54 protein-coding genes, 1 pseudogene and 1 other annotated feature (2 of these 56 only partly in view) are annotated in these 57,671 nt (G+C 40.5%); of the genes and pseudogenes, 40 read left to right on the top strand and 15 right to left on the bottom strand.

The window, feature by feature from the left end:
• Together motP and motS are read left to right on the top strand one after the other, a co-directional pair.
• Positions 1–116 carry the 3' end of a flagellar motor protein MotP gene (gene motP, locus ACZ42C_RS07075; RefSeq protein WP_461180717.1) on the top strand. 709 nt of this gene lie to the left of the window's left edge, so 116 of the gene's 825 nt are visible here — the last part of the coding sequence; its start codon lies off the left edge, out of view; it ends in the stop codon at positions 114–116.
• Entirely contained in the window at positions 106–867 is a 762-nt protein-coding gene (motS, locus tag ACZ42C_RS07070) for a flagellar motor protein MotS (protein ID WP_461180716.1), read from the top strand. The genes motP and motS overlap by 11 nt, the downstream gene beginning before the upstream one ends.
• 151 nt (positions 868–1,018) lie before the next feature.
• Here motS and ACZ42C_RS07065 read toward each other — a convergent pair whose 3' ends face one another.
• The 4 genes from ACZ42C_RS07065 to ACZ42C_RS07050 form a co-directional block, all read right to left on the bottom strand.
• Positions 1,019–2,176 (bottom strand): acetoin utilization protein AcuC, encoded by a 1,158-nt coding sequence (locus ACZ42C_RS07065; protein WP_461180715.1) that lies wholly within the window; start codon positions 2,174–2,176, stop codon positions 1,019–1,021.
• Positions 2,173–2,826, bottom strand: coding sequence for an acetoin utilization AcuB family protein (locus ACZ42C_RS07060; RefSeq protein WP_461180714.1), 654 nt, complete (start codon positions 2,824–2,826; stop codon positions 2,173–2,175). The genes ACZ42C_RS07065 and ACZ42C_RS07060 overlap by 4 nt, the downstream gene beginning before the upstream one ends.
• Position 2,827: 1 nt before the next feature.
• Positions 2,828–3,481, bottom strand: coding sequence for a GNAT family N-acetyltransferase (locus ACZ42C_RS07055; protein WP_461180713.1), 654 nt, complete (start codon positions 3,479–3,481; stop codon positions 2,828–2,830).
• A gap of 250 nt (positions 3,482–3,731) precedes the next feature.
• Positions 3,732–6,776: a transglycosylase domain-containing protein gene (locus ACZ42C_RS07050; RefSeq protein WP_461180712.1), complete on the bottom strand. Its 3,045-nt coding sequence runs from the start codon at positions 6,774–6,776 to the stop codon at positions 3,732–3,734.
• A gap of 136 nt (positions 6,777–6,912) precedes the next feature.
• Positions 6,913–7,128: a binding site (T-box leader), on the top strand.
• 53 nt (positions 7,129–7,181) lie between these two features.
• Between ACZ42C_RS07050 and tyrS the strand changes: the two genes are divergently transcribed.
• On the top strand, positions 7,182–8,453 hold the full coding sequence (tyrS, locus tag ACZ42C_RS07045) for a tyrosine--tRNA ligase (protein ID WP_461180711.1): 1,272 nt from the start codon (positions 7,182–7,184) through the stop codon (positions 8,451–8,453).
• Between the two features lie 961 nt (positions 8,454–9,414).
• Positions 9,415–10,335, top strand: coding sequence for a nuclease-related domain-containing protein (locus ACZ42C_RS07040; RefSeq protein WP_461180710.1), 921 nt, complete (start codon positions 9,415–9,417; stop codon positions 10,333–10,335).
• Positions 10,336–10,743: 408 nt separating this feature from the next.
• On the opposite strand, the gene rpsD is transcribed toward ACZ42C_RS07040, so the two are convergent.
• The gene (gene rpsD, locus ACZ42C_RS07035; protein WP_461180709.1) at positions 10,744–11,346 is read right to left on the bottom strand and encodes a 30S ribosomal protein S4; all 603 of its coding nucleotides are present in this window, start codon (positions 11,344–11,346) and stop codon (positions 10,744–10,746) included.
• 363 nt (positions 11,347–11,709) lie between these two features.
• Here rpsD and ACZ42C_RS07030 point away from each other — a divergent pair, with 363 nt between their 5' ends.
• The 3 genes and pseudogenes from ACZ42C_RS07030 to ACZ42C_RS07020 all read left to right on the top strand — a co-directional run.
• The gene (locus tag ACZ42C_RS07030; RefSeq protein WP_461180708.1) at positions 11,710–11,925 is read left to right on the top strand and encodes a hypothetical protein; all 216 of its coding nucleotides are present in this window, start codon (positions 11,710–11,712) and stop codon (positions 11,923–11,925) included.
• A 30-nt stretch (positions 11,926–11,955) separates the two neighbouring features.
• A complete protein-coding gene (locus ACZ42C_RS07025; protein WP_461180707.1) occupies positions 11,956–12,339 on the top strand; it encodes a hypothetical protein in 384 nt (127 codons plus the stop codon).
• Positions 12,340–12,538: 199 nt separating this feature from the next.
• A pseudogene (locus ACZ42C_RS07020) lies at positions 12,539–13,044 on the top strand (diguanylate cyclase domain-containing protein); the annotation flags it as partial.
• Positions 13,045–13,065: 21 nt separating this feature from the next.
• On the opposite strand, the gene ACZ42C_RS07015 reads toward ACZ42C_RS07020, so the two are convergent.
• Complete coding sequence (locus ACZ42C_RS07015) at positions 13,066–13,548, bottom strand: GAF domain-containing protein (RefSeq protein WP_461180706.1); 483 nt, start codon at positions 13,546–13,548, stop codon at positions 13,066–13,068.
• A gap of 120 nt (positions 13,549–13,668) precedes the next feature.
• Between ACZ42C_RS07015 and refZ the strand changes: the two genes are divergently transcribed.
• From refZ to ACZ42C_RS06990, 5 genes are all read left to right on the top strand, one after another.
• Positions 13,669–14,295 carry a forespore capture DNA-binding protein RefZ gene (refZ, locus tag ACZ42C_RS07010; protein ID WP_461180705.1) on the top strand — a complete coding sequence of 209 codons (627 nt, stop codon included), beginning with the start codon at positions 13,669–13,671 and terminating at the stop codon, positions 14,293–14,295.
• A 170-nt stretch (positions 14,296–14,465) separates the two neighbouring features.
• Positions 14,466–16,160: a septation ring formation regulator EzrA gene (gene ezrA / locus ACZ42C_RS07005; RefSeq protein WP_461180704.1), complete on the top strand. Its 1,695-nt coding sequence runs from the start codon at positions 14,466–14,468 to the stop codon at positions 16,158–16,160.
• Positions 16,161–16,322: 162 nt separating this feature from the next.
• Entirely contained in the window at positions 16,323–17,462 is a 1,140-nt protein-coding gene (locus ACZ42C_RS07000; RefSeq protein ID WP_461180703.1) for a cysteine desulfurase family protein, read from the top strand.
• 7 nt (positions 17,463–17,469) lie between these two features.
• Positions 17,470–18,675: a tRNA uracil 4-sulfurtransferase ThiI gene (gene thiI, locus ACZ42C_RS06995; RefSeq protein WP_461180702.1), complete on the top strand. Its 1,206-nt coding sequence runs from the start codon at positions 17,470–17,472 to the stop codon at positions 18,673–18,675.
• A 127-nt stretch (positions 18,676–18,802) separates the two neighbouring features.
• Entirely contained in the window at positions 18,803–19,006 is a 204-nt protein-coding gene (locus ACZ42C_RS06990; protein WP_461180701.1) for a small, acid-soluble spore protein, alpha/beta type, read from the top strand.
• Positions 19,007–19,193: 187 nt separating this feature from the next.
• On the opposite strand, the gene ACZ42C_RS06985 is transcribed toward ACZ42C_RS06990, so the two are convergent.
• Complete coding sequence (locus tag ACZ42C_RS06985; RefSeq protein WP_461180700.1) at positions 19,194–19,997, bottom strand: NAD kinase; 804 nt, start codon at positions 19,995–19,997, stop codon at positions 19,194–19,196.
• Between the two features lie 169 nt (positions 19,998–20,166).
• On the opposite strand from ACZ42C_RS06985, the gene ACZ42C_RS06980 reads away from it, so the two are divergent.
• The 6 genes from ACZ42C_RS06980 (at position 20,167) to ACZ42C_RS06955 (ending at position 24,886) form a co-directional block, all read left to right on the top strand.
• The gene (locus tag ACZ42C_RS06980) at positions 20,167–20,751 is read left to right on the top strand and encodes a DUF2953 domain-containing protein (protein WP_461180699.1); all 585 of its coding nucleotides are present in this window, start codon (positions 20,167–20,169) and stop codon (positions 20,749–20,751) included.
• A gap of 40 nt (positions 20,752–20,791) precedes the next feature.
• On the top strand, positions 20,792–21,238 hold the full coding sequence (gene ytfJ / locus ACZ42C_RS06975; RefSeq protein ID WP_461180698.1) for a GerW family sporulation protein: 447 nt from the start codon (positions 20,792–20,794) through the stop codon (positions 21,236–21,238).
• Between the two features lie 122 nt (positions 21,239–21,360).
• Positions 21,361–21,861 carry a thiol peroxidase gene (tpx, locus tag ACZ42C_RS06970; protein ID WP_461180697.1) on the top strand — a complete coding sequence of 167 codons (501 nt, stop codon included), beginning with the start codon at positions 21,361–21,363 and terminating at the stop codon, positions 21,859–21,861.
• Between the two features lie 284 nt (positions 21,862–22,145).
• Complete coding sequence (locus ACZ42C_RS06965) at positions 22,146–23,141, top strand: class I SAM-dependent methyltransferase (RefSeq protein ID WP_461180696.1); 996 nt, start codon at positions 22,146–22,148, stop codon at positions 23,139–23,141.
• Positions 23,138–24,328 (top strand): acetate kinase, encoded by a 1,191-nt coding sequence (locus ACZ42C_RS06960; protein WP_461180695.1) that lies wholly within the window; start codon positions 23,138–23,140, stop codon positions 24,326–24,328. Before ACZ42C_RS06965 ends, ACZ42C_RS06960 begins: the two co-directional genes overlap by 4 nt.
• Before the next feature lie 54 nt (positions 24,329–24,382).
• Positions 24,383–24,886, top strand: coding sequence for a MogA/MoaB family molybdenum cofactor biosynthesis protein (locus ACZ42C_RS06955; RefSeq protein ID WP_461180694.1), 504 nt, complete (start codon positions 24,383–24,385; stop codon positions 24,884–24,886).
• Positions 24,887–24,969: 83 nt separating this feature from the next.
• Here ACZ42C_RS06955 and ACZ42C_RS06950 read toward each other — a convergent pair whose 3' ends face one another.
• The gene (locus ACZ42C_RS06950) at positions 24,970–25,401 is read right to left on the bottom strand and encodes a universal stress protein (protein WP_461180693.1); all 432 of its coding nucleotides are present in this window, start codon (positions 25,399–25,401) and stop codon (positions 24,970–24,972) included.
• A gap of 129 nt (positions 25,402–25,530) precedes the next feature.
• Between ACZ42C_RS06950 and ACZ42C_RS06945 the strand changes: the two genes are divergently transcribed.
• Positions 25,531–25,692 (top strand): hypothetical protein, encoded by a 162-nt coding sequence (locus ACZ42C_RS06945; RefSeq protein WP_461180692.1) that lies wholly within the window; start codon positions 25,531–25,533, stop codon positions 25,690–25,692.
• Between the two features lie 136 nt (positions 25,693–25,828).
• Here the strand turns inward: ACZ42C_RS06945 and ACZ42C_RS06940 are convergent, their stop codons facing one another.
• Complete coding sequence (locus ACZ42C_RS06940; RefSeq protein WP_461180691.1) at positions 25,829–26,929, bottom strand: M24 family metallopeptidase; 1,101 nt, start codon at positions 26,927–26,929, stop codon at positions 25,829–25,831.
• A 130-nt stretch (positions 26,930–27,059) separates the two neighbouring features.
• Here ACZ42C_RS06940 and ACZ42C_RS06935 point away from each other — a divergent pair, with 130 nt between their 5' ends.
• From ACZ42C_RS06935 to ACZ42C_RS06915, 5 genes are all read left to right on the top strand, one after another.
• A complete protein-coding gene (locus ACZ42C_RS06935; RefSeq protein WP_461180690.1) occupies positions 27,060–27,731 on the top strand; it encodes a PspA/IM30 family protein in 672 nt (223 codons plus the stop codon).
• An 80-nt stretch (positions 27,732–27,811) separates the two neighbouring features.
• Positions 27,812–28,492, top strand: coding sequence for a metal-dependent hydrolase (locus tag ACZ42C_RS06930; protein WP_461180689.1), 681 nt, complete (start codon positions 27,812–27,814; stop codon positions 28,490–28,492).
• Positions 28,493–28,696: 204 nt separating this feature from the next.
• On the top strand, positions 28,697–29,449 hold the full coding sequence (locus ACZ42C_RS06925) for a prepilin peptidase (protein WP_461180688.1): 753 nt from the start codon (positions 28,697–28,699) through the stop codon (positions 29,447–29,449).
• 360 nt (positions 29,450–29,809) lie between these two features.
• Positions 29,810–30,037, top strand: coding sequence for a hypothetical protein (locus ACZ42C_RS06920; RefSeq protein ID WP_461180687.1), 228 nt, complete (start codon positions 29,810–29,812; stop codon positions 30,035–30,037).
• Positions 30,038–30,108: 71 nt separating this feature from the next.
• Positions 30,109–31,416 (top strand): DRTGG domain-containing protein, encoded by a 1,308-nt coding sequence (locus tag ACZ42C_RS06915; RefSeq protein WP_461180686.1) that lies wholly within the window; start codon positions 30,109–30,111, stop codon positions 31,414–31,416.
• A 244-nt stretch (positions 31,417–31,660) separates the two neighbouring features.
• On the opposite strand, the gene ACZ42C_RS06910 is transcribed toward ACZ42C_RS06915, so the two are convergent.
• Entirely contained in the window at positions 31,661–31,951 is a 291-nt protein-coding gene (locus ACZ42C_RS06910) for a YtpI family protein (protein ID WP_461180685.1), read from the bottom strand.
• 97 nt (positions 31,952–32,048) lie between these two features.
• On the opposite strand from ACZ42C_RS06910, the gene ACZ42C_RS06905 reads away from it, so the two are divergent.
• Complete coding sequence (locus tag ACZ42C_RS06905; RefSeq protein ID WP_461180684.1) at positions 32,049–32,987, top strand: DHH family phosphoesterase; 939 nt, start codon at positions 32,049–32,051, stop codon at positions 32,985–32,987.
• Between the two features lie 70 nt (positions 32,988–33,057).
• Here ACZ42C_RS06905 and ACZ42C_RS06900 read toward each other — a convergent pair whose 3' ends face one another.
• From ACZ42C_RS06900 to ytrH, 3 genes are all read right to left on the bottom strand, one after another.
• A complete protein-coding gene (locus tag ACZ42C_RS06900) occupies positions 33,058–33,258 on the bottom strand; it encodes a hypothetical protein (protein WP_461180683.1) in 201 nt (66 codons plus the stop codon).
• Between the two features lie 152 nt (positions 33,259–33,410).
• Positions 33,411–33,914, bottom strand: a complete 504-nt coding sequence (gene ytrI / locus ACZ42C_RS06895) for a sporulation membrane protein YtrI (RefSeq protein ID WP_461180682.1) — start codon at positions 33,912–33,914, stop codon at positions 33,411–33,413.
• Positions 33,914–34,246, bottom strand: a complete 333-nt coding sequence (gene ytrH, locus ACZ42C_RS06890) for a sporulation membrane protein YtrH (RefSeq protein ID WP_461180793.1) — start codon at positions 34,244–34,246, stop codon at positions 33,914–33,916. Before ytrH ends, ytrI begins: the two co-directional genes overlap by 1 nt.
• Before the next feature lie 153 nt (positions 34,247–34,399).
• Between ytrH and dnaE the strand changes: the two genes are divergently transcribed.
• From dnaE to ACZ42C_RS06875, 3 genes are all read left to right on the top strand, one after another.
• Positions 34,400–37,744 (top strand): DNA polymerase III subunit alpha, encoded by a 3,345-nt coding sequence (gene dnaE, locus ACZ42C_RS06885; protein WP_461180681.1) that lies wholly within the window; start codon positions 34,400–34,402, stop codon positions 37,742–37,744.
• A 229-nt stretch (positions 37,745–37,973) separates the two neighbouring features.
• Positions 37,974–39,212: an NADP-dependent malic enzyme gene (gene ystJ, locus ACZ42C_RS06880; protein ID WP_461180680.1), complete on the top strand. Its 1,239-nt coding sequence runs from the start codon at positions 37,974–37,976 to the stop codon at positions 39,210–39,212.
• A gap of 21 nt (positions 39,213–39,233) precedes the next feature.
• Positions 39,234–39,854, top strand: coding sequence for a FadR/GntR family transcriptional regulator (locus ACZ42C_RS06875; RefSeq protein ID WP_461180679.1), 621 nt, complete (start codon positions 39,234–39,236; stop codon positions 39,852–39,854).
• 275 nt (positions 39,855–40,129) lie between these two features.
• Here ACZ42C_RS06875 and ACZ42C_RS06870 read toward each other — a convergent pair whose 3' ends face one another.
• Entirely contained in the window at positions 40,130–41,359 is a 1,230-nt protein-coding gene (locus tag ACZ42C_RS06870; RefSeq protein WP_461183817.1) for an IS110 family RNA-guided transposase, read from the bottom strand.
• 381 nt (positions 41,360–41,740) lie between these two features.
• Between ACZ42C_RS06870 and accD the strand changes: the two genes are divergently transcribed.
• From accD to ACZ42C_RS06845, 5 genes are all read left to right on the top strand, one after another.
• On the top strand, positions 41,741–42,601 hold the full coding sequence (gene accD, locus ACZ42C_RS06865) for an acetyl-CoA carboxylase, carboxyltransferase subunit beta (protein WP_461183531.1): 861 nt from the start codon (positions 41,741–41,743) through the stop codon (positions 42,599–42,601).
• Complete coding sequence (gene accA / locus ACZ42C_RS06860; protein ID WP_461183532.1) at positions 42,598–43,554, top strand: acetyl-CoA carboxylase carboxyl transferase subunit alpha; 957 nt, start codon at positions 42,598–42,600, stop codon at positions 43,552–43,554. Before accD ends, accA begins: the two co-directional genes overlap by 4 nt.
• 179 nt (positions 43,555–43,733) lie before the next feature.
• Positions 43,734–44,693 carry a 6-phosphofructokinase gene (gene pfkA, locus ACZ42C_RS06855; RefSeq protein ID WP_461183533.1) on the top strand — a complete coding sequence of 320 codons (960 nt, stop codon included), beginning with the start codon at positions 43,734–43,736 and terminating at the stop codon, positions 44,691–44,693.
• 29 nt (positions 44,694–44,722) lie between these two features.
• The gene (gene pyk / locus ACZ42C_RS06850) at positions 44,723–46,483 is read left to right on the top strand and encodes a pyruvate kinase (protein WP_461183534.1); all 1,761 of its coding nucleotides are present in this window, start codon (positions 44,723–44,725) and stop codon (positions 46,481–46,483) included.
• Positions 46,484–46,584: 101 nt separating this feature from the next.
• Positions 46,585–46,974 (top strand): FxsA family protein, encoded by a 390-nt coding sequence (locus tag ACZ42C_RS06845; protein ID WP_461183535.1) that lies wholly within the window; start codon positions 46,585–46,587, stop codon positions 46,972–46,974.
• Here the strand turns inward: ACZ42C_RS06845 and ytvI are convergent, their stop codons facing one another.
• Entirely contained in the window at positions 46,975–48,081 is a 1,107-nt protein-coding gene (ytvI, locus tag ACZ42C_RS06840) for a sporulation integral membrane protein YtvI (RefSeq protein ID WP_461183536.1), read from the bottom strand.
• 363 nt (positions 48,082–48,444) lie between these two features.
• Here ytvI and citZ point away from each other — a divergent pair, with 363 nt between their 5' ends.
• The 7 genes from citZ to polA all read left to right on the top strand — a co-directional run.
• Positions 48,445–49,560, top strand: coding sequence for a citrate synthase (gene citZ, locus ACZ42C_RS06835; RefSeq protein ID WP_461183537.1), 1,116 nt, complete (start codon positions 48,445–48,447; stop codon positions 49,558–49,560).
• Positions 49,561–49,634: 74 nt separating this feature from the next.
• Positions 49,635–50,906 (top strand): NADP-dependent isocitrate dehydrogenase, encoded by a 1,272-nt coding sequence (gene icd, locus ACZ42C_RS06830; protein WP_461183538.1) that lies wholly within the window; start codon positions 49,635–49,637, stop codon positions 50,904–50,906.
• 22 nt (positions 50,907–50,928) lie between these two features.
• The gene (gene mdh / locus ACZ42C_RS06825; RefSeq protein WP_461183539.1) at positions 50,929–51,870 is read left to right on the top strand and encodes a malate dehydrogenase; all 942 of its coding nucleotides are present in this window, start codon (positions 50,929–50,931) and stop codon (positions 51,868–51,870) included.
• A 493-nt stretch (positions 51,871–52,363) separates the two neighbouring features.
• Positions 52,364–52,840 (top strand): MaoC family dehydratase, encoded by a 477-nt coding sequence (locus ACZ42C_RS06820; protein ID WP_461183540.1) that lies wholly within the window; start codon positions 52,364–52,366, stop codon positions 52,838–52,840.
• A gap of 199 nt (positions 52,841–53,039) precedes the next feature.
• Entirely contained in the window at positions 53,040–53,732 is a 693-nt protein-coding gene (locus ACZ42C_RS06815; protein WP_461183541.1) for a response regulator transcription factor, read from the top strand.
• A complete protein-coding gene (gene pnpS / locus ACZ42C_RS06810) occupies positions 53,729–55,099 on the top strand; it encodes a two-component system histidine kinase PnpS (RefSeq protein WP_461183542.1) in 1,371 nt (456 codons plus the stop codon). Before ACZ42C_RS06815 ends, pnpS begins: the two co-directional genes overlap by 4 nt.
• A gap of 371 nt (positions 55,100–55,470) precedes the next feature.
• Positions 55,471–57,671: the 5' portion of a DNA polymerase I gene (gene polA, locus ACZ42C_RS06805; protein ID WP_461183543.1), read on the top strand. 439 nt of this gene lie beyond the right edge of the window; only the first 2,201 of its 2,640 coding nucleotides appear in the window; its start codon is at positions 55,471–55,473; the stop codon falls past the right edge of the window.

The raw sequence follows: 57,671 nt of genomic DNA, 5'->3' as shown, positions 1-57,671 counted from the left end.
AGAATCCAAGAATTCTGGAAGAAAAATTAAGTGCTTTTCTTTCCGACGAAGCGAAGGAACAACAGGAAGATTCCGAAGAAGCCGGTTTCGTGGAGGAGAGAATAAATGAAGCGTAGGGAAATTAAAAAAAGAAAAAAGAGCGGTGCACCTAAATGGATGGTTACGTATTCAGACATGGTGACTCTTATTTTGGTTTTCTTCATTCTTTTATTTTCCATGTCACAAATTGATTTGGTGAAATTTGAAGCTATTTCCGAATCATTTCAAAATAGGATGATACTTGATTTCTATCCTTCTGCTGTGCCTGCAGAATATCCGACAGAACATACAAGTATTGAAGAGCGCGGAAGGGATACTAATGAATTTGAAACACCGACACAATTAAGGGATAATACAGACCGTGATGAAAGAGAAGAAATTGATTCATTGACCTCTTTAATGGAAGAAGTGGAAAGTTACCTGGAGAAAAATGAGCTGCATCAGGTTATTTCCGCTAATCGTACGGAGCGGGGTGTCGTACTTGTATTACAGGAAAGCATCCTTTTTGAGTCGGCTGAAGCGGAAATATTGGATACGGGAAAACCTTTCTTAAGTAAAATCGGTTCACTTTTGCATGATTTACCAAATAGTGTGAAAGTCGAGGGTCATACGGACAGCAGACCGATTTCCAATTACAGGTATCCATCCAACTGGGAATTATCCGGGGCACGGGCAAGCAGTGTCATCCGCTATCTTATTGAGGAAAACGAATTTGATGAATCACGGTTCAGCGCAGCTGGTTATGCTGACACAAGACCGGCCGTACCAAACGATTCACCACAAAATTGGAGCCAAAATAGACGAGTGGAAATAGTAATTATGGAATGAAACAGGGAACGGTTGTCCTGTTTCTTTTTTTATGTGGACGAAAAACGAGAAACTTAATGCAGAGGCTTTAGAATGTTAAATGATGAATAATGCATCTCCATCTGAAATGATTGTTTGTTAAAAAAACAGGATGAGAAAAGTTCTCATCCTGTTATTTCACCGGTTTTGTATATTGTAACAGATTTTTAAGCAGCTTTTCGTTCTTTTCCGTTATTTCTACTTTTCTTGGTATACTTGGTCTGATTTCTTCCGGATCATGCCAGAACTTTGGAAGTTCAACAGGAGAATTGGGCTGCCATTTTTCAAGCCAACTGGAAGGAATCGAACCGGCTGCCACTTCCCCATGGGCCATGACATTCCAGATTTGCGACCAGGCTCTTGGAACCACCCGCCAAATATCATAACCGCCACCGCCAAGCGCTATCCATTTGCCGTCACAATATTGATGTGCCAATTCATGGGATAGGACTGGAATTCGTTCATAAATTTTCATGGATGCAGATAAATGGGTTAAAGGATCATAGAAATGAGAATCTGCACCATTTTGTGTGACAATCACATCAGGTTGAAAAAAATCCGTAATCTCTCTGAAAGCGGATTCATATACTTGAAGAAAAGATTCATCCTCGGTAAATGCATCAATTGGCAGATTAAAGGAAAAACCGTGACCTTCCTTTATTCCACGTTCATTCACATTGCCTGTACCCGGAAAAAGGTACCTTCCTGTTTCATGAATGGAAAATGTGCATACATTTGGATCATCGTAAAATGCCCATTGCACACCGTCTCCGTGATGCGCATCTGTATCTACATACAGGACACGCAAATTGTATTTTTCCCGAATATATTTAATTGCAACGGCACCATCATTGTATATGCAAAACCCTGCAGCTTTTCGTTTAAAGCCATGATGAAGTCCGCCGCCCAGGTTCAAGGCATGATCACTTGCGCCTTTTAAGACAGCATCAACTGCAGTTAAAGTGCCGCCTACCAGGTAACTTGATGCTTCATGCATATTTTCAAAAATAGGGGTGTCCTCTGTGCCAAGACCAAATTCATACCCATCTGCTTCTGTTAGTCTTCCATTGCTGGCTTTTTTGACTGCCTCAATATAGGAACGATCATGAAATAGAGCAAGTTCCTCTTCCGTTGCCATGCGGGGTGCTATTATTTGCTCTTTTGTAAGCCGATTCGTCTCCTCCAATAGCTCTTTTGAAAGAATCACCCGTTTCTGGTTAAAGGGATGTTCTTCATGAAAATGATACTTCAGGAATGCATCGGAGAACACAAAGGAAGCATTACACTTCATAGTTTTGGCTCCGGTATATTATTCGGCCACATTAATTCATATCCCGCATCTCTTAAGTCCTGAATAATTGGCAACGGATTCATCGTTTGGACGCGAAATACAAGTATCTTATAATCGGGGTCCGCTTTGTAAGGGTATACTAACACAGATACAATATTTGTCTTACGTTTACCGAAAATAGATGTGACTTCAGGCAAAATACCAGGCCGGTGGGGTACTTTTATCTCAATATGGGAACTTTGGACATGGGTGCCTGTCAGTTGAATAAGTGTATACAGCATATCTTTTTCAGTCACGATGCCGATCAATTTATTGTCTCTCACCACAGGCAATGCAGCAAATTCTTCATCATAAAAAATCCGGGCAATCTCTTCCACAAAATCGAGCGGATGAATCGTAACTACCGGTGAACTCATGATAGAGCGCAGTTCATAATCCATTTCATGGGAATTATCTTCTTCATCCTCAAAAATAGACGGACTCGCATCACGGACATCACGGTCTGAAACAATGCCGACTACGAAAAAGTCTTCATTCACAATAGGTATATGCCTGATTCGGTGCTTTTGCAGCAACAATAATGCTTCTTTTATCGTTGCATTGGGCGGCAAAGTCACTACGTCCGTTTTCATAATTTCTTCAACAAGCATGTTACAACCCCTCCCGCATACTTTTATACCTATGTCTCTGTAAAAATCGTAATTTATCAAACTCTTTGATCGAAGACTCCGGTACATTTTCTCCAATACGTACCATCAGACAGTTGGCCGGGTGGGAAATGATCTCCGGGTCATCAGTTGGGGCAGGTAGCAGTCCACCGGCTGCCATCATTTTTTCCATCATTTTACGGTAATCCCAAATACTCAATGATGTTCTGTCCAGATCCCAATGCCAGTAATATTCCGTCGAAATCACAATATAATTCTCCATAAAATCATCCATCATGGAAACTTTCAATAAACCGGAAGCCACCCCTGCACCGCGATAATCCGGGATCACCTCGATGGCTCCCAGCATGATTAAGTCTTCCATGTTGAATTCCGACCATCGTTCCATCGGATCGGGATACAAATAGGTCACATAACCAACAATGGTATCCTCCGTTCTTGCAATGATAATTCTGCCTTCAGGAAAATCGGCAATGTTTAAAAGTGCCTCAAATTGTTTTTCAGCAGGGCGAAAGGCTGTTAACAATTCATGAAAATGATATTTTTTTAATTCCTCGGAAGGAAGGGGGCCTTCAATGGTAATTGTTTCACCGGAAGCATCACGTGTTTGCACATGATAGCTTTTCTTATGCTCCATCCATTTCACCGCCTACATAATTTTAAAATCGCTTACATTGTATTATACAGGATATTGCTGTGTAATTTTAGTCATAAATCAAAAAAAGTGTAAATCGATGTCATGATGCATTCATTTAAAGCCATAGAAGCGGGAGTTATTCTCTTGAACGTATTAAGAATTAAAATGAAAGCAGGACCAATGAGTTTTATTAATGGAAGGATTTTACTGCCAATAAAAAAGGGAAGCAAAACGCTTCCCTTTTAAACTATTAATCTACTTCCTCATCTTCGTCTTCTTCATCCTCGTTCTCGTCTTCCTCGTCCTCATCCGCATCATCCTCATCATCTTCCTCCTCATCGTCGGTGCCATTGCTGCCATTTCCGTTTCCACTATTGCCGTTTCCGTTCCCATTTTCCCCGTTGTTACTTTCCTCATCATTTCTGTTTTCGTCATCATTGTTATTGCCATTGTTGTTATTATCGTTATTTTCATCGCCATTATCATTTCCGTTGCTGTCATCGGCACTATCGTTTCCGTTTCCGTCTCCAATAGAGACTTCATTGGATGCAGATGATTCACGGCCAAAATAGTCAACAGCTTTCACATGATAGACGCCATCTGATGAATCGATGGAATAGTCGGTATCAGTGGTGCTGCCCACTCGGGAAAAGCTTCCGCCGGATTCACTTGCTCGGTACACCCGGTATCCCACAATATTTTGCCCTGTCGTTCTATCCCAGGATAGATTTGAGCCCGATGATGAAACGGACGGTGCAGATGGAGCACTGCCGGTATCTTCAATGGAGCTGCTTGCCCCTGTATTGGAAGGAGAAACACTTATTTTCTCCCATTTTTCTGTTTCGGTACGTGGATAAAGCTGTGTCAAATCGCTCAATTCATCCCAGCCCATCCGTTCCAGAAAATCAGGGTTAAAGGCAAGGCCATCTCCTTCCACAAATTCACTTGGTGTATCCGGTCCGGCAACAACGGCATTTCCGTCCACCATTACAGTATTACCGGAAATCAAACTGTCATCTTCCTCTGTAGGTACGTATTTCTCATTAAAAATATCGGTTTTAACAAGACCGGCTTCTTCACACAAATCAGATGGAAGCATACCGGAGATGGCACAATAGCTTCTTTCGACAATGCCGTCCGGGCGTGTGAACCTGTCAGACGGTGCCAGCAAATCCGGGTTATTATCTGTCGCAGCGTTGATCAAATCTGCCCAAAGCTGCATGTTCATTCGGCTGTAGCTTAAGTGTGAACCTGTTTCGTAAATGGAATGAGGCGTATCATAACCCATCCAAGTCCCAAATGTCACATTGGGGTTAGTCGCAACAAACCAGGCATCATGATAATCATTGGATGTTCCTGTTTTTCCTGCCCAGTCCACACTTCCGTAACGCAATTGTGAGTTCAGGTATTGCCCCGTACCTTCGCTGATTACACTTCGCATCATATCAATCATTAAATAGTTTGTTTGTGGGCTGAATACTTCAACTTCTTCTGTTTCATGTTCATAAACAATATCTCCGTCTTCCGTAGTAATTTTTTCTATCATAAATCCATCGGCAAATTGTCCGTTGTTCCCAAAGGTGGAGAAGGCATTAATATTTTCTTCGATGTATACTCCCCTGTCCATAGCACCGATGGATAAAGAACGGATCTCATGGTCCGATTCAGACAGAGTGGAAATACCCATCTTTTCCAAATACTCTTCTGAAGGTCTTTCATCCATAATATCCAGATATACCTCTGCTGCCGGTATGTTATAGGAATTAGCATGCGCGGTTCTGGCGGAAACAATTCCATAATGGCCCCCGCCATAATTGCCTAAATTCCAATTCGGATAATTTCTGTCATAATCAGCTATCGGCGTACCCGGCTGTACTCTCCCTTTTTCCATTGCCGGAGCGTAGTCGAGCAGGGGTTTTATTGTACTTCCTGGTGATCTGGTTGCCTGTGTGGCATAATTTAATTCCTGCTCTTGACTGTGCTCACGACCACCGACGAAACTGATGATTCTACCTGTATTATTTTCAATCAGCATAGCAGCGGTCTGAAGAGGATTGGTTTTTTCCACCATTTCGCCTGTATCGGGGTCTTCCTCTGTAAAGGTCCTGGTAGGTCCATAATATTGATATTCTTTCGCCACTCTCTGCATTAAGTCATAAATCTCTTTATCAATGGTGGAGTGGATGTCATAACCGCCAACGCGCAAGTCTCTTCTGGCCATTTCATCATATTCCTGATTCAAATCTGCATCTTCTTCCAGATCCTCTTCTGTATATCCATCCTGTTCAGCCAGATGCGTCTTTAAAATGTCTTTTGCCCTGTTCTGCAGCTCATAAGTCAAATACGGATAGGAGTCAAGGGGTGATTCTGCTCCTTCTGTAAAGTCAGCTGTTATATCATATTCCATCGCTTCGTCATACTCATCCTCGGTAATATAGCCGGAATCGAGCATTCGGCTTAACACCGATTTCATCCGGTTAATTCCGGGCTGCATCCCGTTTTCGTCCTTTAATTCCCCTTGGTTGGTAAAGGGGGTATAAGCAGAAGGGCTTTGGGGAAGGCCCGCAAGAAAAGCAGCCTGTGGAAGATTAATTTCTTCTGCGTCTATGCCAAATATACCCTGTGCAGCTGTTTGAATTCCTGCTATATTGTCTCCGGATGCATTTCTGCCAAATGGTACAATATTTAAGTATGCTTCCAGAATTTCCTCCTTTTCAAAAAAACGTTCCAACCTCATAGCAAGAAGAATCTCCTGCGCTTTCCGTTCAAAGGAAACTTCATCTGTAAGTATCTGATTTTTAATTAATTGTTGTGTCAACGTACTTCCGCCCGTTCTTGTATCGGCGTTTGTTGCTTCCTGGACAATCGCACGCAAAATGGCACTTGGCACGATACCGTCATGTTCATTGAAATTATCATCCTCAGTTGCGATGACCGCATTAATTAAAACAGGCGACACATCTTCCAGGGATGTATCTTCCCTGAACAAGTCTGCCTGGACATTGCCGATATAAATGTCATCCGCAAAGTACAGTTTCGATGTTTCCTCGTAATTGTAAATATCATCTGCCATCACTTCATACGGGCGAACAGGCTCATCTTTAACAAGAGAGGCAAAGTAGCCCGCACCAAGACCTCCGGCAAAAAACATGCCAATAAAGCCAACGATAAGGAAAAACAGAATTACATTCCAGAAAACATCGTACGTAATTCTGGATGAACGCTGAATTTTTCCTGTCCTCCATAACTCCTTCACTTTTTGGCCGGATTTATGGTAAAATTGCTTTAAATCCATGTCAAAACCTCCTATAATTGCTTTTCTATTATAGCATAGATAGGTTTATCTTGTATAAAAATTTTGGTTGATTCTTGCTTTATTTGTACAACTGTGTTATGAATAGATAATAATTTATTTGCTGATAAAAATGAAGCTATGTGCCGGGAAGGATACGAGTAGTTATGCAAATCCCTGTTTCAGAGAGCTGGCGGCAGGTGAAAGCCAGACATATTTGCAGGCGAATTACATATCCGGAGCATTCTCATTGATGAAGTATATCATCATTGGAGACGGTGGAAACATCGTTAACAATCCGAAGTGGCAATCTAAGTTGCAACAAGGGTGGTACCGCGTCTAACTCGTCCCTTTCTTTAGGGAGGAGTTTTTTATTTTCAATATAAAATATGATGGAGTGTGAAGAGTTTGGATATTTTAGAGGATTTGGAAACACGGGGATTGGTACATCAAATAACAGACAGAGAAGGGCTGAAAAAGCATCTGGATGAGAATCAGGTCACATTATACTGCGGGTTTGATCCAACGGCTGACAGTCTGCATATTGGTCATTTACTGCCAATTACGATGCTGAAACGGTTTCAGAAAGCAGGGCATAAGCCCATTGCACTGGTTGGCGGGGGAACCGGAATGATTGGAGACCCGAGTGGTCGTACGACAGAACGTACTCTGAATGAAAGTGAAGTCGTACTTGGATACACAGAAAAAATCCGGGAGCAAATTTCCAGGCTGGTGGAATCGGACGAAGACGAAATCCCGGTAGTATCCAGAAACAACCATGACTGGCTTTCCAAAATGACGGTCATTGATTTTCTGCGCGATGCAGGGAAGCATTTCGGCATTAATTACATGCTCGCTAAAGAATCTGTGTCAGCCAGAATAGAGCAGGGGATCACCTACACTGAGTTCAGTTACATGATTTTACAATCGATAGACTTTCTGAAGTTGTATGAACAGGAAGACTGCACACTGCAAATCGGAGGAAGCGACCAGTGGGGCAACATTACTGCGGGAATGGAATATATCCGGCGGTCCAGAGAAAATCTGGAGGAAGAAACAAATGTATTTGGTCTTACCGTACCACTGATCACAAAAGCAGATGGCACGAAGTTCGGTAAAACGGCCGGTGGTGCAGTATGGCTTGATCCGGAAAAGACCAGCCCGTATGAATTTTATCAGTTCTGGCTGAATACCGATGATCGTGATGTTATTAAGTTTTTACGCTATTTTACCTTTATTTCCGAAGAAGAGATTCAGGAACTGGAGACGGAAGTGAAGACCCGTCCGGAAAAACGTGCTGCACAGAAACGTCTGGCAGAAGAAATGACAAGAGAAGTCCATAGTGAAGAAGCCCTTAAGCAGGCACAGAATATTTCTTCATCCTTATTCAGTGGAGATGTGAAAGCATTGTCTGTAAGTGAAATTGAACAAGGATTCAAGGATGTACCATCTTATGAAACAGGGAAAGAGGATATCGGGTTAATTGATCTATTGGTGAATGCTTCCATTTCTTCTTCAAAAAGACAGGCGAGGGAGGATATCTCCAACGGGGCCATTTATATTAATGGGGAACGCGTGCAGGATTTAAAATATACCGTGGATGAAAAAGACCGCCTTGAAGATAAGTTTACCCTTATCCGGCGGGGAAAGAAGAAATATACTTTGATTCGGTATGAATAAGATGGGAATTTAAGGAAAGAGGCTGGGTCAAAATGTGTTAAATTGGCGTACAACCCGTCTTGTCAGCTCCGGAAATATACGTAAACTCCTTGAACATGCATGCATGTTTTCTGTGTGCGATGACATAATGGAGATGTATTTAGTCATTCCGGGGAATAGGATCCGGCACATCCCCCGGGGATATGTCAGCACGGGGAGACCGCGGAATATGTCGGCACAAGGAGGCCGGCGGCAAAGAAGACACTGTGAAAGCGACCAAAGGGATTTTGAATAATGCTCTTCGGTGGGAAAAGCATTTACACGCAGTCCCAGATGCTTTTCGGTGGGACGAGCATTTACGCGCAGTCCCAGATGCTCTTCGGTGGGACGAGCATTTACGCGCAGTCCCAGATCTCGTATTTGTGCCCGTGTTGAAAGCTGAGAATATTTTCCGGATCTGGCCTATAAGCGCAAGTTGTGTGAAGTGCGGATCTTTTAATCTTTGTCCCAGCCTCTTTCTTCTGTTTGTATGAAAGTTCTTCACCTATTCATTTCGATTCCAATTTCCTTTACACGAGCTCATCGGCCCCAACATACTTAAACCTGATTCAAAAATGAAAGTGAAGAAGCCCGGTTTTATATTCGGATTCATGATCCTCGAGGCTTCGTCCGGGCTTTCTTTCACTTCTCACTATATCTTAAAAAAGAAAATAGTGGGTAAGGTCACCCGTCGATGATCTTACCCATTAATCTTAGTATGTTTTGTACTTTTTATATTTTGGCAGTTATTTACTTAGCTTCCTATAAAAGCAATAACTGCTTGATCCATGTACTTATTCTAGTGAAAAATTGAAAAAATAGTTTCCAATTATAGATTGCTTGACGTATAATTATTCTAACTAATGGCCGATTTCTTGATATTAGTAAGGTAATTAATTTATGAAGAAGAATCCGGCCAAATCAAAAAGAAAGGAAAATGTCGATGCTTTACAAACAACATAAAAAACCTTATGAATTGGAAGCTTTCGAGTATTTGGATGTTCGAATGCATTTATCCGGCAGGGACAAGCAGTATTACTATTCCCTCAAAAAAGGCTATGAAGGAGAGAGAGTATTTGATTCATTAACGGAGAAGCTCCAATGCGAATGTTTTATATTAAATGACCTGCTGCTGAACTCCAATAACACTACCTTCCAAATTGATACACTTATTATTACCTCGGAAACCATCTACCTGTATGAAGTTAAAAATCTTGATGGGGACTATTATTACGATGACGAATCAGGTAAATTTTATAAGATATCCAATAAATCCCAATTGGAAATTACTAACCCTTTACACCAGTTAGATAGAAAGGAATCTCTCCTTCGAAAGCTGCTCTTCAAACAAGGATACAATCTCCCAATTAGTCCTTCGGTAGTTTTTATTCATTCTGAGTTTACTTTATATCAAGCGCCACTTAACAAACCTATTATTTACCCAAATCAAATCAAACGTTATTTAAACAAGCTAAGTAACATACCTTTAAAATTAAATAATAGACACAAGATGCTTGCTGAGAAGTTAAAATCACTTCATATTTCCAAAAAGGATCATGGAAATTTGCCCCCTTACCAATATGATCAACTTCAAAAAGGTATTATCTGTCTGGAATGTAATTCTTTTTCCGTTATCGTGGAAGGGGCCAAATGTGTTTGCCATAAATGCGGTTACGCAGAAAAAGTTACAGAAGCAGTCATACGCAGTGTGCAGGAATACAAGCTTCTTTTTCCGGATCAAATAATTACAACGAATGTTATCCATGATTGGTGCCAAGTAATACATTCTAAAAAGAGAATAAAAAGAATACTGGACAAAAATTATAAAAAGTTAGGAGAAAATCGATGGGTATACTACGAGTAAATAGAAGTAAAAATCGGAGGCAGGCTCCGTTTCATAATGTTTACCGAAGCCACATGTGCTTGCTGCAGAACTGTCCTCGAGCCATGTTATCAAGGCCAAAATTGCCATTGTTTGTTGCAGAACTGTCCTCGAGCGACGCTATCAAGGCCAAAATCGCCTGTGTTTGCTATAGAATTGTCCTCGAGCCGCGCTATCAAGGACAAAATCACATGTGTTTGCTATAGAACTGTCCCCGAGCCACGCTATGAAGGAAAAAATCTCATGTTTTTCCAATGAAATTTCTACCATAGGGAATATAGAAGAGATTTTTCCTGGATTGGCGAAAATGTCCCTTTATCAGACACGCATCCAATTTATGTATAGAAAAGCAAAAGCCCCTCCACAAATCGGAGGGGCTTTTTAGTCCTATTAACGAGAGTAGAACTCAACAATAAGCGCTTCATTAATTTCTGCCGGTAACTCAGCGCGCTCAGGATAACGATTGTACGTCCCTGTTTTCTTGTCTGCATCAAACGTGATGTATTCAGGAACGAAGTTGTTTACTTCAATTGCTTCCTCAATAATATCAAGTTTTTCGGATTTTTCACGCAGTCCGATTTCCTGACCTGGTTGAACACGGTAGGATGGAATATCAACGCGATGTCCGTCTACAGTAATATGACCATGGTTCACAAGCTGACGGGCCTGGCGGCGTGTACGAGCCAATCCCATACGGTAAACAAGGTTATCCAGGCGTGATTCGAGCAGAATCATGAAGTTTTCACCGTGGATCCCTTTCATTTTACCTGCTGCGTCAAACAGTGTACGGAATTGACGTTCATTCAATCCATACATGAAACGGAGCTTTTGCTTTTCCTGCATCTGCAGTCCGTATTCTGTCATTTTCTTTCGTTGTGTTGGTCCGTGCTGACCAGGAGCGTAAGGGCGTTTATCCAGTTCCTTACCAGTTCCGGTTAATGAAATGCCAAGACGACGTGATTTTTTCCATACTGGTCCAGTATATCGTGCCATAAGACATTTCCTCCTTTTTATTTTATTTGCATAAAATAAAAGAGCGTGACATTCCTACCTGTCCATTATGTTTTCATGTACCATCGCTCCAGCAGCTAAGAGTTACGCGATACACCTCGGGAAATAATTTTCCGCAACGAGGAACAAAATGGGTGCAAATAGAAAAACACATAGGCTACTTTAATATTTTACACAACGAATAGTATATAACGTTTAGGGCCGGAAGTCAATAAAGAATTCAAAAACCAGTATGCATATTTGTGTATAGGAAAATATAATGAAAATAATAGCTTGTTTCCGCGTTTTATTGAGTGACTGTAAAGCTCGGATGGTATAAATATATCAAAGATTAGGATGAGGCTTATGACATTCCCTTCTCAATTGCGGAAAGAATTAAAAACCAGTTACTTTGATTTGATCTCGGAATGTAACCTGGATCATCTTGACCAGTTATGGACCGGGATGATGAAAAAATTAACAAAAATCGTACATGCCAGCTGTGCAGCAATCTATTTGTATGATCCCTGTTTACAGTTTATCAATTGCAATCCCCGTTTCAGAATGAAACAGCAGATTTAAAAGAAAACGTTAAAACAACAGATCCCCAACATGTATCACCTTTCAACGATGTGCGGGGGGCAGATTATTCAACTCGTAAATGGATCTGAGGAGAAAGCATTCATCTATATTGCCTTTGAAAAGTATTTTGATAAACAAATATTACATATCATTAAAACAGAGACGGAAAAGTTTATGCGCGGTATTTCCGGGGTTTCAGCAAAGCTCATGAAGAAAAAACTTCAGACAGTTCTATCTGATTTAGCAGCACATTTATTTTCATTTTCACGTAAAGAGGATATTCTAAAGGAAGTAACGAAACTTCTCAAGGATCTATACCCCGAAATCACGCTTTATTTATTGCTTGCCCAGGATATGGAACCTGTACTGGACTTGCCTGTTAAAAAATGGAATACAGTAGGGGTAACACGATAAAGTGCGGTTTGCAAGCGTTTATGTCTGGTGAATTAAGGACGGAGAGCTGCACGGGATGATTGTCGTTATGCATGAAGATAAGGACTATTTTACCTTTGATGTTTTTAAGCTTCTATAGGCTTTAATCTGGCATTCCACTCTTGCACTGGCAAATGCATTATTAATGGAGAAACTTGAGAAAGCTGTTATTACGGATTATTTAACAAACCTGTACTCACGTAATTACCTGGAGGAACAGATTGCAAAACACAAAACCGGGACATTAATATTGTTTGATATTGATGATTTTAAAATCGTAAACGATAACTACGGACACCATATTGGTGATGAAGTGTAAAAAAAGTAGCAGAAATTATCTTTACCTATACAGAAACAATGGATGTGGCAGCAAGGTGGGGAGGAGAGGAATTGGCGCTTTATTCCCCGAACATCACGGTTAACCAGGGGGTGCAAGTTGCAGGGTTGATTTTAAGGAATGTGATAGAAAACACAAACCCGTCCATTACCCTGTCTTCCGGAGTATCTTCCTGGGACCACAGCAGGGATGAATCTGTAGGTGACTTGTTTATTAGAGCGGATAAGGCACTGCATGAAGCCAAAAAAAGCGGTAAACACAGTGTAGTGAAGAAAAGAAAGTGTAGAAATCTTGATTGGAACAGGAACCCCGTTTTCACTTCGGATATGAATACGGGGACTTCCGTTTTTTAAAATTATATTGCAGCTCAATTATTGCAAGTGTTTTTCCAGTTCAATAACAAATTTTTCAAGATAAGTTTCATCCTCCGCGTCAAAGCGGTCTTTGATCGGACTGTCAATATCAAGCACACCGTAAATATTGCCATCGTTTATGATGGGAATAACGATTTCGGATTGGCTTTTTGCATCGCATGCGATATGGCCGGGGAAAGCGTGGACATCGGCAATGCGCTGGGTTTTCCTTTCCTTTACTGCTGTACCGCATACCCCTTTGCCATATGCGATCCGAATACATGCAGGCAGCCCCTGGAAAGGGCCGAGTACTAACTCATTCTCTTTCCAGATATAAAAGCCGACCCAATTAATATTGGTTAAAAATTGATTCAGCAAAGCGGATGCGTTGGCTAGGATGGCGGTTGTGTCCGATTCATCTTCGCTTAATGCTTTTAATTGATTAATGACAAGTGCATAATCTTTTTCTTTTGAGCCTGAGTAAACAGCGGTTTCAAACATATTTATTTCTCTCCTTCATAAATTTCTCATGATATTCGACAAAGCTGATTATTTTGTCGAGGAAAAAATGCAGGAATATTTGCTTGTTTGTCGTAATCTTGAAGTAAGGAGTTGAAAAAGGTGAAAACAAATCCGTCTAAACAAAAAGTAGTTGAAGCAGCATCCTCATTATTTTTCCAAAAAGGTTTTCATGGTACAAGTGTCCGTGATATTGCAGAGAAAGCTTCTGTCAATGTGTCCTTAATCAGTTATTATTTTAAAGGAAAACAAGGATTGTTGGAATACGCAGTTACCCATTACTATGAAGAATACTTGAATGTAATGGAAGCAGAACTGGAGAAAACAGAAAAATTAACAGCACTGGACAGGCTGAAAACCCTAATTTTTACTATTATACAGTATAAACAGAGCAATCATCAATTCTCTTGTTTTGTCCATCGGGAACTGTCTTTGGATTCTGTTTTCGTCAGAGAAATGGCAGTTACGTATTTGGCAAAGGAAAATCATTATTTACAGCATGCATTTCAACGTACAATGGAGAACCGGAAAATGAATTCCGATGAGAAACATTATTTATTCATGCAGCTGAAAGGCATGCTGATTACGCCTTACATAATGCATAACGAATGGAAGAATGACCGGGCAGCAGATTTTACCGGTGAAATATTTGTAAATAAATATGTGAAGACCATCCATCAATGGCTCGATTTTATTACTGATCAGCAAAATATCCATGTTAAAAAATAAAAGATGTCGTTTTCTTAATTTATTTGTATATTTTTAGCCAAAAATGTGTGTAACATGGTATTATTATAATTATACATATGAGAGTGGGAAGCCCAGTCTATAAGAGAAATTTTATTTTTGTGGAAAATAATTAAATTACCCTCTGTTGGGAAGGTGTGGGGGAGCAGTATATGGCGTATATTATTGGAGTTATTTTAATTGTTATTACATTGATTATTATTGGATTAATTTTGAGAAAACGCGTGTATGATATGGTAGACCGGTGTGAAGCCTGGAAAATGGATATTATGGGAAGAAATATTGCAGGAGAACTTTCCCGTATAAAACAATTGAATTTGACCGGGGAAACCCAGGCCAAATTTGAGACCTGGAAAGAGCGGTGGGATCAGATTGTAACAAAAGAACTTCCTGATATTGAAGAGCATTTATTCGATGCAGAGGAAGCAGCTGACCGTTATAGATTCTCCAAAGCGAAGAAGACGTTAAATGAGACGGAAAAAGTATTGGTAAACATTGAAGAGGATATTGAAAAAATGCTGAACGAAGTGGATGACCTGATGGAATCAGAGGAATCAGGCAGAAAAGAAGCAGAGCAAATTGAGCCTGCGATCAAATCATTGCGAAAAAATCTTTCTCAGCAGCGTTACCAATACGGAAAGGCAGAAAGTTATTTTGATGGTGAAATTGATCAGTTGGGCGAGAAGCTTGCTGATTATAATGATGAAATCAAGTCTGGAAATTACTACCGGGCAAAACAGCTGATTGATGAGCTGAGGGTGGATTTAATCGAATTGGAAGAAGAAATGGAAGCATTTCCGGATATATATAAGAAATGTAAGCAGGAATTGCCATCCCAGCTTCAGGAATTGCATGCCGGTGTAAAAGAGATGAAGGAGGATGGGTATCGGGTAGACCACCTGGCCTTTGAAAAAGAAATACGTACTTATCAGGAAAGCCTCTCAGACAGTCTTGAAAAATTGGATAAAGGTGATGCCTCTTCAGCAAAGGAAATCATGCCCGAGATAGATGAGAGAATCCAGGAAATGTACCGGTTGCTCGAAAAAGAAGCAATTGCCAAAAATTATTTGGAGAATCAAATTCCCGGCTATAAAAAATCCGTTCATAAAATAGATCATATTTTTGAAGACACAAGGGCGGAAGTCGAGGAACTCCAAAAATTCTACTATATAGAAGACAGTGATATGGAACGGTTTCTATCTCTTGAAAAGGCGATCACAAGACTTAAGGCTGAGTTGACCGAGCTTGAAGATGATATGGAGAACGAGGATTCCTCTCATTCGGAACTGAGGGAAAAAATAGAGCAGGGTTTTCTTCATGTGGAGGAATTGGAACGTGCCCATGAAGCATTTACATCCAGAATTCAAAATCTCAGAAAAGACGAAATGGAAGCAAAAGCCAAATTATCAGAGATCAGGAATGAGTTATATCATACGCAGCGAAAACTGAAGAAAAGTAATGTGCCGGGTGTCCCTCATTTTATTTGGGATTCGATGGAGAATGCTTCCAATAAAAACAAGCAGGTTCTGGCAGCTCTGGAAAATCAGCCATTGGATATGAATGATGTACAGCAGGTTCTGGCAGAAGCGGAAAATGCAGTGAATCATATGGCTGAACAGACAGAAATAATGCTGGATCAGGCCTATTTGACCGAACAGGTAATCCAGTATGCAAACAGGTACCGCAGTCAATATCCGCTGCTGGCTGCCAAATTAACCGAAGCTGAGCGATTGTTCCGATCATATGAGTATGAATTATCACTGGAGCATGCAGCAAAAGCGGTGGAAGAAATAGAACCAGGTGCTTTAAAGCGGATTGAAGAGCATCAAAAAACAGCAATAAATTAATTTAATGAAATGTCATTTCACGAGGCTGTCTTTTATGAATCGTTTTCTGCAACAGGGGATTCGGTTCTTTGAGGCAGTCTCTTTTCGTGCTATAATGTGTGGATGCAAGAAAAAACGTTTTTTTACAATGATAATGAAGTATTGATTTTAAGGAGCATGAATATGATTTATTTAGATAATAGCGCCACGACCAAACCGGACCCGGATGTGTTGGCAAGTTTTCAACAAGTGTCCACTTCTTTTTTTGCAAATCCATCATCGATACATTCCCTGGGCGGACAAGTTGAAAAGTTGTATGTAAAGGCAAGGCAGCAAGCCGCAGCACTGCTGGGAGTAAATCAAAATGAAATTATTTTCACTTCCGGCGGGACAGAAGGAAATAATATGGCAATTAAAGGGGTTGCGCTTGAGCATCAGAATAGAGGGAAGCATATTATTACGACCGAAATCGAACACCCTTCCGTCTATGAGACCTGTAAGGGCCTGGAGAGGCTTGGCTTTGATGTTACTTATTTACCCGTGAACAATGAGGGTGAAATTTCCTTGACCGAGTTGGAAAATGCGATCAGGAATGACACGATCCTCATTTCTGTAATGCATATTAATAATGAAATGGGCACGATCCAGCCAATTAAAGAGATTGGTGATATAGCTGCAAAACACCCGAAACTGCTTTTTCATGTTGATGATGTACAAGGGCTCGGAAAGGTCCCGCTTGACCTTCACCGTAGCGGAATTGATATATGTACGTATTCCGGACATAAAATACATGGACTGAAAGGTACAGGGATCTTGTATATTAATAACAGGACAAAGTTGTTTCCATTGTTGCATGGAGGAGATCAGGAACGTGGACTTCGTTCGGGCACGGAAAATGTAGCTGGGATGGTCTCGATGGTGAAAGCACTCCGGCTGATTAAAGAAAAAGAGAAGTTGGAGGTAAACAGGCTATCCGGCTTACAGAATCATCTGCGAACAGAGCTGCAAAAAATAGACGGTGTCATAGTAAATACACCTGAGAAAGCAGCACCACACATTATCAATTTTTCTGTTCCCGGGACAAAGCCGGAGGTCATGATTCACATGCTTGCCGAAAAAGATATTTTCATATCCACAAAATCCGCCTGCTCTTCAAAAGAGAAAGATGAGAGTAAAGTGCTTGTGGCCTGCGGGTTTAACAGAGAGCTGGCGGTGTCAGCATTGAGGGTCAGTTTGTCGTATGAAAACACGATGGAAGAAATAGATGAATTTTTACAGGCGTTGCAAGAAGCAATAACTCAATTTAAACAGGTAATGGGGTAGATGTATTATGCAATATGATCATATTTTAATCAGATACGGTGAAATGGCGTTAAAAGGGAAAAATATTAAGACGTTTATTTTACAGTTGCAGCAAAATATACAACAAAAATTAAAGGAATTTTCGAATGTGAAGGTGAAAAGAACCCAGGGGAGGATGTTTGTCTTATTAAATGGACATGAGCCTGATCCGATCATAGAAAAATGCAGGCATATTTTTGGCATTCAAAGCTTAAGTCTGGCGATCAAAGTAGAGAATGATCCGGAGAAAATTAAAGAAGCAGCATTGTTCGCATTAAAAGAGAGCAGTAATGTCCAAAAATTTAAAGTGACAGTGAAGCGGATCAATAAGGATTTTCCCATTCGTTCTCAGGAGATGAATCAGGTGCTGGGCCGGCACTTGCTGATTAATACAGATGATTTTTCGGTAGATGTTCACCACCCTGATATGGAGATCAAAGTGGAAATCAGACAGGAAGCAACATATATTACTTCTGGTGTTATTCAGGGGTTTGGCGGATTGCCTGTAGGTACTTCCGGAAAATCTTTATTACTGCTCTCGGGTGGCATTGACAGTCCTGTTGCAGGATTTCTGGCCATGAAGCGAGGAGTGCAGCTGGAAGCGATCCATTTTCATTCCCCGCCTTTTACAAGCGAGCGGGCGAAGCAAAAGGTGCTTGATTTGTCAAAACAACTGACAGCATTCGGTGGCTCAATTAATGTGCATATCGTTCCTTTTACAAAACTGCAGCAGGAAATATATCGGGAAATGCCGGATGGGTATGCGATGACAGTCATGCGCCGGATGATGCTGAGAATCAGTGAAAAGGTATGCGAGGAGAAAGGGATTTTGTCACTGACTACCGGGGAGAATCTAGGCCAGGTTGCCAGTCAGACAATGGAGAGCATGAATGTAATTAATGCGGTAACAAATTATCCGATTCTCCGGCCGCTTATTGCAATGGATAAGTCTGAAATCATCGACGTTTCCAGAGAAATTGGTACCTATGAAACCTCCATATTGCCTTATGAGGATTGTTGTACGATCTTTGTTCCGAAATCCCCAAAGACGAAACCAAGAAGGGATAAAACCGAATATCTGGAGTCAACTAAAGATTTCAGCGAATTGATTGATGAAGCAGTTAACGGAATCGAGACTGTGAAGATAACCCCTGTTAATAAAAAAGAAGATACAGATTTTGAAGATCTGTTGTAGAAGTTCTGTAGATTTTAAGCTGAATAGTAATTGGAAAAGCTTGTATTAACAACAACTTCCAATCCATTTTGGTGCATGTTTTTCTCTCCGATTACACAATCTATGTGTACCAAGGAGGTGAACTAACATGGCAAATAATAATAATTCAAACCAATTAGTAGTCCCTGGTGTTCAACAGGCTCTTGACCAAATGAAAACTGAAATCGCTCAGGAATTTGGTGTTCAATTAGGAGCTGAAACAACTTCCCGTGCTAACGGTTCCGTCGGCGGTGAAATTACGAAGCGTCTTGTTCAAACGGCTGAACAGCAGTTCGGCGGACCACAACAGTAAAATTAAATAAATTTGGCTAACCGTAAAAGGTGGGGCAGTTCCTTGTTCATAGCTATGAAACAGGGAACTGCCCCTTTTCGTATATTGAGTTGTCCCATTAAACTGGTGATGGTGATATGGAAGTTGGCAGGACTTAAATATATCAGTTCCGGTTTACGGATTTGCTAACGAATCATTAATCCTTTGTCTACAAAAATGTTCGTTTTACACGGTGCCAGAAGGAGTTGTTTTTAAGTTTGACTGTTTTAATGACATCGTCGCTCAGTGTAACGGTAACATCTTTAATATTACGGACAGAATAGGCTTCATTATCCATCCCGATGATTGGATAATCATTCCCGTCTTGTACAATGGAAAGTCTTAGTTTTCGGTTTTTATTTAATACAAAAGATGAACCAAGGGTCCGGTACCGGTTATTGTTGATGGAGGCAAGCTCGGAAACCTGAAAACAAGGGATTTTGGGGTCGATTACCGCTCCTTCAACAGATTTGTTGTAACCTGTACTCCCGGTTGGGGTCGCAACAATCAGTCCGTCTCCTCTAAAGGTTTCAAAGTGTTCGTCGTCAATGTATACATCCATTACAATTGATTTGATAATGGAGGAACGGACACTGACCTCATTGAGCACTTTAAATTCAGAACCGTTATTCACACGTACATTTATAATCGGAAAACGGCGAACTTCCATTTCTTCGTTTTGCATTGTGTTTAGCATTTCATTAAAGTTATCCATATTAAAATCACAATAAAGACCGGATTCATTAGCACGGGTTATTCCCGTATAGAGTACATCGTTTCGGAATCCCGTTTTTCGAACAGCCTGCAGGAATGCACCATCCCCGCCAACGCTGACAATAATATTGGCATCCGTGGAATCCTCCACAATATGAAATTGATTTTCTTCAGCCAATTTATATAACATTTCCATTTTATTTTCAAGTTCTTCATCATGTCTTGGATAATAAAAATACAAGTTTCTCCGGTTTGACATAATTATTCCCTCCAATTAAGTTTCGATTACTATATATTTTACCACTTTCCCCTTTTAACACCTAATAAATGCATAAAATCGACTAAAATTGAGAAATCAGCACAAAGTAAAGGTATGGGGTCTGACCCCGCAATTCTGAACATTTACGGTTTTAGGGAGGCTGAGGTTCATGTTTTGGTTTATTGTCGGGGTGTTTGCGGTAACCTTACTCATTGTCATTCTTTTGGCTCGCATCTATGTTTCTGTTAGTTTACTGTATACTGACGAGGCAAAGCACATTTCTTTATCCGTATCTTTATTTCGAATTCGTGTATTTAACAAGACATACCCGCTCATGCCGGAAAAATTGAATTTCCCCGCATCTGCAGCGGAATATGAAAACTTTTCATTGAAATTACGTCATCTCTTTAATACTGCGAGAGTTAGCCGGCAGGTGGTATCACTTATTCTGCAGAAATTGATGCTCCATAAGTTGGTCTGGAAAACCGAGGGAGGAACAGGGGATGCTGCATCGACGGGCAGAGCAGCAGGGGGAATTTGGTCCTTAAAAGGGTTGATAACAGGGTTAATTGGAAATGTTGCCAATCTGGAAAGTAAGCCAGTTATTCAGGTAATCCCGCACTATCAGAAAATGTTTCTTCAAACCCATTTAGATTGTATGGTATCGATTCAAATAGCACAAGCTATACATATCATGTTTAAAATAATTCGTTTGCTTTTTACCATGAAGCCAGAAAAAGCAGTATCTGCATAATGAAGTTTTAAATATTAATTTCTTTTGGGAGGTAGCATCCATGCAAGAACATCCTATACAAGGACTAATGACAACAACGATGGAAAATCTGAAAGATATTGTAGAAGTAAACACAATTATAGGTGACCCGGTGGAATCCCCGGACGGTAGCGTAATCATTCCTGTCAGTAAATTGGGATTTGGATTTGCAGCGGGTGGAAGTGAATTCAAATCCGGCAGCCAGGGAAGTACAGATGAGGAGGAGCTGCCGTTTGGGGGTGGGAGTGGGGGCGGTGTCTCCATCACACCAATTGCTTTTTTAATTGTAAGTGAAAAAGGAATTAAAATGGTACATTTGGATCAGCAAACACATATCTACGAAAAAATGCTCGACTATGCACCGCAGGTTGTAGAAAAAATTCAGCAAATGCTAAAAGAAAATGCATCAAATAAAGCAGTAAAAAAGAAAGGAGAAGAAAAAGATACTCCTACACAATATGATATTTAAAACTGAAAACTGATTTTTTCCTGTATTAACAGGGTATACTTTAAAGTATACCCATTTGGTTGGACAAGTGTGAGAAATAAATTCATAATGTAAATAAGAAATAATCTTGGGAGGGATCATTTGTGGCAAACGTAACATTTCAGGAAAATCCTGTCACATTGCTCGGTACAGAAGTAAACGTTGGGGATAAGGCGCCGGATTTTTCAGCGCTGTCAACTGACCTTAAAGAAGTATCGTTGAGCGATTACAAGGGGAAGGTAAAATTGATCAGTGTAGTTCCTTCGGTAGATACGGGAGTTTGTTCCCTGCAAACCCAGCGGTTTAATAATGAAGCAGAGAAAATCGATAACGTACAAGTTATCACAGTGAGCATGGATTTGCCATTTGCTCAAAAACGCTGGGTCGAAGAAAACCAGGTGGATAAACTGGATATACTATCTGATCACAAAAAAGCTGATTTTGGAGAAAAATACGGTGTGCTGATAGAAGATTTGCGCTTATTGGCAAGATCGATTTTTGTTGTGGATTCAAATGACAAAGTGACGTATAAAGAAATTGTCAGTGAGGTAAGCAATCATCCTGATTATGATAAAGCATTGGAAGCAGCAGGACAGGCAGAATAACATAACTCTATTGATGGTAACTCTCTCCCATTTCTTATGGGGGAGAGTTTTTTTGACATTTTAAATAATAAAAGAAGATCTTACCACCTTTCACAAGATACGGGATATTTACATCACCTGTACACTGGATCTCCTCTACTAAATGTCAACAGAATAATAACGAAAGATTTTTATTCACCAAGTGTTTACAATTTTAAAGATATCTCTTTTATCTTTCCCTTTATTTTGGAAGTAAACATAGGCTTTTGGTACAATATATATGCTGATGGATCGGAGGAAATACAATGGAAAAATCAAATGTGGAAACATTATATGAGTGGCTGGACAGGACAACAGTGACCATTGAAAACTATGTAAAAGCACCGTATTTGGATTGCTTGACATATACATTGGAAATATTATTTTATAGGGAAGTACCCGAAGAATGGGATGAAAAGATCTCGCATAAGCTAAGCACAGCTCTGCAGGAAATTGAAAAGGAAACCTTGGATAAACCGGATGTCAGAAAGGCAGTTCAGCTTGCTATTCTGAAAGGAATGAAGGGATCTACCCAGCAGCAGCATTTAATGACTCCTGATACGGTCGCATTAATCGTTGGTTATCTTGCAGAAAAACTGACAGCAGAAAAGAAGGAATTACGTATCTTTGACCCTGCAGGGGGTACCGGGAACTTGATTACAACAGTGCTTGATCAATTACAGCAACCGGTGGATGCTTTTGCGAGTGAAGTAGATCCCACGCTGATTCAATTGGCTGTCTTAAATGCAAATCTGCAAGAAAGACAAATTGAATTTTTCCATCAGGATAGCCTGCAGCCATTTTTAATGGATCCGGTTGACCTGGTAATTGCAGACCTGCCCGTAGGCTATTATCCTGATGATATACGGGCCAGTAATTATGAGTTAAAAGCGGATCAGGGGCACTCCTATGCCCACCATCTGTTTATTGAACAGGCGTTGAATTATACCAAAGAATCGGGGTACTTAATTTTTGTTATTCCGGAATTTTTGTTTGATAGTGACCAATCAGACAAATTACATCGTTTTCTTCGCGAATATGCACATATCGTAGGTGTACTGAGACTGCCTGAAACAGCTTTTGCTTCCAAACAAAACATAAAAAGTATTTTAATCCTGCAGAAAAAAGGGAATAATACACAAGCACCAAAACAGCCTTTACTTGCACAAGTGCCCTCATTTAAAAACACGAACGCCTTGAGCAGGAGTTTAGGTCAAATGAACGAATGGTTTCAGAGTTATAAGGAGGAGAAGACAAATTGAATAAAATTTTGGCAATTAATGCAGGCAGTTCCTCATTGAAGTTTCAATTGATTCATATGCCCGAAGAAAAAGTTCTGGCAAAAGGACTGGTTGAAAGAATAGGCTTGAGTGAGTCCGTTTTTACATTGGAAGTAAATGATTATAAAGATAAACAAGTGGATGATATTGCAAATCATGAAATAGCGGTAAAAAAACTGTTGGAAGGTTTAAAAAGCTCCGGTGTCATTGCAAACCTGGAGGAAATTGATGCAGTTGGCCATCGTGTGGTTCACGGTGGAGAAAAATTCAGTGACTCAGTAAAAATAACAGACGAAGTAATTGAAACAATTGAAGAGGTTTCGGAGCTTGCTCCATTGCATAATCCTGCCAACCTGACAGGCATCCGTGCTTTTCGGGAGATGTTGCCTGATGTTCCAATGGCAGCAGTATTTGATACGGCATTTCATCAATCCATGCCCGAATCTTCTTATCTTTACAGCCTGCCGTATTCCTATTATAAAGATTACGGTATCCGGAAATATGGTTTCCACGGTACAAGTCATAAGTATGTATCCCAGCGCGCCAGTGAACTAATGGGCCTGCCATATGATAAGCTGAGGCTCATTACCTGTCATCTTGGTAATGGCGCCAGTATTGCCGCGGTTCAAGGCGGGAAGTCCATTGATACGTCCATGGGATTCACACCACTGGCCGGAGTGACAATGGGAACCAGGTCGGGGAATATTGACCCTGCACTTATACCGTATATTATGGATAAAACAGGTAAAACAGCGGAAGAAGTGATGAATGTATTAAATAAGGAAAGTGGAATGCTGGCTTTATCGGGGTATTCGAGTGACTTGCGTGATATTGAGCAGCAGGCGGATACAAATGAAAGAGCAGAGCTTGCGCTGGAAGTATTTGCAGGTAGGATTCATAAATATATAGGTTCCTATGCTGCAAAAATGTCCGGTGTGGACGCCATTATTTTCACTGCCGGGGTCGGCGAAAATAGTGACGTCATTAGAGCAAAAGTTTTGAATGGCCTTGAGTTCATGGGAGTTTACTGGGACCCGGAATTAAACAAGGTAAGAGGAAAAGAAAGATTTATCAATTATCCGCACTCACCGGTAAAAGTAATTGTGATTCCAACGAACGAGGAAGTCATGATTGCCAGGGATACGGTGAGGCTGGCAGAAAGCCAATAAGTATAACCGGTCATTAGCAGCTTGCCAATTTTATTTTCCGGGAGGGCGAGAAAGATGTCGTTGAAAGAGCATAAAAGAAATACTGCACCAGTTCAATGTATGATTATAACCGTCAGTGATACGAGGACAAAAGATAATGATAAAAGCGGCGCGCTGATGGAAAAGCTGTTAATTGAAGCCGGACATAGAGTTTTACAACGGGAGATTGTCAGAGATGAGGTACAGGATATTCAGCAGCTGATAAAGGAAGCTAGTGAAAATCAGGATTTAGATGCTATTTTAACAAATGGCGGAACAGGTATTGCCGCCCGTGATGTTACTATTGAAGCAGTAAAAGGGGTGCTTGATAAGGAAATACCTGGGTTTGGTGAGTTGTTCAGGATGTTGAGCTACACAGAGGACATCGGCTCGGCGGCCATTATGTCCAGGGCGATCGCCGGTGTCAGCAATCATACAGCCGTTTTTTCCACTCCCGGCTCGTCTGGTGCGGTAAAGCTGGCCATGAATAAATTAATTATACCGGAACTCAGCCACGTTGTTCATGAATTAAAAAAATAGGGATTATTACCAGAACTGATCATCAGGTTTGAAAAAACATTATAATAATAAAGGGGGGTAAGTGTAACCAGCCCCCCTGACTATTATCTCACAATGAGTACGTCACAGGTTGCATATCTGGCGATGCTTTCCGATACACTTCCAATTAAAAATCTTTCTACGGCATTCATTCCTGTGGCTCCACAAATAATTAAGTCTGCTTTAAAGTCCCCTGCAATGTCTTTAGCAATTTTTACCTTTGGAGAACCGTATTCAACTACGCGAACTAAATCAGTTACTCCTGCTTCCTTCGCATTATCCACGTAGCTGTCCAACAGCTCCTTTGCATACTCTTCTGCACGTTCTGCCAATGTTCGATCATAGGCTTCTGCTGTGGCAAAAGTGCGGGAATCCACCACATGTGTAAGTATTAATCTTGCGTTGTTTTGCTTAGCGATGTCCAATGATTGTTTAAACGCTTTCTCGGATGCTTCTGAACCATCAACAGCAACTATAATTTGATTGTATTTCATCATGCATCTCTCCCTTCATCTCCATTATATACCCTAATACAATGTGAAACAATCACAATTTGCTGACATTGGTAAAATAAATCATGGAATTGTTACAGCGATATGGACAAACTAAAAATGGAGGTGATTTGAATGGCAAAAAAGAAAAATAACCATCGTCCACAACAGGTCTATGAAGATAACGAAGGCGTAGCTGCTGTACAAAACCAATTAAATGAAAGCTTTCAAAGCGGCGTTATTGAGCAAATGCATAACAATAAAAATGTGCAAACCTTCAATAACCAGAAAAATTAACCTGATAGTTCAGATGAAGGAATTCGTTTTAGTACAAGTATGTGCAGTATAGGTATATGATAAAAAAAGCTTTCATCTGCGAGCTATCTGCAGATGAAAGCTGAATAAAAAAGCTAAATAAAGTCTGAAAGCAAAATTACCCCTCTATAATCTGTAGTTCTTTCGGATATTTTGTTAGCTGTTCAGGACCTTTTTCCGTCATAAACACCATGTCTTCAATACGTACACCGCCTTTGCCAGGGACATAAATTCCCGGCTCAATTGTAAAGGACATGCCTGCTTCAAGTGCCAGTGTATTATTCCCGTGCATGGATGGATATTCATGTGTTTCTATGCCGAGCCCGTGTCCAATACGATGAGTAAAATACTCGCCGTAGCCGGCACTTTCAATATGATCTCTTGCTGTTTGATCTAATTTACCGACAGCCGTGCCGATTTGTGCAGCTTCTATGGCTTTCTTTTCTGCTGCCAGCACGGTTTCATAAATATTTCTTTGATCCTCCGTAATGGATTTGTATGCTACAGTCCGGGTAATATCTGAGCAGTATCCTTCAAAAACAACCCCAAGATCGAATAGCACCATGTCACCTGTTTCTATCTTTTTCATTGTCGGTGTTCCATGGGGCGAGGCCGTTTTTGCACCGGACAGAGTCATCGTTTGAAAGGACATTTGCTGGATTCCCTGCTTTTTCAATTCATATTCAATGTTAGCAATTATTTCCAGTTCACTGACACCTTCCTCTATGCTTTTAATACCGGTTTCAATGCCAAAGTCAGCCAGTTCGGCAGCTTGTTTCAAGCGAGCGTATTCATCTGGCGATTTTATGACACGGACGGAGGCAAGGATTTCCTGGATATCTGTGACAGCTGATTCTGGAAGCATCTCTTTTACTTTATGATAACGTTCCAAATTGAGGTGATCAAACTCAAGCCCGATCACTTTAGGTTTTTCATTATCTTTTCGTAATTGATTGGATAATAATTTCCACGGGTCTTCATGATCCAAGTAACTGATGACCTCATGTTTCCAACCGGCACTTTTGGCATCTTCTCTTTCCAAAGCAGGAACTATCAGCAATGGATCACGTGATTGGCTTATATAAATACCGATTAGTCGTTCATGCGGATCCGTAAGATGATTGCTTACATAATAAAAATTGGCAGGTGATGTAATAAATATGCTGTCCACATTGTCATCCTTCATTTTTTTAAGTAATTGATCGATGCGATTTGTCATGAAAATTCCCCCTGATTATGTATTAACGCTATTATAGCAAACATAAATAAAATTGTATTTTTGCGAAACTTATTTTGGGGAATAATCGTACTAAAGGATTAAAGAACATAATAATGAGGAGGTTTTATAGATGTTTAAATTTTTTAACCGGATTAAAACGGTCGTCAGTTCAGAGTGGAATGCCATGTTGGACAAAGCAGAAGATCCTGTAAAGATGCTGGAGCAGTTTATGCGGGATATGGAAAATGATATTCATGAAGCCGAACAGGCTGTTGCAAAACAAATTGCCAGTGAGAAAATGCTGAAGCGAAAAGCAAATGATGCAGAAGCTATGGTGGAAAAAAGACAAAATCAGGCGGAAGAGGCAATGGAAGCAAATAAGGAAGACCTGGCAAGAAAAGCACTGGAAAGCAAGCAGGAAAACCAAAAACAGGCAGATCTTTTGATGGGATCCTGGGAAAAAGCAAAGCAGGATACTGACAATATGAAGGATAAGCTCAATGAAATGAAAAGAGAATATGCCCAAATGAAAGCAAAAAAGGATTCATTAAAAGCGCGTGCTGAAAATGCCAAAACACGAACAAAAATGAATCGTACGCTATCCAATATCGGCAGTGATCGTTCCAGACAAGGTTTTGAACGGATGGAAGAAAAAGTGTTACAATATGAAGCGGAAGCAGAAACATCAGAAGATTTCTCCCACGCTGCACGTTCACTGGATCAGGAAATGGAAAATTTAAACGGAAGTGCTGTTGAACAGGAATTGGAAGCGCTAAAGGAAAAAATGAATAAAAAAGCATAAAAAATGATAGGCTTAGAAAGGATTTTACATGGGTATTAGAGAATATATACAGTAACACGTATGTAAGGAGAGGATTTTGAATGAAAGTATCCTATCATGGACATTCCGTAGTAAAAGTAGTAACAGATTCCCATACCATTTTAATCGACCCATTCATCACGGGCAATGAAGCTTGTGATTTGGATGCAGATACGGTTGATGCAGACGTTATATTATTAACTCATGCCCATAATGATCATGTCGGTGATACGATACCAATTGCCAAACGGACAAATGCGCTTGTAGTGGCTCCAAATGAACTTGCTGAGTTTTTAGCCTCAAAGGATTTAAATACACATCCTATGCATATTGGCGGAAAGCGTAAATTTGATTTTGGTACAGTTAAATTCACCCAGGCTTTCCATGGATCTGCTTTTACCGATGAAGATGGTACTGTAGTGTATGGGGGGATGCCAGGCGGTATCCTGCTTACAATTGATGGAAAAACCATCTACCATGTTGGGGACACCGCTTTGTTCTCTGACCTGAAATTGATTGGTGACATGAATGATATTGACTTAGCCTTTGTGCCAATTGGTGATAACTTTACGATGGGACCGGAGGATGCATTGGTTGCAGCTGATTGGATTCAGGCAAAAACAGTAGTTCCAATACATTATAATACGTTCCCGGTTATTGAGCAGGACCCGGAAGTTTTTGCAAGCAAGGTGAAGACCGGGGAAGGGAAAGTAATGAAAATCGGCGATGTATTGGAACTTTAAATTAAGAAACTCGTGGGCGGCGGCTCACGAGTTTTTATTGCATGGAATATATTCCGGGTTGTTTTCTTTTGTATTTCCCTCCGGTTGATGAAAATTAGCGTCCACACCATTATTCCACCGTATTCTCCACTGTTGCTTCCATTTATTAATCCTGTATCACATAATGTTTTCTTCCATAACTAACAGTATCGAAGGAGGTACCTGATGACCAGTTTGTTGATCGTGTTGTTTTTTATATTCGGTCTTTTGTTCGGCTCTTTTTTTAATGTGGTTGGATGGCGGCTGCCACAGCATGTACCTTTTGCCAATGATCGTTCCAGGTGCCCGCATTGCGCCCATACATTGTCCTGGTATGAAAATATCCCCGTAGTATCTTTTTTGGTGCAAAGCGGAAGATGCAGGCACTGCCATGGCCGCATTTCTTTTCTTTATCCTTCAGTAGAGTTGCTGACAGGAATATTATTTGCGCTAAGCTTTTATTTGATTGGTTGGCAAATGGAACTCGTTACTTCTCTTCTTCTCGTTTCCATGCTGATGATCATTCTTGTCTCCGATCTGAAATACATGGTCATACCAAACAAAGTGCTGCTTTTTTTCCTGCCTTTATTAATCATAATGCGGATCATTGTACCGCTTGAAACGTGGTATTCATCTATAGCAGGCGCATTGACAGGCTTCTTTTTGCTTACGCTTATAATCCTGGTCAGTCGTGGTGGTATGGGAGCAGGTGATATGAAGCTTTTCGTATTACTTGGACTTTTATTGGGGATGGACAAGCTTCTTCTCGCTTTTTTCCTATCATGTTTACTCGGTGCCGTAATTGGAGTGCTCCTAATTATTGTAAAAAGGGTGCAAAGAAAACAACCGGTACCATTTGGTCCTTTTATCGCTATCGCATCACTTATATCTTATTTCTATGGAGATAGTCTTTTAAACTGGTATTTTTATTTAATTTAGTACCTTTTGAATGGAAAAAGGTAAATAAATTGGAATAGTCAGAGATACATACCTGCTATACCGCATGATGCCCCGATACCCAGTAACATTAGTAAATAGTATGCTCATTAAAGATATGCATGTACAGCGTAGAAATAAATTTAATAACTTAACATATACTTTTCATTGGATGAATAATAGCCGTCATGAAAACACCTCCTTTCTCATATCCTATAAAAAGAAAGATTGTTTTCACATAGATTGCTGCTGGTATATTTAGTGACTCCAATTACAACAAATGTTTGCCGGCGGGACAAGCGTGCTTATGCTGTCCCAATCTGTTGGAAACAGTGATAAATACGCTTATAGGAGGAAATACTGATGCGCCACTATGCCATATTAAGAATTATGCTTGCTTTGTTTTTTCTGTATTTTGCCTGGCCTGCAATACCTTACGCCACTACCATAATGGAACATATTTTTTGGGCCGGCTGGCTTTTGTTCTTTCTGCTTGTCATCGGTGCGAATTTTGCAACACTTTTACAAATGACGAAACCACCAATAATGGAACAGGAAGAGTTGAGAGAACGCCAGACAGCTGAGAATTGAGTTTCTGCTGATTCAACTGTATAATAAAAATAAAGTCTTGTATTAGTACAGTTGAAGGTTGGTGTCGCACTATGGCAACAAAGCATGAACAGATTATCCGTCATATTACATCTTTGCCTATCGGCCATAAAATCTCCGTTAGGCAAATTGCCAAACAACTCCATGTTAGTGATGGTACAGCTTACCGGGCAATTAAAGAAGCTGAGAATCAGGGGCTCGTCAGTACCATTGAACGGGTGGGTACCATTCGAATTGAAAGGAAGAAAAAAGAAAACTTTGAAAGGCTGACATTTGCAGAAGTTATTAATATTGTTGATGGACAAGTGCTTGGCGGCCGGGAAGGTCTGCATAAAACGCTGAATAAATTTGTTATCGGTGCCATGCAGCTGGAAGACATGATGCGTTATACAGAAGCGGATTCTCTGTTAATCGTGGGAAACCGTGTGAAAGCACATGAACTGGCATTACATGCAGGGGCATCCGTATTAATCACGGGTGGTTTTGATACCGAGGACCATATTAAAGCTATTGCTGATGAAAAAAAGCTGCCGATCATTTCCACCAGTTACGATACATTTACGGTGGCAGCCATGATCAATAGAGCCATTTATGACCAGCTTATTAAAAAAGAGATCATATTTGTCGATGATATTTATACACCGTATGAGGATGCTTATTATTTGCATATGAAAGATACGATTGAGCAGTTTTACGAGCTGAATGAAAGGTCTACACACACCAGGTTTCCCGTCGTTGATGATAATAACCGCGTCGTCGGAATGGTTACATCGAAGGATATCATCAGCAAACCGAGCAATGTTTTCATTGATAAAGTAATGAGTAAGAATCCGGAAACGGTGCAACCAAAAACTTCATTGGCTTCTGTAGCCAGAATGATGGTTTGGGAAGGTATTGAAGTAGTTCCTGTTGTGGACCAGTCTTCCTACCTGAAGGGTATCATTTCCCGGCAGGATGTGTTGAAGGCACTGCAGCAGCTGCAACGGCAGCCGCAAATGGGTGAAACAATTGAAGATATTGTTGCACAAAATCTGAATGAGACTGAGGAAGATGAAACGGTATTTGAAACAAAGGTTACACCGCAAATGACCAATCATCTTGGTACATTGTCAAATGGGGTTTTTACTGCTCTTATTACAGAGGCGAGCAGCCGGCTGTTGAGATATTATAAAAAAGGCGATCTCGTTGCAGAAAATTTAACGGTTTATTTTATTAAACCGGTGCAAATTGACAGTGAAATAATGATAAAGCCAACACTGCTGGAAGCCGGTCGACTATATGTAAAACTGGATGTAGAAGTATATCTGGAAGATGAAACGGTAGGAAAAGCATTATTGATGGCTCAACTGATTGACCGTTGAAGTCAGCCGGTAAAGGCAGTTTTCCAATTACCGGATTAAAGACATGTCTCCTGTGTTACCGAAGTTAATAAAAGGCAGCGTCGTTTGGGGGATCATTCAGGATTGATTTTTTATAAACGAAGACTCTTTGGATATGCTTTTCATCCATCACGAAGATGTAATGCACTTTCAAGGAGTCTTCGTATATTGATAGTGTCTGAATAATAAAGTTTGATATATAAGCTATTGAACAGCTTCCGGAAAGTTATGCGTTTATTCTTTTCCATTCACTTCGATAATGCTTTACCTGTTTAATACTGTCATAGATCATATAACCTCCGAGTAAAACGAGGATGATTCCAACAAATAAAGAAAACTGTGTCAGATAAAATAAGTATTGATTTATACCGAAAAAGAATACCAGACTGCCGAGACAAAGGCGGGATTTTGCGTTGAAATAAGATTGGCTCAGTCCGTCATTGCTTTTTAAAATGGCTACTTTATAATAAATATATAATACAATACTTATGACAATGATAATCGGGAAAATAACCATACAATCTATCTCTCCTTGGTTGTGATTAAAATACCATTTATATTGTATCATTTATGAGTTAGAATGCCAGAGAGAAATGAAGTTAGGGGTAAAAAATATGAAAATGAAACAAATAATAGACACAATTAAAGCCTATGATACGATTATTATTCACCGCCATGTCCGACCCGACCCGGATGCACTCGGCTCCCAGGCCGGTCTGAAGGAGATTATTAAAGAAACATATCCTGATAAAAAAGTATACGCCGTTGGGGAAGATGATCCATCCTTTACCTTCTTGACAAGGATGGATGAGGTTGCTGATGAGATATATGAAAATGCACTTGTTATTGTCTGTGACACCGCAAACACGGAACGGATCAGTGATGATCGATACCATCTTGGAGATAGACTGATTAAAATTGATCATCATCCGAATGTCGATGTTTACGGGGATATTTTTATTGTGGACACAGAAGCAAGCTCTACGAGTGAAATAATCTATGAACTATATAAATCTTCGGAACTGCGTATGAATGGTGCAGCGGCAAGACTCCTTTATGCTGGGATTGTAGGGGATACCGGCAGGTTTTTATTTCCCAGCACGACAAATAAAACTTTTTTATACGCATCAGAACTCGTAACCTATTCCTTTGATCGTACGGCTCTGTATAATGGCCTTTATCGCATCGAGGAAAAGGTTGCCAGGCTTAAGGGATATATTTTACAAACATACAAATTGAATCCGCATGGTTCCTGTTCGGTAAAACTGACAAGGGATATACTGGATGAGTATCGGGTTTCTTCACTGGAAACTGGTCAATTGGTAAGTGTTTTGGGGGATATTGAAGAAATCCTTGCTCCCGTATTTTTCATTGAAGAGGAAGATGCGATCCGTGTCCGGTTACGCTCCAAAGGACCGGTCATTAACGGTATTGCGGAGAAATACAACGGGGGAGGTCATCCGCTTGCATCGGGAGCGACCGTATATTCCTGGGAAGAGGCAGAGTTGCTCGTGAAGGATATTGAAGAAGCCTGCCGTCTGTACAAGCAATGAAAATAATTCATTTTTTCCATGTAAAAAAACGTGCTGAATTCCTGATGGGGGTTCAGCACGAAGTACATCATTAGCTGCTCTTTTTATCCTCTTCGTTTTTTAGGGGGATAAACCAGCAGCCGGTTCTTGACATATCATAATGTACATGCAAATGTTCTCTTTCTATATCCCGTTTAATTAAACGGATAAGTTCTGCTGATTCGGCGTAGGCTGTGCGTCCCGCCTTTAGTTGCCGGATCTTTTCGTCTCGGATTCTTCTTTTATTTAACATGCGAGCCACTCCTTTCATTTTTATACCGCAGGCAATTATTTTTGAAAAATTAACTCTTTCCCTACTTCTATCTTATAAAATATCAAGACGTTTGGCTATACATCTTGAGTAAGTTTCATTTAATGTTCACATTGATGTGACAAGGTTTGACGCTAATTTGTAAGGGATGCCTCCACAGTGATCCGGGTCGTTTCCCAAATAGTCAGCAGCTTTACCTCCAGTTCATAGCGGAAATCATCGATTGTATATTCTTTATTTTCAATCGTGGAAACAAGAAGCATGTCACTTTGCCCGATAATCGAAAGATCCTGCCCGATAATATGATTTATTTCCCATTTCACCATTTCTTCCAAATCATGAATAAGCAAACGGTCCAGCCGCAATTCTTCACTGTTTGCTATAGACACTTCAATGGTTTCTATTTTTAACACTTTATCTGCGTCCTCATGAAGTTCTTCCTTATCCTGGATCAGTGCTTCATTTTGATTTTCCAAATCGGTTATTTCTGATTGAAACGCCCGGTTCTGAGCCAGCATTTCTTCAAACATGGATCCGTACATATAAAGGAAGATGGCGTAGGACAAAATACCACCGATAAGGGCACCTGCAAAAAACCGCTGCCACGTTGCTTTTTTATAAAATGGCGGAATATGCATCAGGACAGATCCTCCTGTATCAACCATTCAATGCAGATAATAGCTGTTTTGACCCCACCCATGGCAGATATGATAAGTAAAACCTGTTTAAAAATATCCATAGTAGAGCCTTCGAAAATGCCTTTTTCAAAATTGGTGAACGCGTCAAACGTTCCTCCGATAGCAGCTGCAATTGCCCATATTCTTAGCCTCTTGGCGATACGGCCGATCGATGATAAGGTACCATCTCCTGTGGCAAAATCGCCAATACTGCCGATAATCGCCCCACCGATGACCACCCCGAATGCAATAAAATAACAATGGATGAAAGCAGCGAAAAACCGTTCCTCGATCATAAAGCACGCACTCCCCCTGAAGGCTATTCCATTCATTTTATGTTTCATTTAGACAAGTTATGATTGGGGTTTTAGCAAATCCGTATGCACGTTCCTATTCGGTTGTTATAATGGAGTAAGAATTTATTTCTTTTAAAAGGCGGGACAGTCATGTCTTTTACACATCTGCAGATCCGAAGTGCTTACAGTATCATGAAAAGTACGATTAAAATCGATAATCTGATTGAAAAAGCAAAGGAATTGAACCTTGACGCGCTTGCACTCACTGATGAGCACGTTCTTTACGGTGTAATTCCTTTTTATAAAGCATGCATTAAAAATAATATGAAGCCCATCATCGGTATGACTGTACTTCTTACAGAAGACCAGACATGCATATTGCTGGCAAAAAATAATACTGGTTATAAAGAGCTGGTTAAAATCAGTACATATATTAATCGAAACGAAAAAAAAGAACTGGACATGGAAGAGATAAAAATAAATACAGAACATCTGATTGCAATTTTTCCGCTTCAGCATACTTTACTAACCGAATTGGGAAACGTGGATAAAACTTCCGTTATTTCCTTTCTGGAAAAGCAGCATCAGTTATTTGCCGATTCGTATATAGGTGTAACTGCCGAGGAGATGAAACAGGGAAAGGACATGCTGGAAAAGCTCCAATCACATACTGAAAAGTTGAACATCGGATTAACTGCACTCCACGATGTCCGTTATTTAAATGAAAATGATTACACGGCCTATGATTGTTTGCAGGCAATGAAACAGGGAGTAACATGGGAACCGGAAAGAAAGCCGGCAAATAGTCCTGATCGCCATTTAGCTTCAAGTGAAGAAATGATGGAGATTTTTTCCGACTGGCCGGAATTATTGGAAGAAACAGAGCGGATCAAAGACCGCTGCCATGTATCCTTTGATTTCAATCAAAGGAGGCTGCCTTCTTTCCCTGTGCCTGATGGCTTGGATGCCTATGACTATTTGCAGGACATATGCAGGAAAAACCTCAAGAAGCGTTATGAAAATATAACACCGGAAATTAGCGGAAGATTGGAATACGAGCTCGGAGTCATCCGGTCCATGCAGTTCAGCGATTATTTTCTTATTGTGGCTGACTTTATCAATTATGCCAAAGAACAATCCATTGTTGTAGGTCCCGGTAGAGGATCTGCTGCTGGATCTTTAACGGCGTATGTCCTGGGGATTACGGATGTGGACCCAATCAAATATGATCTATTATTTGAACGATTTCTGAACCCGGAGCGTTTGACTATGCCGGATATTGATGTCGATTTTTCCGATATCCGCCGTGATGAAGTAATAGATTATGTACGGAAAAAATATGGGGAGGAACATGTAGCCCAAATTATAACTTTTGGTACTTTCGCAGCCAGATCTATCATACGTGAACTGATAAAAACACTCGCCATCGACCCGGACGATGCCAATTTCATATTAAAACAGACGGCTTCCTTCCCAAATAAACAAATTGCGGAAATGGTCACAGCATTTGATGAGGATGTAAAAGCGTATATTAAACAATCCCGTAAGTTAAAAATGCTGATTGCCATAGCCATAAAGCTCGAAGGCATACCAAGGAATATATCCACCCATGCGGCAGGTATTGTTGTTACGGAAGACCCGCTTGTGGAACTGGTGCCTTTAACGATGGGAGCGAATGAGAGCAATTTAACCCAATTTTCCATGAATGATCTGGAAGCCTTGGGTTTATTGAAAATAGATTTATTGGGACTCCGTAACTTAACATTTTTGGAAAAAACCGTCCAATCGATTTATTTTTCCACAAAGAAAAAGCTTTTATTACATGAAATACCCGTGTCTGATGATAAAACATACCAATTACTGCGCTCCGGGAAAACGAATGGGATATTTCAGCTCGAATCACAAGGGATGCAAAATGTACTCAAACAGTTAAAACCGACGGAATTTGAAGATGTGGTAGCAGTAAATGCGTTGTACCGACCTGGCCCGATGGAAAATATTCCGATTTATATTAAACGCAAACATCAAGAGGAACAGGTGAATTACCCTCATCCGGATCTTGCTGAAGTACTGGAGAAAACCTATGGTGTTTTGGTTTACCAGGAACAGATAATGCAGATTGCATATCGGATGGCAGGTTTCAGTCTGGCAGAAGCAGACTTATTACGTCGCGCAGTAAGCAAAAAGCAACAGGCGGTAATGGACGATCAAAGAGAGAAATTTATAGACGGTTGTATGCGTAATGGCTATGAAAAAAGTGTGGGAGAGCAAATATTTGCCTGGATTGTAAAATTTTCGAATTATGGTTTCAACCGAAGTCATGCAGTCGCCTATAGTATCATCTCCTATCAGCTGGCCTATTTAAAAGCCCATTATCCTGCTCATTTCTTTGCGGAATTATTCAGTTCCGTGGCAAATCAGCATGATAAAGTTCAACAGTACAGGCGGGAAGTGAAAGAGCTGGGCATACCTTTTAAACCGCCTTCGATCAATAGAAGCTTTGGTAAATATGCAGTGGAGAAAGATGGAATCCGAATGGGATTATTATCCATCAAAGGCGTTGGCAATAAAGCCATACAGGAAATACTCCGGGTACGAAAAAATGGCCGGTTTAAAAATTTGTCCGATTTCTGTCTTCGTGTTTCCCTCGGTGTTGTAAACAGACAGACGATTGAGCTGTTAATTATGGCCGGGGCGTTTGATGAACTGCAACCAAACCGGGCAAGCCTGCTTGCCTCGATAGATCCTGCCCTTGAACAGGGGGAGTTATTCAGGGAATTTCAGGATCAGCCCAATCTGTTCGGGGATCAGCTGGAATTGGAAACAAGCTATGTTGAAATGGAGGACTTCACTGATGTTAAAAAGCTTGCTGATGAAAAAGAGCTTCTCGGAATCTATATTTCAAGTCACCCTTTGGAGAGTTACCGACTCAGATTAAGAGAGAACGGTTATATTACATTGGGACATGCCAAACAGCATCAGAGAGGAAAAGAACAGAAAAGCACGGCCTTTATCGATAAAGTAAAAACGATACGGACGAAACGTGGTGATCCAATGGCATTTCTTACGCTGAGTGATGAAACGGATGAAATGGAAGCAGTGGTTTTCCCTGACCTTTACCGTGCGGGCAAACAACTGTTTCAGGAAGAGAATCTTATTATGTTTAAAGGAAAGCCTGAAAGCAGAAACAATCAAATGCAGCTGCTGTTATCTGATGTTCAACTGTTTGATTCAGCAAAGCTTGTAAAAACCGTAAGTCAAAGATTATTTATCAAACTGCCGAATAATAAACAGGCTGATAGCATCCGTATTATAAAAAAAGTGGCGTATCAATACCCGGGACAAACGCCTATTATTCTTTTTGATGAAAAAAGCCGAAAAACCTATCGGTTAAAGGAAGACTATTTTATTGATCCTGCATTTGATTGCCTGCAAGCATTGCGTAAACAGTTCGGAAAAGACGCCGTTGTATTGCAGAAAGCAAAGATTGAATAAAGTTGAAACAAACCTTGGATCCATTCTTTACACAAAGGATGGATCTGTTATAATGGAGAAGTTAAGGGTGGTCTGACCACCGGGGAAATAAAAAATTTCTTATATGAGTGCTTTAGACTTGCAATTCAAATGCGATTGACTGAGAATGTTTAAAAGGTTAAAAAAACTATTATTAATGAAAAAATGAGCCGATATTTTACTTTTTCATGGCAAAGGAGCGAGGTAAGAAATGGCAAATTTAAGAGACGAAGCATTGCATCTTCATAAAGTAAATAAAGGGAAATTAACAACGAATTCAAAAATTCCGGTTCGCAATGCTAAAGATTTAAGTCTGGCTTATTCACCCGGTGTGGCAGAGCCGTGCAAAGTAATTCATGACCGCAAATCCACAGTGTATGACTACACGATGAAAGGAAATATGGTGGCAGTAGTGAGTGATGGATCTGCTGTGCTGGGGCTTGGAAATATTGGGCCGGAAGCAGCCTTGCCGGTCATGGAAGGAAAATCCGTATTGTTCAAAAGTTTTGCCGGAGTAGATTCTTTTCCGATTTGTTTGGATACCCATGATATTGATGAAATTGTAAATACGGTAAAATTAATGGAACCAACCTTTGGCGGTGTCAATCTGGAGGACATTGCCGCACCAAACTGCTTTATCATTGAAGACCGTCTGAAAAAAGAAACGAACATCCCTATTTTTCATGATGACCAGCATGGAACCGCGATTGTCACACTTGCTGGATTAATCAATGCCTTGAAACTTACAGGAAAAGAGTTTTCCGATATAAAAGTAGTGATGAGTGGAGCTGGGGCTGCGGGGATAGCTATTATCAGGCTTTTATATCATTTTGGAGTCCGCGATATGATTATGTGTGATTCAAGAGGTGCCATTTACAAAGGGCGTCCCGAGGGCATGAATGATGTAAAAGAAAAAGTGGCAGATTATACGAATGTTCATAATCAAAAAGGAAGCTTGAACGAAGTACTTGAGGGTGCAGATGTTTTTATTGGCGTATCCGTTGCGGGAGCTTTAACAAAGGAAATGGTAGCAAAAATGAATGAGAATCCGATTATTTTTGCAATGGCAAACCCGGAACCGGAAATTATGCCGGAAGATGCGAAAGAAGTAGGTGCGAAAGTAATTGGAACAGGGAGATCCGACTTCCCCAACCAGGTAAATAACGTACTGGCATTTCCGGGTATTTTCCGTGGAGCGTTGGATGTACGGGCCACCAGGATTAACGAACAGATGAAAGTTGCTGCCGCCCATGCGATTGCTTCGCTCATTTCCAATGAAGAGCTGAACGCAGATTATGTAATTCCGGCTCCATTTGATCCGAGGGTAGCCCCGATTGTTGCCAAAAGTGTTGCAAAAGCGGCAATGGAATCAGGGGTTGCCAGAATAGAAGTGGACCCGGAAGAGGTTGCAGAAAAAACAAGGCAATTAACACAAATTGAAAATGACTAGTTTGACTTAAAGGAGTGAACCATGGCTGTGTCCATGTCGCCTAAACAAAAAGTATACCAGGGTGTTCTTCTGGAAATCCGCAAATTTATTGAAAACAATCAACTGGAACCGGGAGATAAGCTCCCTTCGGAAAGGGAACTGGCCGAAAAACTGAAACGTGGCAGGTCATCCGTAAGAGAAGCTTTAAGAGCGATGGAATTATTGGGTTTGATTGAAACGAAGCATGGAGAAGGAACTTTTTTACGGACATACCGACCCTATAAAACAGTAGAGCTTCTTGCTTCGTTTGTATTGCAGGACCATAATACCAGAAATGATTTAATATTAGTGAAGCAGCTTCTGGAAAAAGAAGCTGCTAAGCTTGCTTATCCCAAATTGGTGGAGAAGAATATAAAAGAATTGGAAAAGATCAGCAATTTTACGATGATGGAGCCGAAGGACAAACAAAGGGAGTTTTTCTATTATCTTGTCAATCTGACAGATAACAAATTGCTCGCAAAGATATGGCAGCTCATTGATGAGTTTTCCGGCACGGTGGATTCACAGTTTTATACGACGGATTTTTTCAAGGATTTAATGAATATATACAGCAGCAGGGACTATGGAAAGATTGAACCTTTATTTGAAAAAACATTCAGATGATCCATGAAGGGGACAATATTTTTTTCATCGACTTGTTTTGACACCATTTTCAAAAGGCATTCGGTAAAGTATAACTAGCTGATATTGCCAGATTCCGCTGACTTGATATGCCTTGGTGGTGCTGGAAAAGACCTGCGGTAGTATGTCAAGAGAAAAATGTTAAATTATTTAATTGTCAAGGTTCAATTTGCTTAAAAAAGGCATCAAGAAACTAGACCAGTAAAATAATGTAAATTACTGGAAATAACACAAAGGATATTAGAAGCAATTTAGCTTCATATATTCACGCTCCTTTTCGGCGTGTAGATTTGGTGATTACGTAGTAGCGCATCCACCAAACGCACTAATTTTCTTGCGGTTAGAACGAGGGCTCTTTTGTGTTGATGTTTCGGTACTTCTCGATACTTCTTTTCATAATACACTTGGTATTCAGGAATCTCTCTTCTTACCCGGTTGGCGGCTTCAACTAAGTAATATCGGAGATACTGATTACCATTACGTGATAGCGAAGTATCATCAGCCGTAAAGCGCCCTGATTGGTGTTTACGCCAATAAAGGCCCGCATACTTTGCGATTTTTGTTTCACCTTCAAAACGGTCTATCTGCCCAATCTCAGCGATAATGCCTGCTGTAAATACTGGACCTATACCAGGTACCGTTTGAAGTGTTTGAGGTAATCCAGCCATAATTCGCTTGATCGCTTTATCAATCTCTTTTACTTGCTTTTGAAGAGTCCTTATGACCTCAATAGTAGTGCCAAGAATGATGTCTATAGAGTCCTCTACAACCTTATCTAGGCGATAGGAAGAACGAACAGCTTTATGGATTGATTTAGCTACACACTCTGGATCATCAAAGCGGTTCCTGCCTTTCTCTTGAAGAAATGCTGCTAAATCTTCTATTGGCATTTGCGCCAGTTCATCAAGGCTGTATTTCTCATAAAACAGCTCCATCATGGCATTGCCGAAGACAGAAGACTCCACTTCCTCTGTGAAGGTGTTGCATTTAAAACTTAAGTGCTGAAGAAAGTGTTGTTTTTCTTTAGTTACTTGACGGATGAGTTGGTAACGAGAGCGAGTAAGTTGTTGAAGCGCAACATACTGCTGCTCTTTAACAACAGACATTGGCAAACGCCCAAAGCGTAAATAATCGGCAATGACAAACGCATCAATTTCATCCGTTTTGTCCATATCACTGTAACTCTTTTTAAAGTTCGCAATCTGTTTGGGATTCATAACGAATACTTCTGTACCAAGTGCCTTAAGCGTTTCATCATTATGTAAAAACATGGATGGATGAAAGCTATAAACTGAAGTAGATTCAAGACCAATTTTAATCAAATGGCTTTTTTGGCTTTGTATATACTCTAAAATAGAATCACGTAAAACAGTGGCACCAGGCAAATCATTGGATACTGTGAAGGAACGAAGTTTCTCTCCTTCACCATTTAGAAAACAAACCTTAATATCAAAAGAACTAACATCTAGACCAACAAATAATTTCATGGGGGGAATTCCTCCTTTCGATTTAGAATCATTGGTACTTATTTCTTGGACGCCCTGAGATATCCCTAGTGTGAACGTCGATCAACAACCTCGTGTATAAGTACTATCCCTGATTCGAAAGCCGCCCTAGAGCTACTACCATCCAGGTTCGATAATCAGGGTGCACAGCCTGCGAGTAGGAAGGTCCGCACGTACACTGGGAAACAGTCTTTCTAATGTGGTCGAGCCACAAGGGGGAAAAGAATTGTCCCAAATGATCCTAAGACCATTATCTAGAAATATCTCAGGACATCCAAGAGATTTGACTATATTTTTATAAAAGTAAGAATCTTATAGGCTCAAAATTATGGGCCTAAATATACTATACGAGGGGGAGTTATCTTGCTTAAGGATTTTTTTGGCAAACGAAGAAAATATGCATCTATTCCTGGTGAACAGGCAAAAACAGAAGTTCCGGAAGGGCTAATGCAAAAATGCAATTCCTGCCATAAGATTTATTACCGGAAAGAAATGAACAAAAATTTGCAGGTTTGCCCAAACTGTAATTATCACCATCCTTTACTTGCGTGGAACAGGATTGAAAGTTTATTTAATGAAAATACCTTTGAAGAATGGGATAAGAATTTGGTTACGGGAAACCCTCTTAATTTCCCTGAATATGAGGAAAAGATGGCAAAGGACCGTAAAAAGACAGGGCTGAATGAAGGTGTTGTCACAGGTAAGGGCATCATGAATGGACAAGCCTCAGCCGTTGCTGTGATGGATTCCAGCTTTCGCATGGGGAGCATGGGATCGGTTGTTGGTGAGAAAATCGCCCGGGCAATTGAAAAAGCAAAAGAGGAGAAATTGCCATTTATTATATTTACAGCTTCCGGCGGTGCAAGAATGCAGGAGGGTGTATTAAGTCTGATGCAAATGACAAAAACATCAATGGCGATAAAGAGATTCAGTGAATCAGGCGGCCTGTTGATCACGGTGATGACACACCCGACTACGGGTGGTGTTTCTGCGAGCTTTGCTTCACTGGGTGATTATAACTTTGCTGAACCAGGTGCATTAATTGGGTTTGCAGGCCGACGTATTATTGAACAAACAATCCGTGAAAAATTGCCGGATGATTTTCAGACTGCTGAATTTCAATTAAAGCACGGTCAATTGGATAAAGTTATTCACAGGCATGAACTAAAGGGAACGCTGACAACCCTGCTCCATATGCACAGGAAGGGTGGGTATCAGGAATGAAGCATGTGCTTGAATTCGAAAAACCGATTGTGAATTTAAAAAAGAAAATTGAAGAATTAAAACGATATACAAAAGATAGTGATATTGATTTAACCGAGGAGATTCAAACCCTGGAAGAAAGACTGGCTGTTCTTGAAGATGATATATATGGGAATCTTAAGCCATGGAATCGGGTGCAGATGGCCAGGCATCCGGAGAGGCCGACTACATTGGACTATATTGGGGAATTATTTACCGACTTTATTGAATTCCATGGGGACCGATCATATGCAGATGATGAAGCTATTGTATCCGGTATCGCTTATTACAAAGGAAATCCAATTACTGTCATCGGCCATCAGCGAGGAAAGGATACGAAAGAAAATATCCGGCGGAACTTCGGCATGCCTCATCCGGAAGGCTACCGAAAAGCACTCCGCCATATGAAACAGGCTGATAAATTCAAACGCCCGATTGTATGTTTTATTGACACAAAAGGTGCTTATCCCGGAAGAGCAGCAGAGGAAAGAGGGCAAAGCGAGGCCATAGCGCGTAATCTCATGGAAATGGCAGGACTTACGGTACCGGTGGTTTGTATCGTAATCGGAGAAGGAGGCAGCGGCGGGGCGCTTGCGCTTGGTGTAGGAGATCATATTCATATGCTGGAGAACTCTACATATTCCGTTATTTCACCCGAGGGAGCAGCTGCATTATTATGGAAGGATGCATCACTTGCGCAGCAGGCAGCTGAGACGATGAAGATTACTGCCTACGACTTAAAAGAGCTGCAGGTGATTGATCAGATTATACCTGAGCCAAAGGGTGGTGCACATCAGGATGTGGAAGAACAGGCAGCACATATAGATCACGTGCTGAATCAGTCGCTGACGGAATTAACCGGATTATCGGCGGATGAGCTACTGGAAAAACGGTGGCAAAAGTATAAGAAAATTGGTGATTATAAAAGTCTGTAAAGATGACTTAAAATAAAATATAAACTTCAGCTCAGTTCTTATGTAACTGAGTTATTTTTTTAAAAAACAAGAAATCCGACGGTGCTGTAATGTTATTGATTGCTATTTTTTCCTGTTAGATTTATCTTTGGTATATAAGTTATTTAAACGGAAAAACTGAACAACCAGAGGTGAAAAAAATGAAAAAAATTGGAATATTAACGAGTGGCGGTGACGCACCTGGTATGAATGCAGCCATACGCGCAGTCGTCAGAAAAGCTATTTACCATGGGGTGGAAGTATACGGCGTCCGCTCTGGTTTTCAAGGGCTCATGGATGGTGCCATAGAAAAAATGGAGCTCGGATCTGTAGGGGATATTATCCACAGAGGTGGTACGATTTTGCAGTCTGCCCGAAGTGAAGAATTTAAGACAGAAGAAGGTCAGCAAAAAGGGATCGAACAAATGAAAAGGTATGGCATTGAAGGCCTGATAATTATTGGCGGTGACGGTAGTTTTCGTGCTGCTCAGAAACTGACGGAAAAAGGCCTTCCCTGCATTGGGGTCCCCGGGACGATCGATAATGACATTTACGGAACTGATTTTACGATAGGGTTTGATACAGCCTTGAACACAATCATTGAGGCAATTGATAAAATCAGGGATACAGCGACATCCCATGAAAGAACCTATATTATTGAAGTAATGGGAAGAGATGCAGGTGATTTGGCTTTGTGGGCTGGATTGGCCGATGGAGCAGAAAGTATTATTATACCGGAGAAACCTGATGAATTTCATGAAGTAATTGAGAGAATTCTCAGGGGGCATGAACGCGGCAAGAAGCACAGTATTATCGTAGTTGCTGAAGGGGTTGGCAGCGGATTTGAATATGGCAAAAAAATTGAAAAAGAAACAAAGCTGGAAACAAGGGTTTCAGTTTTGGGCTATATACAACGTGGTGGTTCCCCGACAGCATCAGATCGGGTGTTGGCAAGCAGACTCGGAGCTTACGCCGTTGACTTGATGCTGCAAGGAACATTGGGAAAAATGGTGGGAATACATCAAAACAGACTGGTCCACTTTGACTTAGAAACAATTCTAAACAAGAAGCATCATATTGATGAGGATATGTATCAGTTATCCAAAGAACTTTCTATCTAAACCAACACGTACTTCGAGGAGAGATAAGTATGAGGAATACCAAAATTGTTTGCACGATAGGGCCTGCTTCAGAATCCGTGGATAAGCTACAACAGCTCATTGAAGCGGGAATGAATGTTGCCCGCCTGAACTTCTCTCATGGAGATTTTAAAGAGCATGGGGAACGGATAAAAAACATTAGGATGGCAGAGGAAAAGACTGGGAAAACTGTTGCCATCCTATTGGATACAAAAGGGCCTGAAATCCGTACGGGTAATTTTAAAGGCGGAGAGGCTGTATTGGAGGAGAATCGTACCGTCACGATTACGGTTGACGAAGCAGAAGGAACTGCTGAACGTTTTTCGGTAACCTATGAAGGGATCATACAGGATGTGCAGGAAGGCTCCAGAATTCTGCTGGATGATGGATTAATTGAACTGGAAGTAACGGAAATTGATAAAGTAAGAAGAGAATTAAAAGCAACAGTGATCAATGGTGGCTTTATTTCCAATAAAAAAGGTGTCAATATTCCTAATGTATCCGTGAATTTACCCGGTATTACAGAAAAGGATGCCCGCGATATATTGTTTGGTATTGAGCAGGATGTTGATTTCATTGCTGCTTCCTTTGTACGCAGGCCATCTGATGTATTTGATATACAGGAATTGCTTGAAAAACATAATGCCACCCATATAAAAATTATACCCAAAATAGAAAACAGGGAAGGTGTGGAAAACATCGATAAAATCCTGGAAGTAAGTGATGGGATTATGGTGGCGCGTGGAGATCTTGGTGTTGAAATACCTGCAGAAGATGTCCCTCTTGTACAAAAAGAGCTGATAAAAAAATGTAACCTGGCTGGAAAACCGGTCATCACTGCGACACAGATGCTGGATTCGATGCAACGAAATCCAAGGCCTACAAGGGCAGAATCTTCGGATGTGGCCAATGCCATTTTTGACGGAACAGACGCAATTATGCTTTCCGGTGAAACTGCAGCAGGTGATTATCCGGTTGAATCTGTTCAAACCATGAGCAATATAGCTTTAAAAACCGAAACGGCTCTGGATCATAATGCAATTTTAAAATTCCGGACCAAAGATACGGACATGACCATTACTGATGCCATCAGTCAGTCGGTGACACACACAGCAATGAACCTTGGTGTAAGTGCAGTTATTGCTCCTACCGAGAGCGGGCATACCGCCAGAATGATTTCCAAGTACAGACCGGCCGCACCTATTATTGCGGTTACATTCCATGATAGAATAAACCGCCAGCTATCTCTCGTTTTTGGTGTACATCCCATACGGGGCAAAAAAGCAGATTCCACGGATGAAATGCTTGATATTGCTATAGAAAGTGGGTTAAAAACAGGGTTGGTCAAGCACGGGAACAGGGTGATTATTACTGCTGGTGTTCCTGTTGGCGAAAGCGGGACAACCAACTTGTTGAAGGTCCATGTGATCGGGGATGTATTAGCCAAAGGACAGGGTATTGGTAAACGCACTGCTTACGGTAGAGCGGCTGTCGTAAAAGATGCAGAACAGGCTTTGAACTCCGTTGAAGAAGGGGATATCCTTGTCACTTATGGAACAGAACGTGATATGATGCCTGCCATTGAAAAAGCAGGTGGCATAATTACAGAGGAAGGCGGGTTAACATCCCATGCTGCTGTAGTGGGTGTCAGCCTTGGCATTCCGGTAATTGTAGGGGTAGAGAATGTCTTTGAGTCCATTTCAGATGGGGACGATATTACGATAGATGGAGCTAAAGGAGACATTTATAAAGGACACATGAAGGTGTTATAAGCAAGGAATATATTCAATATCTGCAAAGAAAGCTACGAAGCATCCAAAATTGCTCCGAGACTTTCTTTGCCTGCATGTACATCGGGGAAAGGGGGAAATATATGCGGTGGGTATTGTTGACACTCATGGTCTTATCGGCGTTTGAAATAGGAGTGTTCATATGGATTGGCGGTATGATTGGTCCGTGGTGGGTTGTTTTTCTTATAATTATGACCGGTGTTATCGGTGTTTACCTGTCAAAACAGCAGGGGATAGATACCTGGAAGAAGGCGCAGCTTTCCATGCAACAGGGAGAAGCACCCACAAGCTATATCATTGACGGTATTTGTATATTAATTGGAGCAGCATTATTATTTACACCTGGATTTATTTCGGATATTACGGGTCTTTTGCTGGTAATTCCAGGGACAAGAAACATGTTTAAACATAGCTTGGAAAAGTTTATCAGACGGATGATGGACAAACATACGATTATATATCGCAAATGGTAGTCACCCTTTAATAAACCCCCAAACTTTGTTGAAAATTCCGGTTTGATAGAGCGCATTACCGGTGACAACCAAAATCGGCGCAATAATAACACCGGCAACCCCCCATAACTGGATACTGATGTACAACGCGATGACTACAGCCAGGGGGTTGAGGCCAATACTGGATGAAAGTATTTTTGGTTCGAGAAACTGTCTTAGGATGACGATGAACATATATAAAAGAGTTAGAGAGATCGTCAACGAATAATTTCCTGTAATAAATAAATAGAGTGACCAGGGAATGAATATGATGCCTGTCCCTATATATGGAAGCAGGTCAATAAGGGCTGCCAGCAGCGCTATCGTTAATGCATGTTCAACCTTTAAGATTGACAAACCTGCAAAAATGATAACCATGGTGATGAAAATCATGATAAATTGTGCTCTCATAAAACCTGATAGTGCTTTTTTTAGATGATGGATTAAATCCATCACGGATGATTGAATCGAAGGAGAAATCATCTTATCTGCTCCTGCTTTCAGCTTATACCAGTCGTTGGTTATTAGGATAGTAGCTATCACAATGAAAACAACAACAGTGGCAGAGCCCGGCACCCATGTCAAAAGCTCAGGGATCATAAGGAAGAGACTTTGCAAAAACTGGGATCCCAAACCAGCAACCTGACTTAATATGTACTGTATGCTGTCGTTTATGGCTTCCTGTTGTGGTGCGTCCAACGTATGCAGGAAGGATAGGATTGTCTCATATAAGGGAATTATCCTTGTTCGAATCACTTCTTCCACTATGTCAATAAATTGGTGAAAATGATCGGGAAGATGGTCTGCCAGGAAAATCGTGCCTTGGATAATTTCAGTTACCATTAAGATAAGAATACCGATAAACAAAATAAAGACAAATCCGCTCACCGTCAATGTTGCCAATAAACGGGGGAATCTCAATCTGTTTTCCATAAAAGTCACGTAAGGGTGAAGGAACATGGAAAAAATAATTGCCAGTCCTATGGGAAAAAAGAAATACCATGTATGTTTCAAGAGGAAATAACTGCCGGCAACTACCGCAATAACAATAAAGAAACGCAATGATTGATAGAATAAATGCTTGTACATACAATCCCCCGCAGAAGACGCTTTTCACAGATTTATGCTGATGGATGGTAAAATACAAATATATCCAGGCAATAAAAAATAAATCTATGTTACTATGTACTTATGCGGCTTGGCTGGAAAATAGAAGTCCGGTATACAATAAGCGGTTGATACAGGAGATATTGCGGTATGAAATTTAATGACATAATTTGCTGGATATTGCCGTATTTTATTAGAAAACTTCTTAAAAATAATCGCTTTCAATTCACATTACATTCATAATACTTTATAATTGCATTGGGGATGACTATGCTATTTTGTAACACTATTGTCGTAAATGGCTCACATCCATAAACCAATTCAGAGAAAAGGAGAGGGTTTGTTATGACAGCAGCAAAAGGGCTTGAGGGAGTTGTTGCAACTCAGTCGTCAATTAGTTCAATTATTGATGATCAGCTTACATACGTAGGCTATAAGATTGATGATCTAGCTGAAAATTCCAGTTTTGAGGAAGTAGTCTATTTATTATGGAATCTTAAACTTCCAACGCAATCAGAACTTGAAGCGTTTAAAACTGAACTGGCAGAAAACATGAGAATTCCCGAGGGAATTATTGAACACTTGCGCTCTTATGATTTATCAAAGGTTCATCCAATGGCTGCATTGCGTACGGCGGTTTCACTGCTCGGTCTGTATGATGACGAAGCGGATGAAATGACAGAAGAAGCAAACAAGCGAAAAGCTATTCGTATTCAGGCGAAAATCGCCACAATTGTAACCGCATTTTCGAGAATCAGACAAGGGAAGGATCCGGTGGAGCCGAAGAAAGATTACAGCTACGCCGAGAACTTTCTTTACATGCTGAACGGGAAAGATCCTGAGTCTATTGAAGTAGAGGCGATTAACAAGGCACTGGTGCTTCATGCCGATCATGAGTTAAACGCATCCACCTTTACTGCAAGAGTTTGTGTGGCAACCTTATCGGACGTTTATTCCGGTCTGACTGCTGCAATTGGTGCATTAAAAGGGCCATTGCATGGCGGTGCAAATGAACAGGTAATGGCTATGCTCTCTGAAATCGGTGAGGAAGAAAATGCGATACCATACATTGAGAAGAAACTGGAAAATAAAGAAAAGATTATGGGGATGGGACACCGGGTATACCAGTATGGAGATCCGCGCGCTAAATTCCTGAAAGAGATGTCAAGACAGCTTACAGAGCTGACCGGCAATTCCAAATGGTATAATATGTCTGTAAAAATTGAAGACTACATTAAAGAAAATAAAGGACTGCCTGCAAACGTTGATTTTTATTCTGCTTCCGTTTATCATAGTCTTGGAATCGATCATGATTTGTTTACACCTATTTTTGCTGTTAGCCGTACTTCCGGCTGGTTGGCTCACATTCTGGAGCAATATTCAAATAACCGCTTGATCCGTCCGCGTGCAGAATATGTCGGACCGGAATCTCCGGAGTATGTGGCAATAGAAAATCGCTAAACATATCATCGCTCGATATATCAGCTATTCTCATTTAAAAGAAAGAGAATTATAGAAATTTGGAGGTTATAATAATGGCACAAGGAGAAAAAATTGTTGTACAGAATGGAAAGATGAATGTACCGGACAATCCGATCATTCCATTTATCGAAGGCGATGGAACAGGTCCTGATATTTGGGCATCTGCCAAAAGAGTTATTGAAGCAGCTGTCGAAAAGGCATATGACGGCAAGAAAAAAATAGAGTGGAAAGAAGTGCTTGCCGGGCAAAAAGCATTTGATCAAACAGGCGAATGGCTGCCGCAGGAAACACTGGATCAAATCGATGAATACAAAATTGCTATAAAAGGTCCTTTGACGACACCTATCGGCGGAGGTTTCCGTTCATTAAACGTGGCATTACGCCAGGAACTTGATCTTTTTGCCTGTCTTCGTCCTGTACGTCACTACAGTGGTGTGCCTTCCCCGGTTAAACGTCCGGAAGACGTGGACATGGCAATCTTCCGCGAAAACACAGAGGATATATATGCGGGAATTGAATGGCAAAAGGGAACAGATGAAGTAAAGAAAGTAGTTGACTTTCTGCATAATGAAATGAATGTGAAAAATATCCGTTTTCCTGAAACATCAGGCATTGGCATTAAGCCGGTATCTGAAGAAGGGACGAAGCGTTTGGTCCGTTCCGCGATTGATTTTGCATTAAATGAAGGACGGAAAAATGTTACTTTAGTACATAAAGGTAACATCATGAAATTTACAGAAGGTGCATTTAAGGCATGGGGCTATGAAGTAGCTGAAGAAGAATATGGTGATAAAGTCTTCACATGGGCTGAATATGACCGCATTGTAGAAAAAGAAGGAAAAGATGCTGCGAATAAAGCACAGGACGAAGCGGAAAAAGCGGGTAAAATTATTGTAAAGGACGCCATTGCTGATATTTTCCTGCAACAGATCCTAACTCGTCCAAAAGAGTTTGATGTGGTAGCAACAATGAACCTGAATGGAGATTATATTTCGGATGCACTTGCAGCGCAGGTTGGCGGAATCGGAATAGCTCCTGGAGCCAACATCAACTATGACACGGGACATGCCATTTTTGAAGCAACCCACGGTACTGCACCGAAATACGCGGGTATGGACAAAGTGAATCCATCCTCTGTTATCCTTTCCGGTGTACTGATGCTTGAGCACCTTGGCTGGAGAGAAGCAGCAGATTTAATTACTAATTCCATGGACACAACCATTGCTTCTAAAGTGGTTACTTACGATTTTGCCCGTCTTATGGATGGTGCAAAAGAAGTAAAATGTTCTGAGTTTGGCTCGGAATTAATTAAGAACATGGGTTAATACGGAGGAGGAGGGATCCCAAATGGCGATAAAGCGAAACAAAATCTCGGTAATCGGTTCAGGTTTTACAGGAGCTTCAACAGCATTAATGCTTGCTCAAAAAGAGCTCGGTGATGTTGTGCTTGTAGATATTCCGGATATGGAAGACCCGACAAAAGGGAAAGCACTGGACATGATGCAAGCAAGCCCTGTTCAGGGATTCGATGCCAATATCAACGGTACGTCCAATTATGAGGACACCAAGGGATCCGACCTCGTTATTATAACAGCAGGCATTGCGAGAAAACCTGGAATGAGCCGTGATGATCTCGTTAATACCAATGCCAATATCATGAAATCGGTGACGAGGGAAATTGTAACGTATTCTCCTGAAACGTATATTATTGTACTGACAAACCCGGTTGATGCCATGACCTATTCCGTCTTTAAGGAATCAGGACTTCCAAAAGAACGCGTCATCGGACAATCAGGAGTATTGGATACGGCCCGTTTTCGTACTTTTGTTGCACAGGAGCTCAATTTATCCGTTAAAGATATTACCGGTTTTGTTCTCGGCGGGCATGGTGATGATATGGTTCCGCTTATTCGCTATTCGTACGCTGGCGGGATTCCCCTTGAAAAATTAATCGATAAAGACCGGCTGGATGCGATTGTAGAACGCACCCGAAAAGGCGGCGGGGAAATTGTCGGACTTTTGGGCAGTGGAAGTGCGTATTATGCACCGGCTGCGTCTCTTACAGTCATGGCTGAATCGGTTTTAAAGGATCAGCGTCGTGTAATTCCTTCCATCGCTTATCTGGAAGGTGAATATGGTTATTCAGATATATATCTGGGCGTACCAACCATTCTGGGCGGCGGAGGAATTGAAGAAATTATTGAACTGGATTTAACCGAACAAGAAAAAGCCGAATTGGATAAATCTGCTCAATCCGTAAAAAAAGTGTTAAACATACTAAAAAATTAAAGAGCACGGAACAGGGCCTCCTGTTCCGTGCTCTTATAAATTAGGCTGAGACATGACTAATTTTATTGGAGAAAAAACGAAACAAACGCTTACCCGGCTTCGGGAATATACGGAGACTCCTTGAAAATGCTATGCATTCTCTTACGAAGATGCCATACCGCTGAAGCGTTACTAAAGCATGGATGAGAATCTGCAGGGTATCATCGGCATACCCCTTGTCGGGGCAAGGAAGCTCATCAGTTGGCCAGTGACAAAAAAGACACTAAAAAAATGACCAACGGGAGTTTGATTAGATGTCGCACTTGTGCCCCAGGTGTAAGCGAAGAATATTCAAGGAGCGGCGGTGATATCCTCTATCACCAGGATTTCTTCGGATTTTCTTCGAGAGTCTAATGTTATGTCCCAGCCTTTTTTTGGCATAAGTTCTAAACATAGCCGCTAGTTCAATTATTTGTTATAATAGTAAACGCTTACATAATTGGAGGTGTGTTTAATGATTGGGAAAAAGAGAAAGCTTGGAAAGGAAATTGATGAATTACAGGTGGGCGATAGATATACTTCAGCAAAAATAATTGAAGACAGGGATTTGCTTTTGTATCTGGGTTTGACGAACGATGCAAACCCTTTATATATTCAGCACGACTATGCATCTCAAACCCCCTATGAGCGACCGATTGTGCCATCTGTGATGCTTTTTGGTGTTTTATCATCTATGATTTCGATGTATTTGCCCGGACCGGGAAGCCACATCACCCGACACGAATTAATATTTCCTAAGCCAGTATATCATCAGTCAGAAGTAAAATTTAGTATTGAAATTATCCATATTGATAAAAAGAATCATCAAGTTGCTGTTTCGGTAGACGGATTTGATACCGAAGGGGATGAGGTTGTGAACGGAAAAATGTATGTGTGTCCACCCTATAGACCAAATTCATTAACAGCGACCTCGCTGGAAAACTTTTTTTGATCCTTTAGTGCTTATGTTTTCCCCTAAAAAAATATACAAGGGTTATGCTTTGGCAGCAGGGCAGTAAAGGCTGCTTTTGGCGTTTTCCTATGAATGTAAATTTTTATTTACAATGAATGATGTTCACAGAATCAATCATTCATTGTAAAATAGAGATGATAATATTTGTTTTTCACAAATGGGGAAACGGGGTAAACATATGTCCAATCATATATTAATAGTCGATGACGAAAAGTCTATTGTAACTTTATTAAAGTATAATCTGGAAAAAGCTAATTACTCAACAGATATAGCATATGACGGCATGGAAGCAGTGGAAAAAGCAAAGACACAAAGCTATGATTTAATTATCCTTGATTTAATGCTGCCAAAATTGGATGGTCTTGAAGTCTGCAAGGAACTGAGGAATAATAAAATTGATATCCCCATCCTAATGTTAACTGCCAAGGGAGATGAGTTTGATAAAGTACTTGGGCTTGAGCTTGGCGCAGATGATTATTTGACGAAACCTTTCAGTCCCAAGGAAGTTATTGCAAGAGTTAAGGCTATTCTCAGAAGAACGAACAACCAGGCGACTGGAAACTTCACTTCTATCAGAGTAGGGGATTTAATTATTTTTCCTGAACGTTATGAAGCGGAAATGAATGATGAAGTTATTACCTTTACACGAAAGGAATTTGAGCTTTTGTATTATCTTGCAAAACATATAGGGAAGGTAATTTCAAGAGATCAATTGCTTAGCAGTGTTTGGGACTATGACTTTGTGGGAGATACCCGGATTGTTGATGTACACGTGTCCCATGTGCGAGAAAAAATTGAACCGAATACGAAAAAGCCGGTTTACATTAAGACAGTACGCGGGTTAGGTTATAAGCTGGAGGAACCAACATGATGAAGACATTATTTAAAAAGCCTGTATTTTCATATGTCATACTTATTTTTTTAATATTTTCTGCTGCCGGACTGGTTTTGAGCCGGTCAGTGGATAATTATTTTGTTCTTATTGCCGTTCTGTTAACGGTTTTTATTATATTTCTGATCCTTTTGATTCATTTTTATGATACATATATTAAACCGGTTCAAAAGGCAACGAAAACAGTGGATGAAATTGTTAAGGGGAATTACCGTGCCAGATTTCACCACCCGCGAGATGACAGTGTGGGAAATTTAAGCAATAAAATTAACGCACTGGGAAGAAACCTCAGGGAATTATCAAGGCAGGAGAAGATGTATTCGGAACAGTTATCCACCATCATTGATAACCTGGAGAGTGGCCTGGTCTTAGTGGATGCGAAAGGATATATTCACTTTGTAAACAGGAAATTTATTGAGATGTTTGGGAACACGCCGAAAGCCTATAAAGGCTATTTATATTATGATGTTTTTGATAGTGAAGCCATTCATGAAACAGTACAAAATACGTTTCTTTATGAAAAAAATGTAAAGGATTCTTTTTCTCTCTATCGTGGTCTTGATCATGTTTATATTGAAGTAGTGGGAGCACCTATATTTAATGAACGCAACATGTTAAAAGGTGCTGTTATTATGCTTTATGATATTACAGAAATGAAAAAGCTGGAATTAATGAGGAAAGATTTTGTAGCGAACGTTTCCCATGAATTGAAAACACCTATCACTTCAATTAAAGGCTTTGCTGAAACAATGCTTGATGATCCTGCCAATCAAAGCAAACCGAATCGTGAATTCCTGGAGATTATTTACAATGAAAGTGATCGTATTCAGGTATTGATTGAAGACTTGTTAATTCTATCCCGGTTGGAAAGGGAAGATTTCCGACTGGAAAAAACAGAAACTGATCTGAAAAAAATTGCGGAGGAAGTGAAACCAATCATCCAGCATAAAGCAGATGAAAAAGGTATCAGCTTCCATGCGGACGTCCCGGATACAATTCGACTGTTTGCAGATAGAGATAAGGTAAAACAGGTCATGATTAATTTGTTGGATAATGCTATCAATTATACGGCTGAAAAAGGAAAAATTGATTTGACAGTAGATGAAACTGAGGAACATGTTGCGATTGAAGTGGAAGACACCGGCATTGGTATTGAACGAGAAGCAATTCCACGGATATTCGAACGGTTTTACCGTGTGGATAAAGCCCGAAGCAGAAACACCGGCGGCACAGGACTCGGGCTTGCTATAGTAAAGCATGTCGTTGAGCTGCATGAAGGAAAAATTGATATTATTAGTGAACCGAATAAAGGAACAACTATGAAAGTGCTGCTGCCAAAGGAATAAATGATCAAAAAGACTGACTATAAGGGACTGAATTTGAAAATCCGGTGGAGATGTTAGCTTTCTTCCATCGGTTTTTCTATTCAGTTGATTATAGAAGATTACTCGCTATATGGAGCAGGCACTATCATGCATCACTGGATCCTGGGATGGGTACAGGCATTTCCTTATTCACCATTCAACAGAAAAGCATCCACCACTATGTAATGAAAAAACTTATCTATACTGATTAAGAGCTCCCCATTTTCCATTCTAACAGTGATAAAAAAATACAAAATGAACAGAATTCCATGCTCCGATGTAAAGAAGTTTCACTTTAAACATCTGTAATGCTAAAATAAATACAAATGTCATTTTAACGGAGGGAAATACATATGACGAATAAGTTAGTCCTCATTGATGGAAACAGTATTATTTACCGGGCTTTTTTCGCTTTGCCGCTTTTAAATAATGATAAAGGCGTTTATACAAATGCTGTCTATGGTTTTACAACCATGCTCCTCAGAATTCTGGAAGAGGAAAAGCCAACGCATATAATGGTAGCATTTGATGCTGGTAAAACAACATTCCGTCATGAAACATATAAAGAATATAAAGGTGGAAGACAAAAAACCCCTCCTGAGCTATCTGAACAATTTCCTTTATTAAAAGAAGTCCTTGATGCGTTTGATATAAAACATTATGACCTGGAAAATTATGAAGCGGATGACATTATCGGTACGCTTTCCAAAAATGCAGAAGAAGATGGTTGGGATGTCACTGTCATATCCGGGGATAAGGATTTGTTACAGCTTGTTTCCGATACGGTTACAGTTCATGTAACTAAAAAAGGGATCAGTGAGGTGGACCGGTATACACCTGACTTTTTAAAGGGAAAAATGGAGGTTGGCCAGGATCAGATTATCGATTTAAAGGCACTGATGGGAGATGCTTCCGATAATATTCCCGGTGTACCCGGAGTAGGGCAGAAAACAGCAGTAAAGCTCTTAAAACAATTTGAAACACTGGAAGGATTGTACAACCGACTGGATGAAGTCAGCGGCAAAAAATTAAAGGAAAAACTTGCTGACCATCAAGATGAGGCATTTATGAGCAAGGAATTAGTAACCATTAATAGGAATTCTCCTGTTACTGTTACCATTAAGGACGCTGTTTTTAACGGATACGAACAAAATAAAGTGAGTGAGATATTTAAGGATCTTGGATTCCAGTCATTGATCAGCCGGATCGGAGGTGACTCTTCAGAGGAGACAACAGAAGAGGCTGTTCTCGAAGAAATTGAATTTAAGCTGGTTGATAAAGTCAACAGTGATATGTTCACCGAACAATCCGCCTTAGTTGTTGAAATGCTGAATGAAAACTATCACCAGGCTGACATAGATGGAATTGGCGTGGTAAATGAAAAAAATGCTTTATTTATCCCGACCGAGATCGCATTGGATTCAGCGTCATTTCGGGCCTGGCTGGAAGACGATGCAAAAAAGAAGTATGTATTTGATGCGAAGCGAACGGTTGTTGCTTTAAAAAGAAATGGCATCGATGTAAATGGGATTGCGTTTGATATGCTGTTAAGCTCCTATTTGCTTAACCCTGCCGAGAATAACCACGACATTCCAGCAATTGGTCACAGATTGGGAAAAACAGATGTCAGGTATGATGAGGAAGTTTATGGCCGTGGGGCAAAAATGAATCTGCCGGAAGAAAATGTGCTGGCAGAACATGTCGTGCGTAAAGCGAATGCACTGTATGAACTTAAGGACAAAATGGAAACACAGTTAAAGGAAAATGAGCAATACGAATTATTGAAGGAGCTGGAAATGCCGCTTGCTTTAATATTAGGGGATATGGAGCATACAGGTGTACTGGTGGATAAAGAGAAATTGGAAGAAATGGGTCTGGATTTGAAGCAGCGTCTGAGTGACCTGGAGAAAGAAGTCCATGAATTGGCAGGTGAGACATTTAATTTAAATTCACCGAAACAGTTAGGACCTATTTTATTTGAAAAGCTGGAACTGCCGGTGATCAAGAAAACGAAAACAGGTTATTCCACAGCAGCAGATGTATTGGAACAATTGAAACAAGAACATGAAATTATTCCTAAGCTACTTCTGTATCGCCAGCTCGGGAAGCTGCAATCAACTTATATTGAAGGATTGTTGAAAGTTGTCCATAAGGATACAAATAAAATCCACACCCGATTTAACCAGGCGTTGACGCAAACAGGAAGACTAAGCTCAATTGAACCCAATCTGCAAAACATTCCAATAAGACTGGAAGAAGGCCGGAAAATCAGACAGGCATTTATTCCATCTGAAAAGGATTGGATGATCTTTGCTGCGGATTACTCACAAATTGAATTGCGTGTACTTGCACATATAGCTAATGACGAAAAGCTAATCCAGGCCTTTAAAGAGGATATGGATATTCATACTCAGACAGCCATGGATGTTTTTCATGTAAAAAAAGAAGAAGTGACCGGGAATATGCGCAGACAGGCCAAGGCTGTTAACTTTGGCATTGTATACGGAATAAGTGATTATGGTCTGTCCCAAAGTCTGGGTATTACACGCAAAGA

The organism is Virgibacillus kimchii (assembly GCF_055379185.1).
The sequence above is the reverse complement of the archived record's forward strand: the minus strand, read 5'-3'. Positions and strand labels throughout refer to the sequence as shown.

Coding starts and splice junctions, on each gene's coding strand:
- motS (WP_461180716.1), top strand. CDS start 106: ATGAAGCGTAGGGAAATTAAAAAAAGAAAAAAGAGCGGTGCACCTAAA.
- ACZ42C_RS07065 (WP_461180715.1), bottom strand. CDS start 2,176: ATGAAGTGTAATGCTTCCTTTGTGTTCTCCGATGCATTCCTGAAGTAT.
- ACZ42C_RS07060 (WP_461180714.1), bottom strand. CDS start 2,826: ATGCTTGTTGAAGAAATTATGAAAACGGACGTAGTGACTTTGCCGCCC.
- ACZ42C_RS07055 (WP_461180713.1), bottom strand. CDS start 3,481: ATGGAGCATAAGAAAAGCTATCATGTGCAAACACGTGATGCTTCCGGT.
- ACZ42C_RS07050 (WP_461180712.1), bottom strand. CDS start 6,776: ATGGATTTAAAGCAATTTTACCATAAATCCGGCCAAAAAGTGAAGGAG.
- ACZ42C_RS07040 (WP_461180710.1), top strand. CDS start 9,415: ATGCTTTACAAACAACATAAAAAACCTTATGAATTGGAAGCTTTCGAG.
- rpsD (WP_461180709.1), bottom strand. CDS start 11,346: ATGGCACGATATACTGGACCAGTATGGAAAAAATCACGTCGTCTTGGC.
- ACZ42C_RS07030 (WP_461180708.1), top strand. CDS start 11,710: ATGACATTCCCTTCTCAATTGCGGAAAGAATTAAAAACCAGTTACTTT.
- ACZ42C_RS07025 (WP_461180707.1), top strand. CDS start 11,956: ATGTATCACCTTTCAACGATGTGCGGGGGGCAGATTATTCAACTCGTA.
- ACZ42C_RS07015 (WP_461180706.1), bottom strand. CDS start 13,548: ATGTTTGAAACCGCTGTTTACTCAGGCTCAAAAGAAAAAGATTATGCA.
- ezrA (WP_461180704.1), top strand. CDS start 14,466: ATGGCGTATATTATTGGAGTTATTTTAATTGTTATTACATTGATTATT.
- ACZ42C_RS07000 (WP_461180703.1), top strand. CDS start 16,323: ATGATTTATTTAGATAATAGCGCCACGACCAAACCGGACCCGGATGTG.
- thiI (WP_461180702.1), top strand. CDS start 17,470: ATGCAATATGATCATATTTTAATCAGATACGGTGAAATGGCGTTAAAA.
- ACZ42C_RS06990 (WP_461180701.1), top strand. CDS start 18,803: ATGGCAAATAATAATAATTCAAACCAATTAGTAGTCCCTGGTGTTCAA.
- ACZ42C_RS06985 (WP_461180700.1), bottom strand. CDS start 19,997: ATGTCAAACCGGAGAAACTTGTATTTTTATTATCCAAGACATGATGAA.
- ACZ42C_RS06980 (WP_461180699.1), top strand. CDS start 20,167: ATGTTTTGGTTTATTGTCGGGGTGTTTGCGGTAACCTTACTCATTGTC.
- ytfJ (WP_461180698.1), top strand. CDS start 20,792: ATGCAAGAACATCCTATACAAGGACTAATGACAACAACGATGGAAAAT.
- ACZ42C_RS06965 (WP_461180696.1), top strand. CDS start 22,146: ATGGAAAAATCAAATGTGGAAACATTATATGAGTGGCTGGACAGGACA.
- ACZ42C_RS06955 (WP_461180694.1), top strand. CDS start 24,383: ATGTCGTTGAAAGAGCATAAAAGAAATACTGCACCAGTTCAATGTATG.
- ACZ42C_RS06950 (WP_461180693.1), bottom strand. CDS start 25,401: ATGATGAAATACAATCAAATTATAGTTGCTGTTGATGGTTCAGAAGCA.
- ACZ42C_RS06945 (WP_461180692.1), top strand. CDS start 25,531: ATGGCAAAAAAGAAAAATAACCATCGTCCACAACAGGTCTATGAAGAT.
- ACZ42C_RS06940 (WP_461180691.1), bottom strand. CDS start 26,929: ATGACAAATCGCATCGATCAATTACTTAAAAAAATGAAGGATGACAAT.
- ACZ42C_RS06935 (WP_461180690.1), top strand. CDS start 27,060: ATGTTTAAATTTTTTAACCGGATTAAAACGGTCGTCAGTTCAGAGTGG.
- ACZ42C_RS06930 (WP_461180689.1), top strand. CDS start 27,812: ATGAAAGTATCCTATCATGGACATTCCGTAGTAAAAGTAGTAACAGAT.
- ACZ42C_RS06925 (WP_461180688.1), top strand. CDS start 28,697: ATGACCAGTTTGTTGATCGTGTTGTTTTTTATATTCGGTCTTTTGTTC.
- ACZ42C_RS06920 (WP_461180687.1), top strand. CDS start 29,810: ATGCGCCACTATGCCATATTAAGAATTATGCTTGCTTTGTTTTTTCTG.
- ACZ42C_RS06915 (WP_461180686.1), top strand. CDS start 30,109: ATGGCAACAAAGCATGAACAGATTATCCGTCATATTACATCTTTGCCT.
- ACZ42C_RS06910 (WP_461180685.1), bottom strand. CDS start 31,951: ATGGTTATTTTCCCGATTATCATTGTCATAAGTATTGTATTATATATT.
- ACZ42C_RS06905 (WP_461180684.1), top strand. CDS start 32,049: ATGAAAATGAAACAAATAATAGACACAATTAAAGCCTATGATACGATT.
- ACZ42C_RS06900 (WP_461180683.1), bottom strand. CDS start 33,258: ATGTTAAATAAAAGAAGAATCCGAGACGAAAAGATCCGGCAACTAAAG.
- ytrI (WP_461180682.1), bottom strand. CDS start 33,914: ATGCATATTCCGCCATTTTATAAAAAAGCAACGTGGCAGCGGTTTTTT.
- dnaE (WP_461180681.1), top strand. CDS start 34,400: ATGTCTTTTACACATCTGCAGATCCGAAGTGCTTACAGTATCATGAAA.
- ystJ (WP_461180680.1), top strand. CDS start 37,974: ATGGCAAATTTAAGAGACGAAGCATTGCATCTTCATAAAGTAAATAAA.
- ACZ42C_RS06875 (WP_461180679.1), top strand. CDS start 39,234: ATGGCTGTGTCCATGTCGCCTAAACAAAAAGTATACCAGGGTGTTCTT.
- ACZ42C_RS06870 (WP_461183817.1), bottom strand. CDS start 41,359: ATGAAATTATTTGTTGGTCTAGATGTTAGTTCTTTTGATATTAAGGTT.
- accA (WP_461183532.1), top strand. CDS start 42,598: ATGAAGCATGTGCTTGAATTCGAAAAACCGATTGTGAATTTAAAAAAG.
- pfkA (WP_461183533.1), top strand. CDS start 43,734: ATGAAAAAAATTGGAATATTAACGAGTGGCGGTGACGCACCTGGTATG.
- pyk (WP_461183534.1), top strand. CDS start 44,723: ATGAGGAATACCAAAATTGTTTGCACGATAGGGCCTGCTTCAGAATCC.
- ACZ42C_RS06845 (WP_461183535.1), top strand. CDS start 46,585: ATGCGGTGGGTATTGTTGACACTCATGGTCTTATCGGCGTTTGAAATA.
- ytvI (WP_461183536.1), bottom strand. CDS start 48,081: ATGTACAAGCATTTATTCTATCAATCATTGCGTTTCTTTATTGTTATT.
- citZ (WP_461183537.1), top strand. CDS start 48,445: ATGACAGCAGCAAAAGGGCTTGAGGGAGTTGTTGCAACTCAGTCGTCA.
- icd (WP_461183538.1), top strand. CDS start 49,635: ATGGCACAAGGAGAAAAAATTGTTGTACAGAATGGAAAGATGAATGTA.
- mdh (WP_461183539.1), top strand. CDS start 50,929: ATGGCGATAAAGCGAAACAAAATCTCGGTAATCGGTTCAGGTTTTACA.
- ACZ42C_RS06820 (WP_461183540.1), top strand. CDS start 52,364: ATGATTGGGAAAAAGAGAAAGCTTGGAAAGGAAATTGATGAATTACAG.
- ACZ42C_RS06815 (WP_461183541.1), top strand. CDS start 53,040: ATGTCCAATCATATATTAATAGTCGATGACGAAAAGTCTATTGTAACT.
- pnpS (WP_461183542.1), top strand. CDS start 53,729: ATGATGAAGACATTATTTAAAAAGCCTGTATTTTCATATGTCATACTT.